Source organism: Paraglaciecola arctica BSs20135, assembly GCF_000314995.1.
Classification (GTDB): Bacteria; Pseudomonadota; Gammaproteobacteria; order Enterobacterales; family Alteromonadaceae; genus Paraglaciecola; species Paraglaciecola arctica.
The window spans coordinates 173,015-230,685 of the sequence record NZ_BAEO01000027.1 but is presented as its reverse complement, the minus strand read 5'-3'; the positions used below and the strand labels follow the sequence as shown (position 1 = coordinate 230,685).

The window sequence follows — 57,671 nt, the reverse complement described above, 5'->3', positions numbered from 1 at the left end:
ACGCGGACTATCTCGAACCAAAGAAAGTATTGGTAGCGGAATTGTTAGTTTGTTTCGTGGAAAAGCTATTGATGATGAATTATTTGAAGAACTAGAAACACAATTGTTAGTGGCTGATGTGGGTATGGACACCACAGTTAAAATCATCAAACAGTTAACTGAGAGTTCAGATCGTAAACAATTGAAAGACGGTGATGCTTTATATCAGTTATTAAAAGAACAAATGGCCGATATATTGAAGAAAGTGGAGTCGCCCTTAACACTTAAAACCGAGTCTGGCCCATTTGTCATTTTAATGGTCGGAGTAAATGGAGTGGGTAAAACCACAACAATCGGAAAAATGGCCAAACAATTCCAGCAGCAAGGTAAAAAGGTTATGTTGGCAGCAGGTGATACCTTCAGGGCAGCAGCTGTTGAACAACTACAAGTATGGGGCGACCGTAATAATATTCCTGTGGTTGCACAACAAACCGGATCGGACAGCGCCTCGGTTATTTTTGATGCATTTCAGTCAGCTAAAGCAAAAAATATTGATGTTTTGATTGCAGATACAGCTGGACGCTTGCAAAACAAAGATCACTTGATGGAAGAACTAAAAAAGGTAGTGCGAGTGATGAAAAAAATCGCCCCCGATGCTCCACACGAAATCATGCTGACCCTAGATGCGGGTACTGGACAAAATGCCGTCAGCCAAACCAAATTATTTAATGAAGCAGTTGGCTTAACCGGATTAAGCTTAACTAAATTGGACGGAACTGCAAAAGGCGGAGTAATTTTCGCCATTGCCGACCAATTTAATATTCCTATCCGTTATGTCGGCATAGGCGAAGGTATTGATGATTTGAGACCATTTAATAGCCAAGATTTTGTAAATGCGCTATTTATAGAGTCTGACAGCCAACAAGAAAAAACGAACTAAGCCACTATATGATTAAGTTTGAACAAGTCAGTAAAACCTATCCCGGCGGACAACAAGCTTTAAGGAAGGTCGATTTTCACATCGAACCAGGTGAAATGGCATTTTTAACTGGGCACTCTGGCGCCGGGAAAAGCACCTTGCTCAAACTGATATCCATAATGGAAAGACCCACTGTGGGTAAAGTGTTAATCAATGGTCACGATCTAAGCTGCATTCAACGTAAACAAATAGCCTATATACGCCGCGATATTGGAATGATTTTTCAAAGTCACCAGTTACTAATGGATAAAAGTGTATTTGACAATGTGGCCTTGCCTTTAATTATCGAAGGTTATTCCCACAAAGAAACAGCAAAACGAGTTCATGCCGCCTTAGAAATGGTAGGTCTAAGTGATAAAGTCAAAAATCTACCTGTTATGTTGTCAGGTGGCGAACAACAAAGAGTCGGAATTGCCCGAGCCGTAGTGAACAAACCACCACTATTATTAGCAGATGAACCAACAGGTAATTTAGATCCAAAATTATCAATGGAAATTATTCGCTTATTTGAGGATTTTAACCAAGCCGGTGTATCCGTATTTATCGCTACCCACGACCTTGGACTGATTGCCCGTATGAAATATAGGACACTCACACTCAAACAAGGTCAGATGATAACCGATGGGTTAACCGATGAATTTCAAAGTGACGATCTCTATGTGTAACCTATTATGTAGCTCATTGTTAGCTAACTCACTAATGAGCTTAAGCAAATGAGCATATTATTTAAAGGTCGAGTGCAAGGCGCGCAAATTTCTCAAATTTCAACTTATCAACGTTTTTTGATGTTTTTTGTCAGTCATTTCAGGCAAGCACTAGGCAGTTTGGGAGAGTTGTGGCGCTCAAAGGCAGCATCACTTATGACAATAGGTGTTTTAGGATTAAGTATTACCCTTCCTAGCACACTCTATGTAATGGTCAAAAACGCCGAGAATGTTAGTTCTGGTTGGGAACAAGCGTCACAAATATCCTTATTTTTGAAAGAGAATGCTAGTCAGGGAGATATCGATCAACTTCTAAAACGTATTCAGCTTTGGCCAGAAATCGATGCAATCGACTATATTTCTGCAGATCAGGCACTTGACGAATTTAAGCAGTTGTCTGGCTTTGGTGATGCCATTGCCTACTTAGATAAAAACCCTTTACCCAATGTGATACTAGTCACCCCCACCAGTCGTCATTCCAGCCCTGAAGCCGCCCGCTTACTGTTAGACAAGTTAAGAGATGAAAGGGAAGTTGATATTGGTAAATTAGATGTTGAGTGGCTTGAGCGTCTACATGCCTTGCTAGATGTAGTCAAAGATTTGGTCACAGTTATTGCTCTTTTATTATTTCTAGCTGTTGTACTCATTATCGGCAATACGATAAGACTAAATATTCTTAGCAAAAAAGACGAAATTTTAGTGATGAAATTAGTGGGTGCCACAGATGCCTTTATCCAACGACCTTTTATGTATACGGGTTTTTGGTATGGTTTTTTAGGTGGTTTATTAGCATGGATAGCAGTTATTTTACTTTTATGGTGGATGAGCAGCAGTATCAATGTTGTAAGTGAATTATATCAAAAGAGTTTTAATTTAACCGGTGCTGACTTCTCTACCTTCTTGTGGATGTTGGGCCTGTCGGTATTTCTAGGTCTAACGGGCTCGTTACTATCAGTCAGACGACATGTGCGAGAAATTGAGCCCAAATAACCAGTCTTCATATAGAGAAATATATATTCTTTTAATTGAATCATAATAAAAAGCGAATGAGAGAATCCCATTCGCTTTGAAATCATTATGTTATTAAAGGAGTAAGTCTGGATCATTGCCATCTATAGGATCAGTTTCTTCTGTTTCGGTAGCGACTAGCCCAACTTTTTCAACTTCAACACCATCTACTCGTTGTAAGCCACGAGGTAATTTATTGCCTCGTCTTCCGCGCTCTCCTTGATAGTGAACAAGGTCAGCAGCGGTAAGTGTCATACCTCGCTTGCCCGCGAGGATCTTAACGTTAGCTCCTTGCGGCACTACGGCCAACACACTGACATACTCTTCTCTGGACTGTACTTTTGCTGACGGAATACTAAGCAGTTTATTACCTTTTCCTTTACCTAAACTCGGTAAATCACGCAGCGGAAACATTAACATTCTGCCTTCGTTCGAAATAGCTAGGCACCAATCGGTTTTAAGATTAAACACTGGCTGTGGGCCAATGATTTTAGCTGCAGTAGATAGCGACAAATAGGCTTTGCCTGCTTTGTTTTTGCTAACCATATCGCTAAACTTACCGACAAACCCATAGCCGGCATCAGAAGCCATTAGATATTGTTGTTCATCATTGCCCATAACCAAATGTTCAACATTTTCTCCGCTGACTATATTAAATCGGCCGGTCAATGGCTCTCCTTGGCTACGAGCTGAAGGTAACCCATGAGCATCACAGGAAAACGCCCTACCTGAGGAATCGAGAAATACCACTTGTTGATTACTACGCCCTTTGGCACTAGCCTGATAGCCGTCACCGGCTTTGTAACTTAAACCTTCTACATCCACATCGTGGCCTTTAGCGCATCGAGCCCAGCCTTTTTCAGACAACACCACAGTAACGGCTTCTGAAGGAATTAACTCTTTTTCAGATAAGGCTTTAGATTCACCCCGCGCAACAATAGGTGAGCGCCTATCATCGCCATATATCTCTGCAGCTTCTAATATTTCTTTTTTGATCAGCGTTTTTAATCGTTTATCAGAACCTAATAATAACTGCAGCGCATCTCGCTCTTTGGCTAGCTCTTCTTGCTCTGCTTGGATTTTGACTTCTTCCAATTTAGCAAGGTGACGGAGTTTTAAATCGAGTATCGCTTCAGCTTGAATATCCGATAAACTAAACTGAGTCATTAATTGCTGTTTAGGTTTTTCTTCGTAACGGATAATGCGAATGACTTCGTCAATATTTAAAAAGGCGATCATTAAAGCTTCAAGAATATGTAATCTGGCAAGAACTTTATCTAATCTAAACTGTAACCTCCGTACCACAGTGTCTTTTCTGAAGGTCAACCACTCGGTTAGTATCATTCGCAAGTCTTTCACTTGAGGTCGGCCATCTAAGCCAATCATGTTGATATTAACTCTGTAACTTTTTTCTAAATCTGTAGTGGCAAACAAATGTTGCATCAGTTGTTCTACATCAACACGATTTGAGCGCGGTGTAATCAACAAACGAGTTGGGTTTTCGTGATCTGACTCGTCACGTAAATCACTGACCATAGGTAACTTTTTAGCCTGCATTTGAGCGGCTATTTGTTCGAGAATTTTGCCACCCGATGCTTGATGAGGCAACGCAGTGATAATTATGTCACCTTGCTCTTCTGTGTACACTGCACGCATTCTGATTGAACCGCGGCCAGTTTCGTAAATCTTAGTAATATCGGCTTTTGCGGTAATGATTTCAGCGTCTGTAGGGTAATCTGGCCCTTGTACAAATTCTAATAATTCGTGTAATTCAGCTTTACTATTATCTAATAAATGTGCGCAAGCATTGGCGACTTCACGTACATTATGCGGTGGAATGTCAGTCGCCATTCCCACTGCAATACCGGTAATCCCATTTAATAAAATATGCGGTAAACGAGCCGGCAATACCTTTGGCTCATCTAAAGTACCATCAAAATTGGGCTGCCAATCAACAGTGCCCTGACCTAGCTCAGTTAATAACACTTCACTAAATTTAGATAATCGAGATTCGGTATAACGCATTGCGGCGAAGGATTTAGGATCATCTGGCGCTCCCCAATTACCTTGCCCGTCTACTAAAGGATAACGATAAGAAAACGGCTGCGCCATCAACACCATAGCTTCATAACAGGCCGAATCACCATGGGGGTGAAATTTACCCAATACGTCACCAACAGTACGCGCCGATTTTTTGTACTTAGCTGCGTTATTCAGACCAAGCTCAGACATGGCATACACTATACGTCTTTGCACCGGCTTCAAACCATCACCAATATGCGGCAATGCTCTGTCCATAATGACGTACATGGAATAATTTAAGTACGATTCTTCAGTGAATCGACGCATTGTTAACTGCTCGATGCCATCTTTATTGATAATGGTTTCTTGACTCATGTTGGACTTTTTACCACTTATTCTTGTTTGAAATTGCAGGTTGAAAGTAAGCACTGCCTAATACCGCATTACTTTGCTGAATAGGTTACCCTATAATTGGCACCGATTGCATCACCTAAGTTTGTCTTTGCCCATCAAAATAATGCGAAAACCTGTTGACCAAACGTTTGCCATAAGTATTAGTCAGATGGTTTAATGATGTTAATTAAATCCTACATTGACTGAATTTGATGTTTCATCGCCACTACAGGTTTTTACTAGTAATTTTGTTATCCCTACCTCTGTGGGCCGTCGCGCAAAGCGATGTTCAATTAATTACTGCAGATGAAGTTATCAGGTTATCTCCGCAATTAAAGGTATTTCGAGAAACAGACAATGCACTTGGGCTATTTGACGTCAAACAAAGACTAGATGAATTTGTTTGGCAAGTCGGTGACAATCCAAACTATGGATTTTCCGATAAAGGAGTATGGCTGCACACCACTATCAGCAACGTTACCGACAATAAACAATGGGTTATTGATGTTGCATTTACGCAATTAGAAAAAGTGGATATCTACGTTTTGTTAGGTAACGAAGTTCTTGGACATATTAGTGACGGTAAGGCTCGCCCGCACCCCAGATTTCGCTTTCCAACTTTGACGCTAGATATGCCTTATGCGCAAACAATCGACTTGTATATACGCATAGAAAGCCAACAGTCTGCATTATTGGCGCCAGTCGATATCCAAACTCAAATTCATCACGAACAAATTAATTTCTATGACAACCTAATATGGGGTTTGTTTTATGGTGGACTCATCATGTTGGTCTTCTATAACCTTATTTTGTTTATAGGGTTAAGGGAAAATAGTTTACTAGCTTATGTAGGTTATATTAGTTCGGTGTTGATCTGGCAGTTTGTTTGGGGTGGCCATTTACATTTATTGATGCCCAGTTCAATCACCATATGGGTCAGTTCTCATACAGATTTGATCTATGTGGTCATAGGTATTTGTTCTGGATTGTTTGCTATTTCATTTTTAGAAATGTCCAGATCAGCGCCTACCGCTTTGGTTTATATTAAAATTTGTATCGGCCTTTTCGTAAGTTTAAGTCTGTTGTCGGTATTAAACATATTACCTCCTGATTGGCAAAACGCTTTGGTTTATATTGTAAGCATAATTGCCATTGCCACTTGCACTTACGCAGGTTTTGAGAGTTATGGAAATCAATTTTATGCTGCTCGGTACTTTATTTTTGCATGGAGCATATTTGCCGGATTTGCACTTATTGGCATGTTGAGTCTGACGACTATTCTGCCCTCCAATTTCTTCACAACCTATTGTTTTCAACTAGGTGTTTTTATTGAGGCAATTTTATTTTCTCTGGCCTTAATGGATAAAAGCCGTCACCAGTTGGAACAGGAGGTGGAACAAACAACAGAGGACTTAAGAAACAATATTGAATTAGTTGAAGAACAAAACGTGCGCTTAGATATTGCTCGTAAAGATGCCATTACAGCGAGTAACGTTAAGTCACAATTTTTAGCTAATATGAGTCATGAAATACGCACGCCTCTGAATGCCATATTAGGCTTTAGCAAAGAGTTACATTCAAATTCACTGCCTCCAGAAAAACAAGAACAAGTCAGTATTATCAATGCTGCGGCAGATAACTTACTCAGCATAGTTAATGATTATTGGATTTTTCCAAAATTGAAGCCGGTAAGCTAAAAATAAACAACCACCCTTTTTTACCTAACGAAATGTTAGAAGATATGGTCAGTGTTATGGCTAAGTCTGCACACCTAAAAAATCTAGAATTTGTTTACAACCTAGAACCTTTGCCTGAAAAACTAATTGGTGATAGCTATCGAATTAAGCAGGTTTTGAACAACCTACTAGGAAATGCGCTCAAGTTCACTGACCAAGGTTTTGTCAGCCTTTCGGCCCATGGAAAAGAGCGAGATCATGGCATTTACGAACTTGTACTTAAAATTGAAGATTCTGGAATAGGCATAAGCCGCGAAGATCAAAGAAAACTGTTTGCAGCTTTCTCACAAGTTGATAATGCCCTAAGCCGTTCATACCAAGGAACAGGTTTAGGCCTGGTAATCTGCCAAGAATTAGTCAAATTAATGCGTGGCGAACTCCATCTACAAAGTACACCCAATTCAGGCAGTACTTTTACAGTAACTATCAGATGCAACCTGCTTAATAGTAATCTTTCCCTTAGCCCCGACAGTGAATGGTTGGATAAAAGAATTGTTTATTTTGACCCCTTTCCTCAATCCCGCCATTGTGGTGTGAAGATACTAACTTATTTAGGCGCAAGCGTGACCGGCGTCGAATCATTAGCTTATCTTAGAGAACTAAAACAGCATTATGATTTAGTTTTTATATGTGTACCTAACAACAAAGAAAATATATTGCCCAGCATTTTGGAAGCCACGCGGCACTTAAATGCGGATGATGCTGTATTGTTATATTCTGGCTTTGAATCATTATCAAATCGTAACGATCTATCGCAATATTTCTCACATCAAATGCGTCTGCCTTTGACTTTAGGCAAACTGAACAGCTTATTACATGCTCCAGAAGAAAATCCTACTGATAAATTACAACAGCGTTTAGCGGCATTGCCAAGGGCTAAAGTGTTGGCTGTGGATGATATGGAAATCAATTTGCGGCTACTCACCACTTGGTTGAAAAAAACCAATTTACAACTTACCTTGGCGTACAGTGGCGCGGACGCCGTATCACAATGCAAAGAGCATGAATTTGATTTGATCCTCATGGACGTACAAATGCCAAATATGGACGGGTTAGAGGCCACTAAACAGATCCGACAGACAGATTTAAACTTAGGCACTCCTATTATTGCAGTCACTGCTCATGCATTTAAAGAAGAGCAAGATAGGCTACTCGCTTCAGGAATGGATGATTATTTACCTAAACCTATCAACTTGTCGGATTTAATAGACTTGATCAAACGCTGGTGTCAGATAGCGGATCCTATTAATGAGCAACAGCCCAGTTTTGACTGGCCACTCGCACTAAAGCGCGCTCATCAAAATGAAGATACTGCTAAGGATATATTGCAACAATTTGTGGAACAATTACCGGGGCTGGTTGAGTCAATTGAAAAAGCTAACCAAGTTGAAAACTATGAGGAGATGCAGACAGTAGTGCATCAATTACACGGCGCATGTTGTTATACAGGTGTGCCTGCGATGCTGACACTTTGTAGTGATATGGAAAGCGCATTAAAACGTCAGCAGATTGAGCTTGCGAAATTAAGGGTGAGTAGACTAAAGAGTGAATCTGTTGACCTATTATTAGCAGTCAAACAAGCGAATATTATTTAAGCTGAATTGGGAGTGGCTAATACTCGTTGCTGGCATTGCCGTAACAAATCGACAAATTCCTGCTCAGGACGATCTAACTCAGAGCCAGCAATAAAAACATCATATCCTAAGCGCGCTCTTAGCTTAGTCATACGGTTTGCAAACATGGCTTGAATACCTTTGTACTCGATACCCTTGGAGTCCTTAAAATAGTCGTGCTCTAACATATCGTCACTATGGCAACTGCCAGTAGCACAGTCTTGCGAAGGGGGCATATCATGGAATAATAAAGGTCGCTGCTCCATTAAAATGTTGCTCATTAGCCGTGGTGATACTGTTTCCAAAAAGACTGAATAGTCTTTAATCTTAATCGCCACCATATCAAGGGATTTGAGCTCTACGCCATGAGTTACTTTGGGTACATCAATACGTTGAATATTATGCCAATCAAGCTGCCATCGACCATTCCTATGGTTGTAAAGAATAGCTGTTCTAGAAAGTAAAAAGCTGAACTGTGGCTCTCTATATTTAACCCAAGCAATCAGTAATGCCACTAGTGATGCACTAGTCAAAAATATTCCAATCAAGTATAGAGATTTAGGAAGCACAGAAAATGTAATACTAGCCAAACACAGGCCAACTAGACCAATCAACACACTGGCAATCACATTACGTTTGGCTTGGCTCCTGATTTCAATAATATCTTGCATAAAAAGTAGCTGCTCCTAATTACCCCAAAAACCAAAGGTAAATAATACAACTTAATATTGCCCAAATAATCAACGCTCTGATCCGCTTGCACTTCACACAATCGGTTTGCCACCAGCTAATTTTAGTTTTTTTAGCAGATTTCATGTTATTACTCAGCCGCTATATACAATGTTTTTATCCTACCTCGCAACCGAGTTATCAAGCAACAGCTAGTGTCAACGAGCCTCTCTATACACTTTGCTTTAAACACGAAGTTGGCAGTATTTTTATACTGGTCTATTTAATCTAGACACTACTAAAGGTGTGAATACCAAGGATAATATTACCGAAAATCCTACACCACCAGCCAACACTACAGCTAAAGGTGGCCAAAACGTTCCTTCACTAAATAACAACATAGGAATAAAGCCTCCTACAGTGGTAAAGGTGGTGGACAAAATATGTCGACTACAGCCCATGGTTTCTTCGACAATTTGCCTAATATCTCCTGCTTTTGCTTGTGGGTTAGCATTAATCGCTGCTATCACTACAATTGAACCATTGATTGCAACACCGATAAGCCCAGCACAACCCAGTAAAGGATTAAAGCCAATTGGTAGACCAGAAAGCCAAAGACTCAACATACCTAAACCGACTGACAAAACCGCCACCGAACCTATCACTAACGCTAACCTCAAACTACGAAACGATAAGATTAAGGTGGTAATCATCAACACTAACAAAACCGGCGCATATGTGGCTAATTGGCCTAATGCTTCTTGTTGTTCATCAGCATCGCCAGCCATTTTAAAACGATAACCTTTGGGCATGCTAAAATTCATATCGTCTAGACTTTTTAATACTTGCTCACCTACATCTATAGCTTTAGCGCCAGGCAGTAAAAACGCCTCAACATTATTCACTCGCTCGCCGTTCTGTCGGGTAATGCCTGCCACTGTGGGTTTTAGTAAAAAATCACCTAAAGCTGACACAGGCATCGATACCCCTTGTCTAGCCAGTTTTTCACTCAGTAAAGGTAAGTTCTGAATTTGGACTAGTTCTCCCCCTAATTCATCTCCAACTCGAACTCTGATAGGTATTTCTTCGGTGCCTTCTACTATCGAACCGCCTACTTTTCCGTCTAAGGCGTATTGAAGTTGTTGAGAAATTTCCACTAACGACATACCAGCCATTTGGCTGGCGTCTTGTGTTGCTTCAAGCACCCATTCTGGCTCACCAAAAGTAACAGAAGCGATAGAGTGAGATATACCCGGTGTTTGTGACATTGCCAATCTAACTTGTTCACCCAAGGTATTTAAAATATTGATATCAGGTCCGAATATTTTGAGCCCTACCGGTGCCGATACCGGCGGGCCTTGGCCAAATGCTCGCACTACAATTTTAGCTTGCGGATAGGCTTGATCTAACGCTGTTTGCAATTCACCTATAAGTACTTTGGCATCCGAGACACTTTTTGCTTTTACAACTGCATTTGCATAGTGCGATGAATTATCTTTATTCATGACTTGGTTGTAATACACAGATGGAAATGACCCACCCACCAACCAACTAAGTTGTGCCACTTGCTGCTTTTGACGGATCAGTTTATCCATACTTTTAACCACAACTTGGGTCTCTTCAATCGCGGTACCTTCTGGCAACCACAAGTAAATTTCAAATTGATCTCTGTCAGCGCTTGGGAAAAATACATTTCCAAGTTGCCCAGATAAAATAAATCCAGAAGCCGAAATGGCAATACAAACCAATACCCCTAACAAAGGTCTTTTAAGTGCTTTTTCCAGAGCAGTTCTGTATCCAAGGCTAATAGATGGAGCTTGAATACCAATGGAATACCAAGCCGATGACAGCTCTGACTTTCTGGATAAAAAACGAGCAGCTAAGGCCGCAATAATAGTCAGGGAAATAAATAGAGAGCCAATCAATGCCATCACCACACTAATTGCAATTGACCCAATAAAGTCACCAATATTGCCCGGCAGTAAAAAAATGGGCATAAAACCTAAAATAGTAGTTAAAGTTGATGCTAATAACGGTACAAATAAATGTTGGATACTTTGTGTTAAGGCATCGATGCGGCTGATATCAGAGTTGACTAATTTGCTTCTAATTTCATCTGTGATAACAATGGCATTATCAATGAGTAAACCGATAGCGATAATGATCCCAAAGATCGACATTTGGTGAATTTGTTCATCAAAAAAACTTAATGAAAATATAGCAAATGCCGCGCACAGTGGCAGTGACAATCCGACAATCCAAGACGCCTTTATTCCCATAAAGATGAACACCACAGCCATAACCACTAAGCTACCCAGTAATAGGTTTGTGGTTAACTCAGATAAACGTGTTTCAGTATAAATATTCTGTTCAAACACAATATTAGCTTCTACCGTGCCACCATATTGACTATTAAATTTATTAACAATCTCTTTAGCATTCTCTGTCCAAGTATCAACTCGTAATGTGGTTTGCATCCGTGATGCAACAAATATGACCTGTTGCCCATCAACCATACCAATGTCATTAACTGGTGTACGAGCCCCCCTTTCTACTGTGGCTATGTCGCCCAACCGCAAATATCCACCTTGTTCGTTTGACCGTAACGGTAAGTCTCTAATGGTGGACACACTATCAAGCTCTTGTGCTACTTGAATGCGCATATTTTGTGCTGTTGAATACATCATTCCAGCAGGTACTTTAGGGTCTGCACTTGCTATTATATCACTCGCTTGGCTTATGCTTAAACCTGAACGGGTAAGTTGCTGAGGGTCAATAGTCACTCGTATTTCTTCGTCTAACTCGCCGTAGACTCTTACCAACTCAGTACCGGGTACATTACGCAATTGGTCAGATAAATGATCTGCCATTCGACTAATAATGGACAGAGGAGTCCCATAACCTTGTGCTGGTTGTAAACCTACAAGTAAGGTGAAAGCAGTTGCCCCTCTACGTTCATCAAGAATAGGATCACCTGCTCCTTGAGGAAACTTGAGTTTCGCGTTGTTTATACCATCACGGATTTTGGAAAAAATTTGTTCGTTGCTACTGCTATCTACCCATGCTTGTAATTCAAGCGCCACAACAGAGGTGCCAGAGCGAGAGGTAGATTTTATTTCCTTAATTTCGTGTAGCTGTCTCAGTTCATCTTCAATTACATCTGTAACCAGTGCTTCTACTCTTTCTGATGAAGCGCCTGGATAAGGCGTAATGACCAACACATTTCGGATATCGATTCTAGGATCTTCTAAACGAGGGATATTATTAATCGCGGACAAACCAGCCACCACCAATACCATGATACTTAACACTAACAAGTGCCCATTGCGGAAAAACAGGCTATACCAAGGGAAATGCTGCTGATTATTTGGTTGTATTGATTGTGACATTATAATAAACCTGTAACTGTGTTAGTCAGTATGTTGTCAGCTACAACCACTTTTTGCCCCGGCACTAAACGCTGAACACCTTCTATCACTACAAGCTCAGCATCATGGAGAGCACCTCGTACAAAGGCATTTTTGTCATCTGCATGCACCATCTCAACTAGCTTAGCCACGAGTTGTTGTTCGCCATCTATGGTTTCAACAGCAAACAGACTCCATAATCCTCTTACACCACTCACTAAGGCTTTTCGCGGCACCCAAAAGCCATTAGCGTTTATTTCACTACTGATATCCATATGTAATAAGTCACCGGGTAAAATAGACGGGTTCTGTTCAGTCAAACGAATGATGACATCTACTGTACGAGTATCTAACCTACGTTGCTGTGCAATAGATTTAATGCTACCTAATAGTTGACTGGATTGAGTCATCAGAGTGACAACTTGGCCGATGGCAAGTTTATTTGTGTAGTCAGCCGAAAGTGCAAACCTAACCTCCAATTGACCATTTTGTTGCAGAGTAAATAAAGTTTGCCCTGTGGCAACTACAGTGCCTTTATCAACTAAACGGCTAACAACACTGCCATCAAAAGGCGCCCGCAACTTAGTTTTACTTATTTCAATTTGCAGCGTTTGCTTACGGGCTAAAATTTCATCAGCAAATGCATTGGCGGCATTTACTGATTCAGTTGTTTCGTCCAAACGCTGAGCTGACTCTAGTTTTTTGGCTACCAATTCAGCCACTCGCTTAAGTGATAACTTGGCCAAATTAGCTTCTGAATTAGCGCGTTTCAAAATAGCAGATAACTCAATCATTTGGGCTCTAAACCTTGCATCATCTAATTCAGCTAATATTTGCCCTTGAGTGACTGTTTGCCCTTCATCAACCAACATATTCACGACAGAGCCGGCTAAATCGAAACCTATTGCCGCAGTCTGGGGAGCTTCTGCACGACCAACAACTAAACGTTTTTGCACATATTGCTCATGCCATTTAATAGGCATAACATTGACTAGGTGTTTTTTAGCTACAATAGGTGCTTGCTGTGTCTGTCCAGTGCCAGATGCTTTCATTAATAACACTAAGGCAATCAAAGCGATAAGCGCGATCAACCAAACCAAATGTTTTTTATAGCCTGGCTGTTGTGGCAGCTGATTAGTACTTGTCATAAAATTCCTATTGGCTATGATGAGATCAAAAATATTTAAATACTAGACCGTCTAGTTTGATATATAATAGTATTTAATATGAAGGTTGCAAATACTTTTTAGTATCAGAGGAGGTTTATCATTGTTGAATAAAGAGACAAAGAAGGCTGGAAGGCCAAAAAGTGCGGAAAAGCGTATACAAGTGCTAGAAGCAGCCAGTGACCTTTTTTTGGAATTTGGTTTTAGTGGTTGCTCTATGGAAATGGTAGCCAAACAATCAGGTGTTTCAAAGCAAACTGTTTATTCGCATTTTAGCAATAAAGAAGCATTATTCTTAGCCGTAATTGAGGATAAGTGCGCCGAGTACCGGCTAGATGATAGACCCTTAGAGGGTGCAAGCTATGGTTTAATTCAGCTTTTGCGCGAAAGAGGTCTGCAGATAGTTAAGATATTGCATGACGACAAAGTGATTTCCATGTATCGGATCATAATAGGTGAAGTAAATAGCAACCCAAGAGTAGCTGAATTATTTTACCAAGCCGGCCCCAAACATATCTTGGATTATTTGGTAAAGTGTTTTTTAAAGTTTGCAGAGCAGCCAATTACTGAAGAATTAGCATATAAATATGCAGTGACTTTTTTTAATCTTTTAAAAAGCGAGTTTCACATCAAAAGTATTTTAGGGTTAGACTTTGCCTTATCGGATTCAGAACAAATAGCCCAAGTAGAATTTGCCATTCAACAGATTGAAAGCTTACTTGCATGCAAAGTTAATTAACCTTGTAGATGTAAAGCTAATGTATTCGCCGTTTTACAGTATTTAAGTAGTCTTAGAGGTATATATGCAAACTTTAGTGACCCCAGCAATGGGCATAATTATTCGTCAGTTTTTTTTGTTATTAACCCTCAGTTTTATCAATTTTTCTATTCAAGGCGAAACCTTATGGCAAGAAAAGTCTCCCCTCGCTAAATCAGAACACATCAAACCCCTACGTGTTTTGGCTGACAAAGCTAGGTACATACAGATAAACCAATCTTTATTGACCAACAAGTTCTCTAATCTAAATTTAGCCACTGAAATCACTGTTCCTCTTCCTAACGGCTTGAGTATAACTGTCAAATTGAGTCCTTCCCCCATTTTAAGTGAAGATTTGGCCAAACAATACCCTAACTTTATGGCCTATCAAGCTCAGCAGGTTGACCAACCCCAAAATATAGGACGGTTTAGTATTTCTCATCTAGGCTTGTTTGGTTTTTTTCGGTACAACAACCAGTGGATGTTGTTATCGCCGAGGTATCAAGGTGAGGCAATTGAATATGCGAGTTATTGGTACAAAGATGCGCCTTCCAAGTCAGAAAAAGCCACACTTACAGCTGATTTTTTACTAGCTGAAGAACAGATAGCAGGGCCTGAATTAGCCCAAAAGTTAGTCACCACTGGCGATAAAGTACGTACTTATTCGCTGGCCATTAGTACAACAGGTGAATACACCCAAAAGTTAGGAGGAACAACCCAAAACGTTATAGCGGAATTAATGAATTTGGTTAACCGCATCAATCAGGTTGTGTTAGTTGATTTAGCAATACAATTTGAATTGGTTGATAACCAAGACATAATCTTTTTTGATGCAGCCACTGACCCATACACTAATACTGATGCAGCCACTGATATTGAAGAAAATCAGAGTGTTGTTGACCAAGCTATAGGTAATCAAAACTATGATATTGGCCATGTATTAGGCACAAATGGTGGCGGGTTAGCTTACGTAGGAGTGGTATGTAACAGCCAATTCAAAGCCCAAGGCTATACAGGCTTAGACAATCCTCAGGGTGAACGATTTTATATTGATTTGGTCGCCCATGAATTAGGGCATCAATTGGGAGCAGGACATACTTTTAATGCGACTAATTCTTCTAATTGTGAGCAAAATGGACGCTCCATTGACTCTGCATTCGAACCCGGCAGCGGCTCCACTATTATGTCTTATGCAGGTATTTGTGGCTCACAAAATATACAAGATGATAGCGACCCTTATTTTCATTCAATATCAATTCAAGAAATCCGTACCTATGTTGAAAGTTTCTCTGGACGACGCTGTGGTGTTGAGGTTGAAATTGAAAACGCCATCCCAAAAATTCAGTTGCCACAAAATGCTTATACAATCCCGGCTGCCACGCCTTTTGTGTTAAGCGCTACTGCAACTGATGCTAATAACGACTTCCTTAGCTTCACTTGGGAACAGTTTGACAATGGAGGGACTTTAGGAGCAACGAGTAGCCTTGCCGAAATGAATATCGATAATGGCAGCAACCCACTTTTTCGTTCTTTTAGCCCAGTAGGTATAGCACAACGTTACTTTCCTAAGTTAAGTGACGTGCTTAGAGGCCAAACCACCAAAGGCGAAACTTATGCCACTACCGACAGGGATATGCGCTTTAGGTTGACCGCTAGAGACAACAATGGCGGCGTAAACCAACAAGATGTAGTCATTACTGTGGCCAACACTAGCCAAACGTTCAGTATTGCTACACCAAATGAATGGCAGGCACTTTTTGAGCAAGCAGTGACTTGGAATATGGGGGATACACTCACAGCCCCCATCAACTGTGCCAATGTGGATATTTTAGTTATTGCTGATGTCAATAATCCTATAGAAACCACAGTACTTTTAAAAACGCCCAATGACGGGCAGCAAATCGTTAGAGCACCTAATATTAGCAGTGCAGCAGCAAGACTGGTCTTAAGATGTAGCGACAACGTCTTTTACGCTGTCAGCGACCAAACCTTTGCTATTATTGACCTTGACCCAGTTGCCCCCTTAATAAATAGTCAGAATGTTATTAGCCTTAACGAAGATTCACAGCGACAAATTGATCTTGCTGATTTAAATGTAACTGATCCCGACTCGGCCTATCCACAAGACTTCACCCTGACGATCCAAGAAGGCAACAACTATACTGTAAATCAACAAATTTTGACGCCTGATGCCGACTTTTATGGCACCTTAACAGTGCCAGTAACCGTTAATGATGGGGGATTGGACAGCAACGTATTTACCCTTCAAGTACAAGTTTTAGCAGTTAATGATGCTCCTGTTGTGACAGTAAATAATCAGTCCAGCATAAGCCTTAACGAAGACTCACAGCGGATCATTGATTTTAGCGATTTAACTATTGTTGATCCTGACTCAGCCTATCCAGAAGACTTTACTCTGACAATCCAAGACGGCGATAACTACAGTATTGATCAACAAACTCTGACACCTGATACCAATTTTAATGGAGTCTTAGCTGTGAAGGTGGTTGTTAATGACGGAGAATTGGACAGCAACCTATTGATACTTCAAGTACTAGTAGTGGCAGTCAATGACGCGCCTATAGCTAGCTCCGACAGTCTGGATATTTTGAGTATCAACGAAGACTCACAACGGCAATTTGATTTTACTGATATAAAAGTAATTGACCCTGATTCCGACTATCCAGGAGACTTCTCCCTGACAATCCAAAACGGAGAAAACTATAGTGTAAGTGAACAAACACTTACACCTAACGCTAACTTTAATGGCACCTTAAACGCAATGGTGTTCGTGAACGATGGTGAATTAGATAGCAACGTATTAACATTTCAGGTGCAAGTAACAGCACTCAATGACGCCCCCATTGCTAATGACGATACAGCTTCGATCCAACAAAATAGTGATACTACGGTTATTAACGTATTAAGTAACGATACTGATGTGGATCTAGATGAGCTCAGTATCACATCATTTAGCTATACTGGTGAAGGACAGGTAGCAGTATTAAATCAACAATTAACTTATACTCCAGCAGCCGGGTTTACAGGCAACGAATCTATAATCTATGTTATATCAGACGGCACATTAACAGACGAAGCTAGCCTGAATGTTCAAGTTAATTCGGTTCCTGTAGTTTCAGGGGACTCAGGTGATTCTGGCGGGGGGAGTATGTTACTGTTAAGTTTTTTGTCTTTTCTTTGTTTTTCTGTAAAGCTATATCAATCAATTAATAAGGGCCGTTATGAATAACCGTATATCCCCTTTAATGTTTATCGCTGCGATAAGTTGTTTATCTCTTGGTTGTAGTCAAACCAATTCATCTTTTTTATCTCAAACATCTGAGGTAACTCAAGATAATCAAAAACAGGATATTGAGCTTAGCCAAACCGCTATTATCAAGTGGCTACCCTATGCAGATCCTAAAGCCGATGCCAATTTCGCTATTGAAAAACAAGATTTCACTTTATTGGCTTTTGCAGGCAGAGTCACCACTTTTCCTGGCATTAACGAGGGATCATCCACACTTCAACAACAATGTGGTTACAGACTAATGGCCGATAGTAGTGATGCATTGAGGTCAGAAGACGAATTACGTTTACGTAAACAATTGTATCAATATGCAGCAACTTTCAACCAACTAGTTGCAGCCGCCTGTCAAAAACGTAATGACAGTAGAACCAGTCCATAACCTCATTAACAAGTTATGGACTGACATTACTATTTTCTAAATACAATTTACTTAACATTAGAAAGGTATTTATATACTTGTGATGCTTTGCGTTGCTCTGAAAATGAAACTAAATCGACACCATTACAAGCCATGCCCGCACCATTGGCAGCGATGAGTTTTCTTAATACACCTTGAGAACTACTAGACACTAGACCTATTTTGCTTCTAACGTTGCGTTTAAGCATATTGACATCATCTTTAACTACCGCTTCGCAAAAATTACTGTAATCCAAATCCCCAGCATATTTTACTTCATCATCGGCCGAACCGAGTTTTGCACTGGCATTAAGTGCACAAAAAATCATTGATAATGCGATTAGTTTTTTCATCAGTATTCTCCAGTTATTTACAATTACGGCCAAAACCCGCAGTGTAGTTATGACTGATCAACCAATAGATTTCTGTGGTTTTATTGTGTAAAACGAGTAAATATCATGTAAAACAAAGAGTTAAATTTATGTGTCAACTTCAAGCGATTGAAAATTATAGCTTTTTAAAATCCACTTATACCCAAAACAACTTAAAAAACCAAATAAACACTAAAATCAATCTAAATGAACCGTAAATACACGCACCAAAAGCCCAATAAATCTGCATTTGTTTCTGGTTGTTAACGGTTTTTAAGCCACAAAGTAAATTTTAAGCCAAATTACAAATTACCTTTTGTCCAATAAGCCATGCATCGACAATATTAAGTCAGCATCAATTTCGATTGTTGACGTTATAAAGTTGATTATTAAAACGTTTCAACATTGCAAGTTGATAATAATTACTGGCACTGTCCCTAAAAATGGCATCACCATGGCGCTTGGTGTACTCTATTTATTCGATATTTAAACTAATTTAAAAATATTTCGACATTCCTTATCCCAAGTTCGAGTTAGGTATTATAATCCTCAAAATTTCTTAATGAACTATGTGCATGACTGACAATTACCAACTGTTACCCGAGTGGACTCAACAAGACGCCGTTATGCTGGTATGGCCGGATCAACATACCGATTGGAAGCCTTGGCTTGATGACGTGCAAAACGTTTATCTAAAGATCATTGAATCACTCAACCAAGCTAAAACTAATGTTGTGTTGTTAGTACGCAGTAGCGAAATCAAAAATTGTTTGAACAAACTAAATAAATCAGCGCAAATATTAGTAGTCAAAGCTGATTACAATGATACTTGGATAAGAGACTACGGCTTTTTAAGCTGTGCAAATGAATCAGCTTTGCAACCAATCGAATTTGCTTTTAATGGTTGGGGACAAAAATTTGATGCAGCTAAAGACAATAAGATTAATCAAGATGTACTCAGCCAACTATGTCAGCAAGCAATTAAATCAGTTGATTTAGTAGTGGAAGGTGGGGCATTAGAAATTGATCAATATGGCACTTTGTTATCTACCGAACTTTGCCTGACTAATCCTAAACGAAATGGTAATAAGTCTATTGCAGAATATCAGCAAGTCTTTCAGAATTTTCTGGGCGCTAAACAAAGTATTATTTTACAAAATGGGCATCTAGAAGGTGACGATACTGACGGGCATATTGATACCTTAGTACGTTTTACGCCAGATAATGGTCTGGTTATTCAATCGGCTTTTAATCGCCCAGAAGACAGCCATTTTATTGGGTTAGCCGCCTTAGTTAAAGAATGTCAGCAAGTGTTACCCACTCACCAAATATTTGAATTACCGTTACCACAGATAGTTAATTCACATGGCGACAGACTTCCTGCTTCCTATGCCAATTTTTTGATTTCTAACCAACATATTCTGTGCCCTATTTATCAACAACCAGAAGATAAGTTAGCTATGCAAATAATGCAAACAGCCTACCCAGAATTTACTATAGTGCCGATAAATTGCCTGCCATTAGTTCAACAGTTTGGTAGCTTGCATTGTATTAGTATGCAAATACCTTGTGGCATACTTAAACCAGAAATTTTGCAATCCTTCGCCAATGGAGTCCGTGTCTATGAAGAAAAGTAGTTTAAAAGTCGGCGTGGTACAACAAGCCGTTGCCAGTAATGATAAAGATGTGAACTGGGCGCGCAGTGCCGAACAAGTCAGCGTTTTAGCTTCGCAGGGTTGCGAGCTAGTGATGCTACAGGAGTTGCACAGTACCTTGTATTTTTGCCAGCAAGAAAACACTGATTATTTCGACTTGGCAGAACCTATACCTGGTGCAGCCACTGATTATTTTGCTGCTCTTGCCGCCAAATTAGACATAGTCCTTATCACCTCATTATTTGAAAAACGTGGCTCGGGTTTGTATCACAATACTGCAGTAGTGTTTGACCGCCAACAAGGTTTAGTCGGCAAATATCGTAAAATGCATATTCCCGATGACCCAGGTTTTTACGAAAAGTTTTATTTTACGCCTGGTGATCTAGGTTTTGAACCGATTCAAACCAGCGTAGGTAAACTTGGGGTGTTGGTATGCTGGGATCAATGGTATCCAGAAGCAGCAAGGTTGATGGCGATGGCAGGTGCAGAAATGTTGTTTTATCCCACTGCAATTGGCTGGGACAAAAACGACACTGCAGAAGAACAAACACGCCAGCATGATGCATGGCAAACCATACAACGCTCGCATGCGGTGGCTAATTCATTACCAGTGGTAGTCGCAAACCGCACAGGTTTTGAGGCATCACCAGTAGCAGGTGATGCAGGCATTCAGTTTTGGGGGCAAAGTTTTATTGCTGGACCACAAGGCGAAATACTCGCCCAAGCTAGTAGTGATAAAGAAGAAAACTTAGTTGTCGACATCGATCTTAGCCGCACAGAACAAATCAAACGTATCTGGCCGTATTTTAGAGACCGAAGAATCGATGCTTATGATGACATCACAAAAAGATGGCGAGATTAAGCCTTTGCACTTGGGCGACTACTCACAGCAGCATACCAACGTTGCAGATTAGTCTGCTCATCAGTGATTTTAATATTGACGACTCGAGCAAAATCGACTGCACACATAGCTGTAATGTCGGCTATAGTGAAGCGATCAGCGGCGATATACTCTGACTCTGCTAAACGGCTTTCTAACACTTTAAGAAAGCCAAGTGCGTTTTTACCCGCCACTTCACCGTATTCTTTAACCGGTGTCATACGATCTTTAAAATAACCAGTTGTATGTTGAAAACACATACCTACCTGACCAAAAAAGTACAGCTCAACCTGCCGATGCCACATGTCTATTGTTGCTTTTTCTAGGGGATTTTTACCCAATAGATTAATTTCTGGATATAACTCTTCAAAATATAAACAAATCGATGCACCTTCACTAATACAAGTACCATCGTCTAGTTCAAGAACAGGTATTTTACCCACTGGATTTTTAGCGCGCATTTGAGGTGATATATTTTCACCTTTTTGTAGATCCACTTGCACATATTCCATTGGAATATTTTTTTCAGCTAAAAAAATGCGAACCCGTCTTGGCGAGGGGGCTGTTTTGGTGTCATATATTTTCATATTTGCTCTTCTGTGAGATTGAATCGTGCTTAAAGCCAAAACTCAATGTGAAAAAATTTAATCAATAACATTTTGGAAGTCTTGATATACAGGTGTTTGTTTAAAATCCCATAGTTCCTAATTAACGCCGATAAGCATACTTTTGCGCTTTTAATGCATCAAGTAATTAATTTGCTGGTTTCATCAAGTCCATTACTAATACTCTATATTGGTATAGTCTGTCACAATCCTTATTAAGATGTATGAACTGAGAATATCTATGGCAAACGAAAAAAATGTATTAGGTAAACCACTAAAACTTTGTTGCGGAAATTCCGGTTTTACCCGTGAAGGGTTTTGTTACGTGCCTTCCAATGATCATGGCAATCATAGTGTTTGCGTAATTGTCACACAAGATTTTCTTGAATTTTCACTATCCAGAGGCAATGATTTATCCACTGCAATGCCTCAATATCAATTTTCTGGCTTAAAAGAGGGAGATAAGTGGTGCTTGTGCGCTGCTCGCTGGCAAGAAGCATTTATTGCCAATTGCGCCCCAAAGGTAGTGTTATCAGCGACTAACAAAGCCTGTTTAAGCATTATCAAATTAGCAGATTTACAAACTCACAGTATCCCAGAATAAGCGTACAACTTTAGCTGTCCTGGGAATTTTTCCACTCTTGCAGTGTTTGCTGGCCTTTTGATTGGATTGCCTGATGATTCTGGCTAACCCACCATTTTTCCATAATACGCACGTTTTTTTGGTTAGATTTATAAAACAAATCCACTACATCCCCCACAAACGGGATCAATCCAAGCACAAAATCGATACCTATATTTCGCAACATCGCAATCCTTAAGGCTTGCGGTACCTGCATGCTTTTAGCCATAGTCACAATGCTCAAAGATACCCCGACCATTATTAAGTCACCTACAACAGGGATAAGTCCTACTAAAAAGTCTAACCCCACAGGAATACCTATCAAAGGTATGCGAAATTTGGTATCGGTTAAATTAGCCAATTTTTGCGCCCTAAGTAAAGCTTTAGGCGCTTGAAGAGTCGTGTTCATAATATATTACTCAATTTATGCTTTGTAATATTTGCCCACAGAACCAAGCCATATAGGTGCCAACCGTATAACCTAATACAGCTAACATAACCGCAACTGGAGCCAGTGAAGGATGAAAAGCCGAGGCCACTACAGGTGCCGAAGCTGCACCGCCCACGTTAGCTTGACTACCTACCGCCATATAAAATAACGGTGCTTTGATTAACTTGGCAACAATCAACATAAGTGAGGCATGGATTAACATCCAGATTGCACCAATTACAAAAAACAAGGGTTGTTCGGCAATCATAGTGACGTCCATCTTCATGCCTATGGTAGCAATTAAGATATACAAAAAAGCCGAACCTATCTTAGAAGCGCCAGCTCCTTCTAACTGACGCACTTTTGTAAAAGACAGCGCTACACCAACAGTACTGGCAAAAACAATCATCCAAAAAAACTTACTATGAAAGCTAAACTTAGCTAATCCAGGATAATTTTCTACAAAATATGGGGTAATAGTATCGGCAAACATATGAGCAAAACCCGTTACTCCAAGTCCTACTGCCACAATTAACATAATGTCAGTGAGGCTTGGAATACGTGAATGTTCAGCCTGAAAACTTTTTACCTTAGCTTTGAGTTCATCAATGGCTGAGGTATCGGCACCTGTTTTTGCGTCAATAGCTTTGGCATTTGCCGCCATAATTAACAGCACCGCCATCCATAGATTCGCCACTATTATGTCAACCGTCACCATAGCCGAAAACATCTGATCGCCGGCACCATAAATTTCCTTCATGGCGGCTTGGTTGGCACTACCGCCAATCCAACTTCCAGCAACTGTTGTCATGCCTCGCCAAACTGCGTCCGGGCCTTCAACACCTAACAACTCAGGATAAAATGTCGCCACCAGCAGCAGCGCAATTGGCCCACCAATCACAATACCCAAAGTACCAGTAAAAAATAAAATAACAGCTTTACTGCCTAACTTAGCTATCGCTTTTAGATCGACACTAATGGTTAATAATACTAAACAGGCAGGCAATAGATAACGCGAGGCCACAAAATAAAGCTGGGAGTTTTCACCATCTATTAAACCAAAAGTATTCAATAACGATGGCAAGAAATAACAAAGTAATACTGAGGGCACAAACATATAAAATTTGCGCCAAAAAGAAGCCTGACTATTGGCAGTGTAAAACACTAAGCCCAGTAAAATAGCCAAAATGCCCATAACTGTAGCATCGTTAGTAAAAAATGGGGTGTGGACCAAAGCTTGGTCTGTGAGGTTTTGTGTAGACATTAAAGTTCCTGTTCTGCATCCGTCTTATCCACCTATTAAAGGGGCTATACGGCTTTTTATAATATTATTTGATAAGTATTTTACTAATTCTGTATTCCCAATGACGAGAGTAACATCACAATGTAAAAGTCATATTAACACACACAGGCTAACCGTTCTTATTAGGTCATCAGTGTAATTTAACTCTTTTTTTATTTTTCGGCGCCTATAGATTTTGCCAATTCATTTCGTAGTTCAGTGTTTTCTGGTGTTATTATCCAGCCCTGCAGCTGAGACTCAAGTATATTAGTAAGGGCTTGAATATGCTCTTTATCGGCATTAAGTGCGGCAATATATTCATAACGTTCGCCGCCCGCTTCAAGAAAATAGTCACGGTTCTCTTCACCAATCTCTTCGATCGTTTCTAAGCAATCAGCTGAGAATCCTGGGCAAACGATTTGTACAGATTTAATACCTTGCCCTGCAAATGTCTTAAGTGAATCATCAGTATAAGGTTTTAGCCATTCCTCTCGACCAAAACGTGATTGAAAGCTAGTAAAGTGTTCACTATCCTTTAGACCCAAGGCTACTGAGATTAAACGTGAGGTTTTAAGGCATTCGCAGTGATAAGGGTCACCATTTAATAAGTAACGTTTTGGAATACCATGATAGCTAAAAACTAATTTATCCGCTCGTCCATGTTGATCCCAATGGTTTTGAATTTTAGTGGCTACTGCTTTTATATAGTCGGGGTTGTCATGATAATGAGTGACAAAACGAAGTTCAGGGATCCAGCGTCTTTTGCTGAAACTCTGGGCAATAGCATCAAAAGTAGAGGCTGTAGTTGAAGCACAGTATTGTGGGTACAGCGGCAACACTACTAATTTTCGTACACCTTGCTGTAACATTTTATCGACCACAGAATCCACTGAAGGCGAGCCATAACGCATCGCAAAATCCACTACTATATTATCACCATATTGCTGCTGTAATTTATTTCGCAAGGCATTGGCTTGATCTTGAGTATGAAACATTAATGGTGATCCACGCTCAGTCCACACCGTAGAATAGGCTTTGGCAGAGCGTTTAGGACGAATATTCAAAATAACTAAATTCAAAATCATCCACCACAGCAGTCTAGGTATTTCCACCACTCTAGGATCGGATAAAAATTCCTTTAAATAACGTCTTAATTCGGCTTTTTTAGGCGCATCGGGGGTACCTAAATTTGTAACCAAGACCCCCACTTTATCGTTTTGTTTATGGGTAAAAGCAGGACTACCTTGATATTTCATGAAAAACTCTTGGTGATGTTGTTGATAGTAAATAAGGATGAATATTTACTATGTAGGAATTAGTTACGCCAAAGGCGCTATTTTGGACTAGTGTTAGTAAAAATCAATATATTCGTCAGTTTAGCTCACTAAGCTAACCACATTTTTCATGCTAAATGCTTGTAAACTGTTTAATTTTTATATAAATCGGTGCATTATAAATCGTTTTCATTTTTTGAAAAAAATTATTTGAGCAGAGGATTTGCATCATGGCTGATAAAAAAAACGCTCCAACCACAAATAATCAACCCCCTTCGACTACAGAATCAGTAGCCTTAACTGAGCTGGAAAGCTTAAGACATCTTGTTTTTGGTGCGGCCAAAAGTGATATAGAAGAACGAATTAGTGCGTTAGAGCAGCATACTGATGACAGTTTTAAAAAAATGCAGCTAGCAATAGAAAAAAACACCCAAAGTATACAAGCCACTATGCGCGAGGGCCTCAATCAACTAGAAGATAAGCTTGCGATTGCCGATCAAGGCCAAGATGCAAAAACAGCTGAATTAAATAGCTATGCTGACAAAATTTCATCTGAGCTTGAAATGGCCGAAGCAAACAGCAAACAAGAAAATGACGATTTACACAATCGCTTAGACAAAGAAATTCAAACCTTAACGGTGAAATTCACCGAGCAGCTGAATCAGGCATTGGAAAAACTCACACAAATGTCTAGCGAGCTAAATTCATCTAAAACGGATCGTAAAACCTTAGCTAAATTACTGGCCACAGTGGCGAGTGATCTTGCAACAGATGAAGGTGAGTAGCCTGAAAAATGGCACACTCAAACGAGCAGCAACCCAATAAACCTGATACCCAACAAATGCGCCAAATCCGCGAATTGGTATTGGGTAGCAATGGACAGCATGTAACCAAAACTATAAAAGACAATGCCCGAGAATTAGTCTCAGAAGTATTTTCTGAAGCATTACACGACCGAGAAAGACAAGATGGCTCGGTGAACAAAGTACTTTTACCACTAGTTGAAAAATCAGTTGAAAAATCAATTGAGGCTAATAGTGAAAGGTTTGTTGGTTATTTATATCCGTTAATAGGTAGCCTAGTTAGAAAATACGTTACTGCATTTATTACTGAACTATTAGAAAAAACCAACACACTAATCGAAAACAGTCTAACTCTTAAAGGCCTCTCATGGCGATTTAAAGCATGGCAATCTGGGGTAACATTTTCCCAATACGCGGCTAGCCAAACTTTTGCTTTTCGAGTAGAACAGGTCTTTTTGATTCATCGTGAAACAGGGCTTTTATTAAATTCAGTTTCCTTGGGTTTGGAGCTCAAAGCAGATGCAGACATGGTCTCGTCTATGCTTACGGCCATAAACGATTTTGTATCAGATTCCTTTACTTCCAATTCGGGTAAAATTGAGCAGAATCTCGATGTGGTACGTACTGATGATTTTACTTTATTGTTAAAAAAAGGCCCTAAAGCGTCAGTAGTGGCGGCGATTACCGGCAATATGCCTCAGGGCGTAGCGAATCAACTGCAACAGACATTAGAAGAAATCCACAAGCTATACGATAAAGAGCTAGACAATTTTAATGGTGATTCAATACCATTTAATAATAGTGAGCATCAGTTAAGAGACTGCCTGATGACTGTACTAAAACCTGAATCAAACACCGATAAACGCCCTTGGATGGCGTTGACTGTGGTTTTATTGGTCCTAATAGGTTGCGGTTTTTTACTCGTAAAACGTTGGCAGTCACATGAACTGATGAACCAAGTAAGTGCGATTGATAAAGCACCCGGTATTCTACTTACCAATATAGACACTTTAGGCCTAGAGCAAATACAGCTTGAGGTATTACGTGACCCAGCGGCTCTATCAGTTCAAGAATGGCTTGAACAACAGTCGATTGATAGTAGTCGAGTGATACTCAAAGAAAGAGCCTATTTATCCCTTGATCCATCGCTAATAAAACATAAAACCGAACTTGTTGTTGCACGTTACTCTAATGTCACTATCGACTGGGTTGATAATTCTCCAAAATTTAAGGGTAAATCCACTAATTTAAACAAATTGCTTTTACAGGCAGAATTAGCAAAACTGGTGGGGCTCAATTTTCAGGCAACTTTGTTAGACGATTTGATTATCGAAGGGACAGAAAATACAGCCGCCAATGATCCTGAGTTGATTAGGGCTATTTTAGATTTAAACATTGCAAAAATAGATCGGGTTTCCATTTCATTTGAACCTGGAAAAAGTGACTTGTCTGAACTGGATTTAGAAAAATTAATAGACATTAAAGAGCAATTTAATAATTTAATTGAAATAGCCGAACAACAAGAATTGTCACTAGGTTTAATTATTATGGGCGCAAGCGATACAGTCGGCACTGCATCTTTTAATAAAATTTTGAGTCAAAAACGTGCTGACGTAGTCAAGTTAAAACTACAGGATCTAGGTGTCGCGGCTAACCGCTTAAACGCTATCGGTTTAGGCGTTATAAAATTAAAAACAACCAAAGAAGGTGCACGGAAAGTGCTGTTTAACGTCGTATATTTTGAAGGTGGTTAGAACCCAGGCCTTAAGACGTATTCTGTTGGCGAAATGAATGAGTAAATTAGCATGAAACAATTAGGACAACCATGATCCAGAAGAAAATATGCATGTTAGGTGCATCAGGTGTAGGTAAAACTAGCTTGGTCAAACAATACGTAGAAGGTATTTTCTCGGAAAAGTATCTGACTTCTATCGGCGTAAAGATTGACAAGAAACAAATTGAAACAGCCAAACACCCAGTGCAATTAATGATATGGGACATTGAAGGCATTGATCGCTACTGTGGTTTCCAAGCTAAATATTTACGCGGTGCATCGGCTTTTATTATTGTAACCGACCACACACGTTCACAATCATTAGTGGAAGGATTAGATATATTCAAAATGGTTAAAGAAGTGGCTGACATTCCTGGGGTATTGGCTGTTAACAAGTCAGATTTAGCCGCAAGTTGGCACTGGAGTGTAGCGGAAGTAAACGAGATAAAACAAAATTTTAATGGTTTTTTTAATACTAGCGCTAAAACTGGCGATGGTGTTGAAGCCATGTTTTCCCATCTTGCTAACATATTAACTGAATAGAGGATCGCATGGACGCTTCACTACTTACAGCTTTAGGTTTATTAGATTGTGTTGTATTTAGGCGGCTATCTTCCGCAAAATTTGAAGTGTTATATAGAGCAGGAAATTGGCTGGATGAATTACTGCCAGAAATAGTGGATACCAAAGTATTTTGTTTTGCACAAAACTCAGCCTATTTAGAAGACTTTTTAATTGACGCCGAAAACCTTTGGCAAGCAAATAAAAATGGCCGTATTGAATCTGGTTTGTGGTCAGAACAATTATCGACTCAGTTGGTCCGCTTGGAAGCCTCGGCTGTTGTCGCTAACAAGCAAAATTATTTAATCGTCAGTAAACTAGAAGCAAAATATAGACAAAAACAACAAACCCTACAAATTGCACGTGAGTTGTTATTATCGAGCGACAAAATATCTGCTCAACACGACTATCTGCACTCACGCTTAGAAGAGTTACTTAGCCAGCCCAATCGAACACTAACTGCGCAGCAACCCATTGCTCAAGCATTAACACAAACAGATTTAGCAGTAGCAATACTTGATGCTGATTTACACTTATTAAATAGCAATCCAGCGTTGCGAACGCTATTTGATGATACAAATATAAAAATCGGTCTACCTCCAGACAAATTGTTACTAGAACTGTTCAGAACCCAATATCCCGAATGCGAGCGTATTTTCTCTACCGCAAGTTCGTGGACCGGCGAAATTTACTGGTTAAATCCTCCACAACAGGGCAAGTGGCTTAAATTATCTATTCATCCAATTAAAAACGATGAGCAAAGAGTTCAGAATTGGTTATTTAGTGTTAGCGATGTGACTCAGGTAAAATACCTACTTAAACGTAACGAAAAACTAACTCATTTTGATGCACTAACAAATTTACCCAATAGGCAGTATTTTTGGCAACAGCTTGAAAGCAAAATCCAGCAAAACCGTCCGTTTTATCTATTGTATATCGATATTAAACAATTCAAACGCATCAATGAATTACATGGCCACGTTGTAGGAGACGAAGTCATAAAAGACTTGTCGAAACGGCTTAATGCCATCACCCATGTGGATGATATGATAGCTAGGATAGGTGGTACTGAGTTTGCGGTGATCATGCAACTCAATCACTTACATACTCATATTTCGTCACAAGACCAAAATCAGTGTATAAAATTTGCTGAGGAGTTGATTAGGGTTAGTTGTTTACCATTTTATTTAAGTTCTGGGTTGAAGTGTGAAGTTGGATTAAATGTTGGTGCAACGGCGTTTCCAGCAGACACTAATAGCGCAGAAGAATTAATGAAATATGCCGACCTAGCGGTCTATTCTGCAAAGAAAAAAGCAGTGAGTAGTATTGAATTTTATTCCAAAGAGCTAATCGACGCATCTCGTAAACGTATTGATATGGAAAATTCTCTCCGTAGTGCCGTCGAAAACCAAGAATTTGAGTTATTTTTGCAACCTATGCTGGACTTAGCGAGCGGCAAAATTATTAAAGCAGAAGCCTTAATTAGATGGCATCATCCAAACGGCTATTTAGTCCCACCTGACGAGTTTATCCCATTGGCTGAACAAACAGGATTGATCATTCCTATTGGTAAATGGGTGGTTACGGAGGCCTGTGCCATCTTGAAACGATTAGCTGAAAAAGGCGAAGAAATTAAACTGTCTATCAATTTGTCGCCTCGCCAAGTCAACGATCGCCAATTGTTCGAGTTTATTAAAGAAAGTGTAACCAAGGCGCAAGTTAATCCACATCATTTGGAATTAGAACTCACTGAAGGAGTGTTAATAGACAACTACGACAAAGTCTATTATTTACTAGATGAAGTTCGTAAATTAGGCATGAGCGTCTCAATTGACGACTTTGGAACAGGCTACAGCTCACTTTCTTACTTACAAAAACTCCCCATCGACCGGCTAAAAATAGATAGATCATTCATCAACGAAATCAACGAAAATAGCCAAGACAGTGACGGCGCCATCATACTTGCAGTCATTGCCATGGCCCACAGCCTAAAATTAGAAGTTATTGCCGAAGGCGTTGAAACGGTATTACAAAGAGATTTTCTTAAACTAAATAACTGCAATATTGCACAAGGTTATTTATTTAGCCGTCCTGTACCCTACGACGAATTTTGTGATTTACTCGAGGGGCAAAAAAACAAAAACTGAACTTAGTTCACCTTCTTATTCCAAGTCTCATCGCAACATAAGTGAATGCTGAGGAGAGTATTTCTTAAAGTTGTTTAATTCCTATAACCCAAAGCTGTCGAGATACTTGTCGCTTTTTGCAATAATTGCGGCAGTACTCGCTTCAATAATTCATCTTTACTATAGGTTGTCGTTGAGCAACTAATATTAAGAGATGCAATGATTTTTTTGGTATTATCTCTTATCGGCACAGCAAGACTCGCTAGATTTTCTTCGTACGACTCCCAACTCAATGTGTAGCCATTTGATTTATCTTGTTCTATTTGATTAATAAGATCACCTATGGTTATAGGTGTATTTTCCGTGATTCTTTTTAACTCAATACCTTCGTATAAAGTGGCAAGTTCAGCAACAGATAGATTTGAGAGCAATATTCGGCCAGACGACGTAGCATAAGCTGGAAAACGAGTACCCACACCAACCGAACTTACAATGTGATGCTTACCTAGTATTCTAGCAATATAGATCACACTAATTCCATCTCGCACAGCAAGATGCGAACACACTTTTGTACTTTCGCTTAGCTCCTCCATATGAGGCCTGGCAATGTCAACGATATCCATACCAGCTAATAGTTTAAAACCAAGATCTAAGACTTTTAAACCTAAACAATACTTTTTTGAGTGTTCGACACGTTTCAAAAAACCCATACTTTCTAGCGTTAAGGAGAGACGAAATGCCGTTGAGCGTGACACATTTAATTCTTTGGCTATATCTGACACGCCCATGAAAGGTTTTTCACTACTAAAAGCCTGCAATATTTTCAATCCACGGACCAATCCAGGTACCATATAGCGATTCGCTTGCTCTGATTCAGTAATCTGTAATACATTTTCCATGTCGTAATTAATCCCCTAATTTAAGCACAGCGCAATAAGTTTGTTTTATATATAAAACCAAATATTCTAACAGCAAAGATCAGATAACAATAGTATTCCAAATATATTATCTGCTCAGAGCTTAAGCAATAAAGGGGGATAGTGAAATGTTCGATATCCAATTATGAGAGTTTAGAACTAACCAAATAAAATATCGAACCACGCCCATAAAAAACATTCTGCTCATTGTTATTTAGTTCTACTATTAGCCCAAATTAGTGGTTCTTCATTTAACCCCCAATAAAGGCTTTTCTGTTGCATATATCCTTGAATACTATTACGACCTTTTTCTCGTCCTAATCCACTTTCTTTGACGCCACCAAAAGGAGTAGCAATACTAAATTGTTTATAGGTATTGATCCAAACGGTGCCGGAGGCAATTTTTTGAGAAAAAGCGAGTGCCTTTTTATAGTCTTTAGTCCATAAACCACAAGCTAAACCAAATACTGAATCATTGGCTTGTTGAATAAGATTTTGCTCATTATCAAAAGGCAATACTACAAGTACAGGACCAAATATTTCTTCTTGACAGGTTTGAGCGCTATTATCTAAACCCGATAAAATTGTGGGGGGATAAAATGCGCCACTATCATAAGGTTGGCCTTGCAAAAGCTCACCACCACATAAAATTTTAGCACCTTCTTTTTTTGCGATTTCTACATAGTTTGCCACAACGTCACGATGTTGAAATGAAACTAAAGGCGCAACTTGTGTTGTGCTGTCATCAGGCAATCCCACATTCAATGCTTGACAGCGGGCAACCAGTTTATTTATGAAGCTCTCATAAATTTTAGCGGCAACGAATAAGCGTGAACCAGCAATACAAGATTGTCCTGTAGAACTAAAAATACCGTACAATATGCCATTAATAGCGTGTTCTATGTCGGCATCTTCAAAAACGATTGTAGGTGATTTCCCGCCAAGTTCTAAGGATACGGGCATTAATTTAGCTGCAGCAATACCTGCAATATGTCTACCTGTTGCTGTACCACCAGTAAAGGATACTTTTTTAACATCAGGATGACGGACTAGCTTGTCACCAATAACCGAGCCTGGGCCGGGTAAAACCGATAATAACCCTTTTGGCAATCCCGCTTCTAAGCAAATTCTGGCTAACGCCAACGAAACCAATGACGTCCATTCTGCTGGTTTTATCACCACGGCATTCCCAGCGGCTAAGGCAGGCGCGATCTTTTGAGCATCACTCGCTATTGGAGAGTTCCACGGAGTTATTGCTGCAATAACGCCCATTGGTTCGTAAACGCTCATAGTGAAAAAGTCGCCGCGCGAAGGAGGCAATTCTCCTTCTTGGATTTCAAGTGCTGCGGCTGTATATTGAAATGTGTCGGCAGCACTTTGAACGAGAGCTTTAGTTTCAGATAAACATTTACCTGTATCCAACATTTGTAGTTTAGCTAATTTGTCCGCATCACGACGGATTAACGTGGCTATGTTATTTAGAATAGCAGCGCGTTTATGTGGTTTTAAGTCATACCATGTAGGTTCGTACATAGCACGTTTACCTGCAGCAACAGCAATATCAACATCTTCTAAACTGGCACCATTAAATTCAGTTATCAGCTCACCGTTGGCGGGATTAATTGATTTAATTAGTTCTCCTGTACCGCGCTTCCATTCTCCACCTACAAGTATTTTATTGTCAAACATTGTAAACTCCTATAAGTTCAAATAATAATCGAAGAACCAAAATTAGCGACACAATTAGTGACACTAAAAGCCGTTAATGCTGACGTTTTGGGATTATAGCTAGATGGTTTTCCTGCTAATACAATAGTAAAGCTACCCGTTTCTCCAGATACCCATATTTCATGTATATTGTCTTCGATTTCAGGATCAGCAATTAATTGTACTTTCGTTTCTTCAAAGCCTAACCCTGCTAACGCTATAGTCGCTGTTACATTAGTATTTTTAGGATAAAGTGTTGCCGCTTCACCCGCTGAGCCCGAAAAAATCACTTCAGCCTGTTGTAAACCATTTAAATCAACCAAAGCCTCAGCTACCGTACCTAACCATGCCTTAGGAGGTTTCCGCATGGTATAAGTCACCTCATTAAGGCCACCAAGTTTTGCGGCAACAAGGGCATCAATACCTCCAATTGCACCAGCGGGCAGATATATTTTAGCCTGACTATTCGTTGAAGCATGCTTAAGTTGCTCATATAAATGACTATCAGCTAGTGCGCCTATTGATGAAATAACTAAAGAGATATTGGCGGCTAAAATTTTGCAACCATATTCTTTAACTGCATCATGGCCGGCACATTCCACAATAATGTCAGGATGCTGCGCTAGTAACTGGTCTATATTGGTATAAGAAGAAATGTCATTGACCAAGTTATCGATATTTTTTCGCGTTAAGATTCCGACAACTTGATATTCTTCAGTCAGCGCTTTTGGTAGCGTTGCTATCACGCACTGACCGATAGCACCAAAACCAATTAGACCAATTTTAATCATGCTTCATCTTCCTTAATACGCTTAGGTGGCCCCGCAAAACTAGTGTTAAATGGGCCAATTGTAACCATGTCAACTTCAACAACTGCCGGTCCGTCTATGGATAAGGCTTGTTTCATAATGTCTGAAAAATCGGAAATCTTACTGACTCTAAAAAACGGTATGCCCACAGATTCACTAATTAAGCGGTAATCCGGAATTTGAATTGAAGAGTAGTGTTGGCGGCTACCATAATCAGCATCTTGAATATTACGAATTACGCCATATCCGGAATCATTCATAATTAACAATGTCATGTTTACTTTTTCTTGAGCAGCTGTAGCGATTTCTCCTATACAAAGATTCAGTCCACCATCGCCTGTTAGGGTAATAACTTTTTTGCCTCCGGCGGCAACGGCAGCACCTATACCCATAGGTAATCCTTGGCCAATACCACCCCCCAATGCATGTACGCCATTTAATGGTTCTGCAATTTTAAGTAGACGATTTCCCCACATACTGTTCGACAATGTTACATCACGCACCCAAGGCATATCATTAGTATATAAATCTTGCAATTGGTTAACTAAATCGTTGTAAGGACCTAACCCTTTTCGTAACGCTGCTTCCGATTGTTCGCGAGTTTCTCTAATACTGACAGGCAGATCCGGGTCAAGATTGAGCTGACCTTCTAGATTATCAGCCAAATAGGTTAATAATTTATTACTGTCAGCATAAATGAAACCATTATTCTTATAAGTTTTCCCATCGGCTTTGGAATCGAGATCAGCCACGATTAAATTTTTGGGTAAAGCAAGATCATAATTCCATGTTTCATTACTTCTCAAGCGAGAGCCCACCACTACCATAAGGTCGACACTTTGGTATAATTTTTCGGAAAAGGGAGTGGCATTGAAAGCGCCGATTGACATGGGGTGGTCTTCACTTACAACAGCGCGGCCATTAGTACTGGTCACAATACCCACGCCCATATTCGCTAAACGTTCAGCTGCTTTAGCGGCATGTCGAGAACCGCCACCAAGCCATAACATCGGCCTTTTTGCAGTTTTAAATTGTGCTATTAATTGATCAACTTGATCAGTCGGCAATGGGGTTTCTACAATAGGTAAAGGAGAGAAATTTACTGGGAACTTAACTTGAGCTTTTTGTACGTCAATTGGGATTTCTATGCTAACTGGGCCACGAGGAGGTGTTAACGCACATTGTACGGCTTCTCGCAATATCCCTAAAGCGCTTTCAGGTGACCAAATACGATAAGCAAATTTTGATACCGATTGTAACATTTCAAGTTGAAAAGGAGCTTCGTGAATATAGGCCCGGTCACGATCAATATGTTCTGACTCTATCTGGCCAGTGATATGCAATAAAGGTGTGCCTGCGGTAAACGCTTCAACTAATGCTCCCGCAGCATTACCAGCAGCTGTACCTGTACTTGTAACAGCAACACCTAAGTTGCCACGTACTCTTGCATAGGCATCAGCCATATTGACACCGCCTGCTTCGCCTCTACTAGGCACAAAATTGATTTTTCCGTATTTAGCGAAGGCATCTAAAATTGGCATATTATGAATACTAATAACACCAAAGGCAGCATCGAGTTCACAGGCAACTAAAAATTTTGCTATTAACTCACCTACAGTACCATCTTCTTCAAACTCATCGTTTTTACTGTTCATGTTAGTTATCTCCTAATTAGATTACGCTTAAATCACTCTTGGTAATTACCTGTACGACCCAAGAAAAATGAAAACAATGTTTCATATTTGAAGCATTGTTAATGTATTTCGATTAGTTGTCAAGTAAGCAACTTAATCAAATAACCTATTTATTTGTGAAAAAACATACTAGGAAATATCTTTAAACAGAAATTAAATATTAATTAAACCTTTAAATAACAATGATTTAACTTAACATTAATTGAATTTAAATTAATGTTATAGCCTATTGTAATTTTCTTGACTTTAGCTCAATAGCGGATTAATGTTGTTTTATATTGGAAACATTGTTTGATTTTTTAAGATGGATTTAATATAAAAGAAGGCACAAGTTTTTAATTAAACAAATTGTTTATATTGAATATTGACCATCAAATCTACGACACAGGTGTTTAAATTGAAAAATACTCAGTTATCTATAGAGAATGAAAATTCAAAATCTTACTTTGGTTGGAAAGTACTCTTTGTCTCCGTAGTTGGGATGATGTTCAGTCCAGGACCACTTATATTTGGTACCCTGGGCGTTGTATTATTACCGTTGCAGCAAGAATATAATTGGGGCCGATCAGAATTAATGCTTTCCCTTACTATATTTACTTTTGCATCCATTTTGGCCGCACCTTTTATTGGCCGCTTAATTGACCGTTTTGGAGTGAAAAAAGTATTAATTCCATCGGTCGTTCTGATGGGGCTGACGATAGCCGTTATACCCTTTAGCCTACATTCCTTAAAACTTTTTTATTGTATATCATTTATCACTGGCATTGTTTCAACTGGTGCACAAAGTATTGCTTATATAAGGCTTTTATCATCTTGGTTTAATAAGCGCAGAGGATTGAGTATAGGTATCGCTGCTTCGGGTTTAGGTTTAGGTTATATGGTCATGCCAATTTTAGTACAAACAGTACTCGACATTGCTGATTGGCGCTCTGCATATTATGCCTTAGCAATGTTAGTGATGATAATATCATTACCATTGATCAGCTTTGTTATCCGCAATGAACCCAACAATGTCGATACCATAGCAACAGAAAAACCTATTCTTTCAGGTTTATTAGCCAGTGAAGCTATAAAAACACGTAACTTCTGGTTGATGTGTACAGCAATTACTATTATGTCGATGTTTTTGACCGGCCTTTTACCACATATAGTACCTTTATTAAAAGACCGACAATTAACCGCAACTTTGGCTGCAACCGCAGCCTCAGTAATGGGCTTGGCAACTTTTGTGGGCCGTATAGTCGTCGGCTATTTATTAGACAGATTTTTTGCACCTTATATAGCTATTTTCTTTTTCTCTCTTGCAGCTCTAGGGTTAGGTATCTTGGTGGATGCTAGCTCAACAATATGGATATTCCTTTCTGTCTTTTTAATAGGCCTCGGGTTTGGTGCTGAAAGTGATCTAATTGGTTACTTAGTTGGTCGTTATTTTGGCTTAAAAAGTTTTGCTCAAATATATGGTTATGCTTTAGCGGGCTTTCTACTTGGTGCTGGTATTGGCCCCTACCTATTGGGTCTAAGTTATGAGTACTGGGGGTCTTATCAGTATGTATTAACCTTTGCTTGCATCATGAGTGTTTTTTCCTGTGTTTTGTTTTATTTCATGACTCCATACCCAAGATTAAGTGAAGTAAAAACATAACAATAAAAGTAACCAACTCAACTAAAAAAATTTGGCAGGAATATTAATTCCAGAAATATATTATTTATAAAAATAAAGTGCGATGGAGATAAAATATGAAAGATTACAACGAAAACTTAGTCCCTTGGCAGCAAATTAACATTGTTACTGAAGGTGGCAAAGGCTCAATCGAAACCTATGACAATATTGAACATATGATTTGGCAAACTCGTTCGTCTTCACCAACAAAATATGAAAATAATTTAGGTGATGCGTTAGAAATCGTCTTAGCTGAAACACATGAATTACCAGAGATAGTTTTGAAGCTTAATGATTTAGGTATCTTTAGCCGAGATGGTAGTCCATTCACTGAAGAAAGTTTCAAACAAGAATTGTCTCGTTTGGCAGAGCAGTAAGTTTAAGCAGATTTAATACGGTAGGAGAATAAAATGTCGGATAAAAACATATCCCCTGAAGAGTTCGATAAGTTAGTAGAGAAACGAATTAACCTAGGCGTTAAAAATTTATGGTATCCAATATTACCGAGTTGGGGCGTAAAAAACAAACCCGTTGGGATCACGAGATTAGGTGAAAAAATAGCCGTATGGAGAAGCGTCGACGGCCAAGTTCACGCTATTTCAGATAGTTGTCCTCATCGCGGAGCACGGATGTCATTAGGTTGGAACAAAGGAGACAAACTTGCTTGTTGGTATCATGGTATTGAAGTAGATAAAGATGGCATGGTTATAGATGTACCTGCTGTTGATCATTGCCCAATGAAAGGAACCAAGCAAAATCATAGTTATCCAATTAAAGAAATCGATGGTGCTATCTTTGCATATTTTGGAGATGAACTTAACGTTGAGCCGATTCCTTTAGAGTTGCCAGATGAACTTATTAAAGAGGAGTATTCATCTTTTCTTTGTACCGCTATTTGGAAAGTCAATTATCGTTATGCCATTGATAACGTAATGGACCCCATGCATGGTGCATTTTTACATGGTGATTCTCACACTATGGCTTGGGGTGAGAAAAAAGCCAAAATGAAATTAGAAAAAACCGACACCGGATGGATGTTTGAAAAAGAAGGTCAAACCGGAGTTAACTTCGACTGGACTGAATTTGGCAACACCGGTGCTCATTGGCTCAAACTTGCTATCCCTTATCGAAAAAATGTAGGGCCAGGAGGCAACTTCACTATTATAGGTTTTGCTACTCCTATTGATGAAACTACCTGTCAGGTTTATTTCTGGCGAGTAAGAAAAGTCGAAGGCTGGGTAAAAGATTTATGGCGGTTTATGTATAAAACAGAACCGAAGGACGCCATTGGGATGTACTTGAACAGGATCGGCTGATCCTTGAAGCACTTGATGATAACGCCCGAGATAATGAGAAGCTTTATCAACATGACTTAGGCTTGACTCGTATTCGGTTCGAACTTGCTAAAGCGGCGAAAGAACAAATAACCGCTTTGATGGAACATCAAAAAAACCAAGCCGTTAAATAGTCAAATTTAAACGGTTAAACACTAAATAAATCAAAGGTTAAGCGATTAAGTAAGTAGGAATATTATGGCCGAAATAATTTATATTACAGAAGATGGAAGTCGCCATGAAGTTGAAGTGGAAAATGGTTCGACAGTAATGGAAGGTGCCATTAACAATGGCATCGAGGGTATTGTGGCTGAATGTGGCGGTGCATGTGCATGTGCAACTTGCCATAGTTTTATAGCGCCTGAATGGCTCGATAAAGTACCCGAAAAAGATGATATGGAAGAGTTTATGCTTGATAACTTAGACGGCCATAAACCCAATAGTCGTTTAACATGTCAAATTGAGGTTACAGAGGCATTAAATGGACTTGTCGTCTATGTGGCACAGAACTGATTTCTAAAGTGCATATACATTTTTTTATATGCATCATTAAAAATTAGAAATAAACGTCGATTTCAATACATATATTTTCGATAAGTAGTTGTTGTCATTGATGTTGCCAAAGGTGTTCTTAGCTAAATAATAATAAATAAAATGATTTTATTGAAATATTATCGTCCCGTATTAAAAACAATGTTTCCTATACGAAGCGTTTGTTATGAGAAATGATATTAATTTAAAACATAGTGTCGAGGAAATAAAAGTGAAAAATCCAAAAACAAATAAAGCAACAAAATTAGCGACGACGTTATTAACATCAGTAATAGCAGTCTCGTCAGCATTGGCAGTAGAGTCACCGGGATCCGGTGGAAAATTAGCCAGTAACGACGTTGAAGTGATTGGTGTGATTGGGAGTTACATAAAACGTCAAGAACAAGCCGACAGACCTTCACCCGTTGAAATTATTGATGCTGGCAATATCGAAAAAATAGGTGCATTTGGCGCGGTTGATATTGTCAATTCACTATCAATAAATGCTGGCTCACAAAACAATAATGACGGTTTTAATCAAACATTTTCATTAGGTACATCTAATATCAATCTTCGTGGGTTAGGTGTTAGTTCAACTTTGACTTTATTAAACGGTCGACGCCAAGTGAATACTGCGGCCACTACATTAAACGGTGATCAATTTACCGATTTAAATTCACTCGTGCCTACCATTGCTATCGGACGTGTCGAAATTTTAAAAGATGGTGCATCATCGCTATATGGCTCTGATGCTGTAGCTGGAGTGGCTAATTTTAATACCAAAAGTGATTTTGTTGGTTTAGATTTTAATTTGGATTATAAATCAACCACCAGTGATAGTCAGAATGACGGCCAATTTAGTGTCTTATATGGCCACGAGTTTAATAATAGCAACCTGATTTTGGCAGCCAGTTATTTCGATAGGTCCCCATTATCCGCAGCCACCCGTAGTGACGAATTTGAACTTAGGGATGCCAATAGTACCTTTGGTAATCCAGGCACTTTTTTAGTTTTTCAAGACGCTGGTGCGCCTCAATTTGTAGCAGACCCAAGTTGTGAACAAGTCGCGGCTGAACACCCTGAAACCACCACAGGAATCAATGCTGCTGGCTTTTGTAATTTTGACTTTGGTGACTATTTCAGCATGGTTGCTGAAGAACAAAGAAGTCAAGTTTACGCCGAATTTAATAGCGATCTATCTGATGACACATCATTATTTGCCGAAATAGGTTATAACGATAATAAGATCCTAACTACAAGCTCACCTTCGCAACCCATTTTATTTCCTCCTTTCATTCCACCAACAAACCCATCAGCAGTTGCAGTAGGTAATACTCAAGGTGCACTATTTTTTGGACGTCCATTTGGAACAAGTTCAGATGCTAGCATAATAGATATTGGATCCGTTACATGGCGTACCGTGTTTGGTTTAAAGGGTGAGTTAGATGACAATTGGAGTTGGCAAGCAGCCGTTGGACACAGTGAAAATGTCTATAATTATAACGATTCCTCGGATACCTTAGTCGATCGTTTTCAAGCAGCCTTAGTCGGTCAAGGTGGCCCCAATAATGATTTGTTTTATAACCCACTCTATGGCGCCCAAAATGACCCTAGTGTTATTGAAGATTTCAAAGGTTCTTATGCTTTTGAAGCAACATCTAAATTAACCACTTTTGATGCTCATGTTTCAGGTGAAATATTTGAACTGCCGGAGGGCACTGTAGCTCTTGCTGCGGGTGTTCAGTATCGTAAAAATGAACTTGAATATGATTATAACGATGCTGCAGAAAACGATAACTTGTACTTTTTCCGAGGTAATAATAGTTTCACCACCGATGGTGATGCTTCTGCGGTATTTGTGGAAGTGGATATCCCCGTTTTTGCAGGTTTGAATATTCAAACGGCGCTACGTTATGAAGACCTCGGTAATTTTGATACGGTAGATCCTAAAATTGGCTTTATTTGGCTCTTTGAGCAACTCAGCTTCCGAGGTACTTACGGAGAATCATTTAAGGCACCTTCTTTGTTTCAAACCGCCGGCGGTTTAACTGTACCTTCGCGGGTTCTAGATCCGCTAACTAATGCCTTAGCAACGGTTTCACAAAGAACCGAAGGTGATCAAGAGAATCCTTTAACTGCGCAAACCTCAGATACTTATAACCTTGGTGCAACCTGGTTTTTACCTGATAATGATTTTTCAGCGAGCATCGATTACTGGCGTTTTAGTTACGATAAATTTATTACCCCAGAAAACGCTACGGCACTAGTTGCCAACGACCCCTACGGTGATCAACTTGAACGAGATCCTAACAGTGGCCAATTAACCACAGTGACCACCTTTTTCAGAAATGCAGGAGTTTTGGAAACCGACGGAATTGATGTGTCAATTAATAAAGGTTTTGATACAAATATAGGTGAAATTGAGTTATCCGTTAATACCAGTTATGTCTTAACTTACGATCTTGAAGATCCTATTGCCGGTAATATTGATGGCAAAAATCAACGAAACTTCACTAACTTTGGTGTACCTATGCCTGCACTTCGAGGAGCTATAGGGGTTACTTGGAAAGGTGAGCTGCATTCTAGTAACATATTTGTACGTCACGTCAGTGATTATGAAGATGATAACTCTGACAATAGTATTGATAGTTTTACCACAGTTGATATGCAATTTAACTATGACCTTGGCTCTCAATTCAAAGACGGCACGCTTGCAGCTCTAACTTTAGGCGTCAAAAACTTATTTGATGAACAAGCTCCTGATGTTATTTCACGAAGTGGCTATGACCCGTTAACGCATAGCGCATTAGGCAGACAAGCGTACCTTTCTTTGAAAGTTTCGTTTGAATAGAGCAAATAATGGCGTCTTGGTTATTTTTGGCAACTGAATCTGAGTTGATTGAACATAAGAAACTCACATTACAGATTGAAGGCCAATATATTGGCCTGTACCACCTGAATGACCACTATTACGCCTTAGAAGATGCTTGTCCCCATGCACAAAACTTTTTCTTGTTATCACAAGGAAAGACGGTGATTGAAACAGTGCAATGTCCTTTTCATAATGCATTGTTTCATATCCCCAGCGGTCAATGTTTACGTAAACCGGGCAGAGATCTCATTAAATACGATATTCGGCTAGATGCGGGTGAAATATATGTTTATTTATAACTTAGCAAATGCCGATTAATTCAATTAATTATCTTAAAAAGAGTAAGTAATGCTTAAAGGTAAACGTGTAATTGTCACGGGTTCTGCACGCGGTTTAGGCCTAGCTTTCGCCATGAGCTTAGTGGAGAAAGGCGCCCATATTGTTATCGCCGATATTTTAGAAGATGAAGGTTCTGCGCTAGCCAACAGTTTGCAAAAATCAGGTTATAACGCTCATTTTGTCAAAGTAGACTTAGCTAATCCAAAGAGCATTGAGAAGTGCGTTTTACAATCAGTGGAAATACTAGGTGGCCTAGATGGGTTAGTTAATAATGGCGCTATAGCGACAGGTATTGGCGGAGTCTCAATGGAAGATATTGATATTGACGTATGGGACAAAGTCATGAACGTTAATGTACGAGGCACCTGGCTAATGACACGTGCAGCGTCTCCTTTTTTACGTCAATCAGGCAATGCAAAAGTTGTCAATATGGCCTCTGATACCGCACTTTGGGGGGCGCCTAAATTACTCCACTACGTATCGAGTAAGGGCGCGATTATTGCGATGACAAAATCGATGGCACGTGAATTAGGTAACGACAATGTTTGTGTTAACGCCATAGCGCCAGGGCTAACATTAGTTGAAGCGACAGAATATGTGCCTGAAGAACGTCATCAACAGTATCGAGATGGACGTGCAATTTCTAGAGCTCAACTGCCAGAAGATGTAGTTGGTGTAGTGAACTTCTTACTATCAGACAGTGCTAGCTTTATCACAGGCCAGTTATTGCCCATAAACGGTGGTTTCGTGATGAATTAGTAAGTTGAGGATATTTAAAAATATCTAGCACCTTACCGGACTTTATATAACCAATTAATTTCTAATAATAGTGAGGAAGAAATAATGACAGAGAACAATGTAACAAACGAAAAGTTATTTAAAAATGTCGAAATTGACGCTGGATTTGGTGAACAAATTGAATCTCGAATCGCTCGCTTTGAAAGTCGAAAGTATGATTGGAATGCCCTAAAATTTCAAGCCGACTATAATCCGGTTTACCGTCGTGCACAAGTGAGATACTTAGGCACGGGGGCAGCAGGTGTTAGCTCTGACATGAATGTAGTGGCGGCAGAAAACTTTACGTTTTCAACCATGTGTTTACCGTCAGGCTGTGAAGGTCCGATGCATGTACACCATGATGTAGAAGAAGTATTTTTTGTTTACAAAGGAACAATTAAGTTATTTTTAGAAGATGGTGACAAACGATACACCACCATATTAAAAGAACGAGATCTGGTTTCTGTTCCCGCTGGAATATACCGTGGTTTAAATAATATTGGGCAAGAGGAAGCACTAATGTTTGTTATGTTAGGCTCTGGTAAACCCCAAATCCCTACCTATCCTGATTACCACCCTCTATCAAAAATCAAGCGTGATATTTAGTTGGCGTTGTGGATATTCCTATTAAATGAATGAGTAGATGATTAATGACAAATGATAGTGTTGAGCGTTTTCAACAAATAACGGCTAGATTAGCCCAATACCCTTTACAGTTAATGACCGAAAAGGAAATCGCTATTTCCTATCGAGAAAATGGCGTTAAGAGCACCACAACAATTGTCTTTTTACACGGTATTGGCTCTGGTTCAGCTTCATGGCTGCAGCAATTGGAAAGTAAATTTGGCGGATGCCGATTAATCGCGTGGGATGCGCCTGGTTATGGTGATTCCAGTTTAATGGCCGATTCCCCCTCAGAAAGCCAAGCATATGCCGAACGGTTATTGTTGTTTATCACTCATTTGCAACTTGATAAAATTCATTTAGTAGGTCATTCATTGGGTGCCATTGTTGCTGCGGCTTTTGCTAAGAGTTGGCCTGATAAAATACAATCGCTGACTTTAGTCAACCCAGCCTTAGGATACGGTAAGAGCTCTAAAAAAATACGCGATGAATTACTAAATGCGCGTATCGCAGATATAGAAAAAACTGGTGTGGAAGGCATGGCCAACATCAGTCCGTTACGCCTACTCTCTGCCAACGCCCAGCAGACAGCCTTTGACATTGTCCAATTCAATACTCGTCGCTTAAGACATTACGGCTATAGCCAGGCGGCGTCACTGCTAGTTTCCTCTGATTTAATTGCGGATATAGAAAACTACACTAAGCCAGTATTAGTGTTATATGGCGCAGAGGATATTGTGGTGCCAGAAGAAAATGCACTTTTGGTGGCAAAGGTTTGTCAGTCGAGTATTTTTCAAAAAATACCCGATGCAGGGCATGCAGCCTATATTGAGCAAGCAAATGTTTTTGAACGTTTATTGCTTAGCTTTATCGGTAATAAAATTAAACAATAAAGAGGAGTTAAACACATGGACTTAGGCCTTAAAAATAAAACCGTTGTTGTAACGGGTGGCACATCAGGAATTGGTTTAGCTACAGTTAAATTATTATTAGCTGAAGGCGCAAATGTGGCATTTTGTGCACGTAATGAATCAACAATAGCTGAGACGTTAACCCAATTAGAGAGTCAATATCCTGAGAGTAATATTTTAGCTCATTGTTGTGATGTATTGGATAAAGATCAATTAGCTACTTTTGCTAATGCGATTGAAAAACGCTTTGGTCACATAAATGCGTTAATAAATAACGCTGGCGGCGGCCGAGTCTCAAAATTTGTAGATACCACAGATGAAGCATGGTTAAGCGAGTTAAATTTAAAGTTTTTTGGGGTAATTTATCCAACTCAAGCATTACTACCTTTATTAGAAGGTTCAGTAGATGCCTCGATAGTTTGTGTTAACTCCTTGCTGGCGTTACAACCCGAGCCTCATATGGTTGCTACCTCAGCGGCCAGAGCGGGTTTATTAAACTTGGTTCAAAGTATGGCCAAAGAATTTGCCTGCAAGGGCATCCGGGTAAATTCAATTTTACTCGGCACCATAGAGTCTGGGCAATGGCAAAAACGATATGCTCATGCCAAATTTCTAAATGAACCGAATACTGAATCATACCAAACCTGGCTTGGTCACTTAGCTAAACAAAAAAATATTCCACTCGCTAGATTTGGTCATCCTGAAGAACCGGCCAAAGCATTATTGTATCTGGCTTCCCCAGCATCTTCTTATACCACAGGCAGCACTATCGATGTGTCTGGTGGTATGAATAAGCATATTTAACTTAAATTTTGGAACAAATCATGAACTGTTTAACTGGTATAGAAAAAGTAATTTACGGTGTTGATGACATGCAGCAAGCGAGTCAATTTTTTTCCGATTGGGGCCTAAATTTAGTAAAAGATGAAACGGATATTAAGGTATTAGAAACGTTAGAAAAATCGCAAATTATCTTACGTAAAACTGCAGATCCTCAATTGCCCAAGGCGATAGAAGTGGGTCCCACAGTACGTGAAGTTATTTGGGGAGTGACAAACCAAACTGCACTTCATAGTTTCGTTGATAAAATATCTTCAAGTGTCGATATTACTTGGGGAGATGATGGTATTGCCCGTTGCACTGATCCAAACGGCCTCTCTATTGGTTTCCAAGTGACCAAATGCCAAAAAGCCAATGTTAAAGGCACGCCTTGCAATACCTATGATCAACCTTTACGGGTTGATTTACCTGCTCCAGTTTATGATAGAGCCACCCCTATACGTATTGCCCATGTGGTTTTCTTTGTTGAAGATCTGGAGGCGCATCAACGTTTTTACATAGATTTATTAGGCTTCAACATCACCGATGCTTATCCAAACCGCGGGTTCTTCAGTCGCTGTGTCGAAGAAGGAACTCATCACAACTTATTCTTACTAAAAGTTCCTAACCGCAAAAAAGGCATTAATCATGTTTCCTTTTTGTTGCGCGATATATATGAAGTGGTGGGTGGAGGCCTACATTTTAGTGGCTGTAAATGGGATACCCTTATCGGTCCAGGCCGTCATCCTATTTCATCTGCATTTTTCTGGTATTTTCAATGTCCAGGCGGCGGCCAGGTAGAATATTACTCCGATGAAGATTATTTAACCCGCGATTGGAAACCACGTCTTAATTTAGACCCAACGCCTGAAAATTATGCCGAATGGGGAGTACTAGGGGGGTTAGATTCAGAAACCCGACGTCAAAAAACAAGTTAGTCGTCAAATACTAGGACTAATGAGCTTAGGCGTGTGTTTACTGTTACTTGCCGCGGTCAAAAGACTTTGGATTTAAACAAAATTAATTCAGTAAAGATCAGCTGCCTTAACAAGATAGTATTTTTAAGAGTGGGGTAAAATAATGTTAGACAAAATCTGTATTATCATAGGTGCTGGGCATAGTGCGGCACAAATGAGTGTTAGCCTACGCCAAGAAGGTTGGAAAGGGCGTATTCTTATTGTCGGTGACGAAGACGCTTTACCTTATCACCGCCCTCCTTTATCAAAAGCTTATCTAGCGGGTACAAAAGAATTAAGTAATATTCTCATACGACCGGCAGCGTTTTACGAAAAGCAACAAATAGAATTTAAGTTAGGGGTTGGTCTGCAAGCGATTGATCCTGACAATAAAACAATAACGTTAAACAATGGTGACATACTTCATTACGATAAGTTAGCACTTACACTCGGGTCAAAAGTAAGAAAATTAGCGATACCAGGCGCTGAACTCTCAGGAATATCTTATTTAAAAACAGCTAAAGATGTTGACTATATCAAGACCTTGGCCATAAAAGACAAAAAAGCTATAATTATTGGTGGTGGTTATATCGGCTTAGAAACCGCCGCAGTCCTACGTAAACTTGGAATGGATGTAACAGTATTAGAAATGATGCCCAGAGTTTTGGAGCGCGTTACTGCACCGCCATTATCCGAATTTTATACTCGAGTTCACACTGAAGAAGGTGTGAAAATTGTTACTGAAGTTATTGTTTCTTCCATTGAACCACAAATAAATCAAAACACTGTTGTGTGTACTAATAATGATCGTTATCCAGCGGATCTTATCATTGTAGGTGTTGGTGTATTACCCAATCAAGAAATTGCACAACAAGCGGGTTTAACCGTCAGTAATGGTATTGAAGTTAATGAGTTTGCATGTACAAGCGATCCTGACATTGTTGCAAGCGGCGACTGTGCTTGGCATTACAATCCTATTTATAAAAAACATATACGGTTAGAGTCGGTACAAAATGCTACCGAACAAGCTAAAACGGCAGCAGCGTACCTATGTGGTAAACAAGTCGCATATAACACCTTGCCCTGGTTTTGGTCTGATCAATATGACATGAAACTACAAATCGCTGGTTTATCACAAGGCTACGACTCATTCGTGGTTCGTGGGGATATACAACAAGGCCGACGTTTTGCGGTATTTTATTTACTTGAACAGCGTGTTATTGCCGTTGATGCGGTAAATAGCCCAGCGGAATTCATGATAGGTAAAAAATTAATCATCGAAAACATCATAGTTGCAGAAGATAAATTGGCTAATGTAGATATCTCAATGAAAGATATGTTGGCAGTTTGATCCATATGGCTTACCCCATTTTGCGCAGTAGGCCATTTAATTCAACCGTTATCAAAAAAAATCAAACGCTAAAGAACATAACAAGAACAACAAAATATCTACTTATAAAATATCCAACGAATACACTAGGAAATAAGAATGTCAGTACTACGCCAACAAGCGCTTGATTACCACTCCCTACCAACCCCAGGTAAAATTAGTATCTCATTAACGACTGCCGCAGAAACTAGTGAAGATTTATCGCTAGCCTATAGTCCTGGAGTTGCTGAACCATGCCGTGAAATAGTTGATAACCCAGATGATGTTTATAAATATACCGCTAAAGGCAATATGGTTGCGGTCATTACTAATGGTACGGCTGTTTTAGGTTTAGGCAATATAGGTCCTATGGCATCAAAACCGGTAATGGAGGGTAAGTCATTATTATTTAAACGTTTTGCTAATGTTGACTCATTCGATATTGAAGTGACACACAAAACCGTTGAAGAGTTTGTAAACACTGTAGCCAATATTGCGGATAGCTTTGGCGGCATTAATCTTGAAGATATTAAAGCACCTGAATGTTTTGTTATAGAAAAAGCCTTAATTGAGCGTTGTAAAATCCCAGTATTTCATGATGACCAACACGGCACAGCGATTGTGACTGCGGCGGGTTTGATGAATGCGTTGGATATTCAAGGTAAAGATATTAAACAAGTCAACATTACTTGTTTAGGCGCTGGTGCTGCCGCCATTGCATGTATGAAATTGCTGATAAAATGCGGTGCACAGCGTGAAAAAATATATATGCTAGATACAAAAGGTGTAGTGCATACACGTCGTGATGATTTAAATGAATATAAAAAATTATTTGCAAACAACACAGATAAACGTTCTTTAGATGATGCAATCAATGGAGCAGATGTTTTTGTTGGTGTCTCTGGTCCAAATTTACTATCGCAAGAGCAAGTTAAATTAATGGCTGTTAATCCAATTATCTTTGCCTGTTCTAATCCAGATCCTGAAATTAAACCTGAGGATGCTTTGGCGGTGCGAGAGGATCTTATAATGGCAACGGGTCGAAGCGATTATCCGAATCAGGTGAATAATGTTTTATGTTTTCCATTTATTTTTCGAGGTGCATTAGATGTTCGCGCCAGCACTATTAATGATGATATGAAAATCGCAGCGGTTCATGCCATTCGCGCTTTGGCTAAAGAGCCAGTCCCTAGAGAAGTATTAATTGCCAGTGGTGTAAAAGAATTAAATTTTGGTAAAAATTATATTATCCCCAAGCCCATGGATCCACGCTTATTGCCTACTGTTGCTAGAGCAGTAGCACAAGCTGCGATTGACTCTGGTGTGGCTGCATTGCCAATGCCTGAGAGCTATATGCTTTAGGGCTATCGTGCATTTCCCATAATGTAAGTAATCACTTACATTATGGGACAATAACAAAAGATAATAAAGCCTGTAACAGAGACAAGGCTGTAGAGATCAAATAATTGAGGTAATTGGTACAAGACTATTTCACATTAAGAATTACCATGACTTAACCCTAAGAGCCTTTACTGTCCTGCATGGACAATATTTGCCCTTGCAATTTTGATATTTGCTCAGAAATATCTCTAAGGCTTGGATCCCCTACTTCTTCTAATGCTTCGGCGCGGGCGTTAGCGTTTTCTTGCTCCATTACGTTCACTACTATGCCTATCACCATATTTAAAAACGCAAAGGCAGTGAAGAAAATAAAGGTCAAATAAAACAACCAACTCAACGGATAAACTTCCATTGTTTCGTACATCACGTCGGTCCAATCCTCAAATGTCATGACTCTAAATAGAGTCAGCAGTGAGATAATGATATTCCCCCATAAATCTGGATTAATAGTTGCGAACAAAGTGCTGCCAACAGCGGCATAAATGTAGAAAATGATAAACATCAACAACATCACATAACCAAGTTGTGGAAGTGCTTTAATTAAAGACACTAATAAAATTCTGAGCTCAGGGATAATTGAGATCATTCTTAGCACTCTAAATACTCTAACTAATCTTGCAACCAAGGCTAACTCGGTATCATCTGCAGGGATTAAGCTAATAATAACAATCAAGGTATCGAAGATATTCCAAAAACTCTTAAAAAAATCTCGTTTACGATGCTCGGCCAAAAACCGTATGGTAATTTCAGTCAAGAAAAAAGCGCTGATAAACCAATCCAAAAACTTGGCGATGCTGTAAACGGTATCCGACATTTCATAGGTTTTGGCACCCACTAATAGCGCTGAAAAAACGATAACAGTCACAACAAAAATTTCGAATAATTTGTTTGAGCGAATTTGGATAAATTTGGATTGTAGAGTCGAAGCTTGCATTTTTTGCATATAAAGAAGTGGATCTCAGAAAATAATAAAAATCGGCAATAGAGTATTCAATTAGGCTAGGCTGTCAATCTATTATCAACAACCTAGCAAAATTTATGTCGAGTGCTTGCTAGGTTAAACAGTTAGCGGTTTCTCCCTAATGAATCATGACTGCTCACCCAATCGCCAGCCAATACTGCCGCACTAAGGGATAATTCACCGGCCAATACAGTGGCACCGATTATTTCTGCCAGTTTTTTCACTTTGCCCTCACCAAAACAATCCATCATCTGTAAACATTCTTTTTGGGTCCCTAATGCGGTACCCCCGCCATATGTAGCGACAATAAGTGATGGAATAGTCATGGCCAAATAATAATTACCTTCAGCGTCCACATCGACAAAGCTAATAGCGGCAGAGGACTCGGCTACGTTTGCTGCATCTTGCCCACAGGCTATAAAAATGGCGGCTATGGCATTAGGTGAATGTGCACCATTATTCACCGAGCCAGCCATCATGCTACCTACATTAGATATTTGGCGCATTTTAAATAACATATCTGCTGACACTCCCAAATTTTCTCTTAGGAGCTGATCACTTATGGTGACTTCAGCAATCACTCGTTTACCTCTAGAGTGCAACGTGTTTAATTGGGAGTGTTTTTTATCGGTGTCCATTGCCCCTGACAAAGTGTAACGCTTCAAACCAGGATAGGGGTAGTTGGCTTGTATCCATTCGCAGGCGGCAAAACAGGCTTTGCTCACCATATTTTGACCCGCAGCGTCTCCTGTGGTGAAGTTAAATCTTAGATAACGCATCCGCGCAGCCGCATATTGTTCAATATTACGTAACTGCCCTACTTGAGTAGTTGTTTCGGCTTGGGACTTAATAGTAGAAAAATTATCTTCAATCCATTCCCCCATTTGACGAGCTTGCCTGGCGTCTTCAAATATAAATACAGGGGCACGTTGCATTGCGTCATCGACTACTGTGACTTTAGCACCACCAGCAGCAGTAATAACCCGCATCCCCCTGTTATAACTGGCGACTAATGTACCTTCAGTAGTAGCAAGTGGCACATAAAACGCACCTTTGGCGTGCTCTCCATTGACTAACAATGGGCCAGCAAGACCAATAGGCACTTGAGCTACCCCAATGAAATTTTCTATATTACCAGCCGTATCCTCTGCCTTAATCGAATAATGACTAACATGTTGCAGCGGTTTTTCTAATTGTTGGCTTACAAAATCACGACGTTGTTTAGCCAATGCCTCGGAATAGTTGTTTGTTTTATCACGAGGAACAGACGGATAAAGCTTGTTATTGTTAGTCATGGGTTACCACCTACAATTCAGTTGTTGATTAAGATTTAACAATACCAAGCATACTGACAATAAAAAAGGGCAGCAAAAGCCGCCCCTTTAATCAGATTGGGAATGTTAGCTGGCTTTAGCAAGCATCAGTCCACGGTTAATGTCTACTAAATCTTGCTCGGTTAGATTTCCCGATGCACGTTTCAAATCTAATATTGCACTGATAAAGTCATAACGGGCACTGGCAAGGCGCTGCCTAGCATCAAATTGATTTCTAGTGCTGTTAAGTACATCAACTATTGTTCTGGTACCTACATCAAAACCTGCTTCTGTGGCTTTTAATGCACTATCGGCAGAAACTACGGCTTGTTGCAACGCACGAATTGTAGACGTAGCTGCAATCACGTCATTGTAGGCTGAGCGCACTGAGCGCACTGTCGAACGGTAAGCAAGTTCTAAATCTTCACTGGCAGCCACAAAACGATATCTAGCTTGAGCTGTTTGTGCGCTAACTGCGCCACCAGAATATATGGGAACACTTAAAGTCAGACCTATTGAGTTACTGTCTCTGGCTGGAAAACCACTGTTACCATTTATTTCGGTATCGTCTCTACCGTAACTGCCGCTCAACGAAAGAGTCGGGTAATGTCCAGCTTTGGCCGAAGCTATATCATCTTTTGCGATGTCTTTAGAAAAATTTCTGACCATAAGATCAAGATTTTTTTGTTCCGCTATTTTTAACCAATTGTCGACACCTTCTGGCGTAGGGCGAGAAGCACTAAAATTTTCGGTATTCAAAACAGATAAATTATCGTGATACTTTCCGGTGATTTCACGCATTTCTTCTAAGCGTAATTCAACTACATTCTCGGTTATTATTTCTTGAGCGACGGTATTATCGAAGTTGGCTTGGGCTTCATGTACGTCTGTAATTGCGGTTAACCCCACATTAAAACGTTGTTTAGTTTGTTCTAACTGACGCTCAATCGCACGTTTTTCGGCTTGTACAAAGATAAGGCTATCTTTAGCACGTAATATCGCTAAGTAAGCATCAGTGGTTCTAACGATCAAATCTTGTTTAGATAATGCATAACTAGTATCGCTCTGATGTGCCACTTTTTCAGCACGGGATAAGGCCACCCAATTTTGCCTGTCATAAATCGACAGACTCAGGTTCAAATCTAGTCCCAGATTTTTAGAATCACTTTCAATTATGCCAACAAAAGGTTGACCATTTGAATCAGTATCAAAGTTAAATGATTCAGAGGTGCTATCAGAGTAACTAATCGAGCCAGATATTTTTGGTAATAAGTTTGCTCTGCTAATAGATATACCTTCAAAGGCAGCATCTCTGTCAGCTTTAGCGCGGTTGATGGTAGGGTCTTTCTCAACAGCCATTTGATAGACTTGGTAGAGATCATCTGCAAACACAGACGTTGAAAGTCCCATGCTGATCCCTATGCAGATAAACGACGACAAAAATGTTTTTTTCATTGGAAGTCCTATGTGGTTCCTAATCCGGGTCTAGTTTTGTATGCCACAAGGCTACGTCTAGTCGAATACTTTTTATGTGTAGGTAAAGTCTAAGCAAATCAAGTGTTAACTAACAATGCTTTGTCGTAACACCAAGGGCTCAAGTGTAACAGAATATTATGAATTAACAGACCCTATACCCATACGATCTCGAGATGTTCTGAAACTCGCATATTGAGGTCGTATGGGTATATGTGCACCAGCATATGAAACTTCATTATGCTAATCTTACAATTCTAATCTCATAGATAGCTTATGTAACTTAGAAACGAGTATTTTAGTCAGTGGAGACAAAATTGCAAAAAGAACAACAGAATATTCAACAATTTTCGAGTGAAGATGTAGAAATATTGAGCAAAGAAACCTTATACCAAGGTTTCTTTAAAATGGTTAAGTATGCTTTTAAGCATAAATTGTTTAAAGGTGGTTGGAGTGGTGTGGTTGAAAGAGAAATTTTTGAACGGGGCCACGCCATAGCGGTTTTACCATACGACCCAGTTTTGGATGAATTTGTGATGATCGAACAAGTTCGTATTGGTGCACTACCAACCTCCACCTCTCCATGGTTACTAGAAGTAGTAGCGGGTATTATTGATGAAGGTGAAACAGCAGAAGATGTGTGCTGCCGAGAAGCCCAGGAAGAAGCAGGTCTTGATATCCAAAAGTTATATAAAGCCTTAAGTTACTTGTCTAGTCCAGGTGGCACAACAGAACGCTTACATATCTTTGTAGGTTTAGTCGATGCCAGCGATGCCAAAGGGGTGCATGGATTAGAATATGAAAATGAAGATATTTTAGTGCACAGAGTACCGACATCAGTAGCATTTGATTGGATCAACCAAGGTAAAATCGATAATGCTGCCACACTTATTGCTTTACAATGGTTTGCCATGAATAAACAACTAGTATTGGAAAAATGGTCACATGACTAAAGAGATAGGTCGTAAATATGTCCCTAAGGTCGCCAACATGCATAAGGTGTGTGAAGTCAATTATGGACGTTTGTTAAAGCTTCTTCCTGATTGCGACACAGAAGATTTACAGTATCAATTTGAAGTGAACGATAGCTTGCTTTATTCCATTAAAATCATTGAATGTAGCCGCTATACCAGCACCTTAGAAATGTCACAAAAAAGCCCAATGAGTTATGACTTTTTGAGCCCAGAGGTACAAGTGAGATTATACCACGATGCCAAAATGGCAGAAGTGATCAGCGCGCAAAATATCGGCTCATTACAGCCTAGCTACCGGTATCCAAATATTAAAATGTACCAGAAAAACGAAAAAGAAATGGTCAATTTGTTTTTAGCTGAATGGTTGCAGTTTTGTTTAGCCCACAGTAGCCAGCTATATTCTTCTGAAGCTTAATAAAATATGAAAGTCATACAAATTTCAGACTGTCATTTGTTTGCTGATAACCACAAAGTTGGCTACAACAACATCAACTCATTTCGAAGCTTAGAAGCAATATTGGATGAGATTAAAGTGCATCGGCCAGATGTGTTGTTAGTAACGGGAGATATTAGTGGTGATGGTACTGGGAAAAGTTATCAACATTTTTCTCATTTAATTGAAGCGGCAAAAATAGACTGCCAAGTTGGCATTATTCCAGGTAACCATGACAATCAAACACAACTAGCTGCCCATGTGCTTAAAGAGTATCTGTGGTTACATAATCCACAATTAGAGTTGCCTAACCATTGGCATATTCATTTATTAGACACCCAATTTCAAGATACTATTGGGCAAATATCTGAACATAGCCTGACAACTTTAGCTGAATATGTAAACTTACACCCAAAAGCTTTTCACTTGCTTGCCACCCATCACCACCCTATTTCCTGTGGTGGCTGGATGGACAAACATGAATGGACAAATCGCCAAAACTTTAATGCTGTTGTAGCCCAGTATCCTGCAATAAAAGGAGTCGTCTATGGGCATATCCATATGGCAATTGAACAGCAAATAAAGCAATGTTTATATATGTCTTGTCCCTCAAGCAGTTGGCAGTTTGCAAACCAAGAAAATTTTGCAACAACCGATTTAAAGCCCGGATATAGAGTGATTAATCTTCTGGAAAATGGTCAAATAACCACATCGATTCAGCGGCTCAAAGAGTAAATTTTATAGTGCAATACGTTGTTATTTATTTACATGGATTTCTCAGTTCTCCACAGTCACAAAAAGCGACACAAACTTTAGAGTTTGTAAGGGCTAACTATCCAAATTTAGCAATAGAAATACCGCAGCTTGCTAACTACCCTCATGAAGCAGTCAAGAATATCGAGCTATGTATTGCTAAACATAAAGGTAAAAAATTACGTTTTATTGGCAGTTCACTGGGTGGTTTCTTGTCCACTTATATGGTGGAAAAATATTCTGGAAAAGCCGTGTTGATCAACCCTGCTGTGCGCCCTTTTGAATTGTTAGGTGACTTTTTGGGTGAACATATCAATCCCTATACTGGGCAACCTTTCTTGCTAGAAAACAGTCATATTGAAGAACTTCGACAATTAGACACACCCACTTTGGATCCCAAGTCAGATTATTGGGTGTTATTACAAACTGCAGACGAAACCTTGGACTATCGTCAAGCAGAAACTAAATACCAAGATTATAAAGTAACCATAGAACAAGGTGGAGATCATAGTTTTCAGGATTTTCAGCGATTCTTACCAGATATTTTTAGGTTTCTACTGCAAGACTAATTGAAGCTTGGTATAACATGTTTCTTGATAGCACATACTTTAGGTTGTGGGCACCCCCATACAACCACCAATCGAATAATAAGAGCTCTGATTAAGAACTATGTCAAACGAATATAACGCAGATGCCATTGAAGTATTGAACGGCCTAGAGCCAGTTCAACGCCGCCCCGGTATGTATACCGATACCACTCGCCCCAATCACTTGAGTCAAGAAGTTATTGATAATAGTGTAGATGAAGCTCTGGGTGGATTTGCTACCTCAATTCGAGTAATACTACATCCAGACCAATCACTTGAAGTCACTGATGACGGTCGTGGTATGCCTGTGGATATTCACCCTGAAGAAAAAATATCAGGTGTCGAATTAATCATGACCAAGCTCCACGCTGGCGGCAAGTTTTCAAATAAAAATTACCAGTTCTCCGGTGGTTTGCATGGCGTAGGCATATCAGTGGTGAATGCCTTGTCCAATCGTGTCGAAGTGAGTATTCGCCGTGATGGTAATGTGCATCAAATTGCCTTTGAAAACGGCGACAAAGTCCAAGAGTTAGAAATTGTTGATACTTGTGGTAAACGCAACACAGGTACCAAAGTGCATTTTTGGCCTAACCCTAAATATTTTGATTCTGCAAAGTTTTCTGTCACTAAACTTTTACATGTGTTGCGCGCCAAAGCCGTGTTATGCCCGGGTTTACGCATTCGATTTGATGATAAAATCAGTAATGAAACTACCGAATGGTACTTTGAAGATGGCCTGCGTGACTATTTATACCAATCAGTAAAAGAATACGTGACCTTGCCAGAAGATAGCCCCTTTATTGGTGCAATTTCAGGTAACACTGAAGCCGCTGATTGGGCGGTAATGTGGCTACCTGAAGGTGGTGAAATGATCACCGAAAGTTACGTTAACCTGATCCCAACTGCACAAGGAGGCACACACGTTAATGGTTTACGCCAAGGCTTGTTAGAGTCGATGCGTGAATTTTGTGAATTTAGAAACTTATTACCACGTGGGGTAAAACTTACCCCTGAAGATATTTGGGATCGTTGTAGTTATGTTTTATCTACCAAAATGCAAGATCCACAATTTGCAGGGCAAATAAAAGAACGTTTATCGTCACGACAAGCAGCAGCTTTTGTGTCTGGAGTGGTGAAAGATTCATTTAGTTTATGGCTTAATCAACATACCGATGTGGCTGAATTATTAGCCGAAATGTGTATTAACAATGCCCAAACTCGTTTACGTCAAAGCAAAAAAGTGGCCCGTAAAAAAGTCACTCAAGGCCCTGCCCTACCCGGTAAACTTACTGATTGTTCCACCCAAGACACCAGCCGTTCAGAATTATTTTTAGTGGAAGGGGATTCAGCAGGAGGCTCGGCAAAACAGGCCAGAGACCGCGAATTTCAAGCTATTATGCCGTTACGTGGAAAAATTCTAAATAGCTGGGAAGTGGACTCATCTCAGGTATTAGCCTCTCAAGAAATTCATGATATATCCGTAGCCTTAGGTATCGATCCAGACTCAGAAGATTTGAGTGGATTGCGTTATGACAAGATCTGTATTTTGGCCGATGCTGACTCAGATGGTCTACATATCGCCACCTTGTTGTGTGCCTTATTCGTTAAACATTTTAGAACCCTAGTCAACACCGGCCATGTGTATGTAGCAATGCCCCCACTGTTTAGAATAGATATAGGTAAAGACGTCTATTACGCCTTAGACGAAGGGGAAAAAGATGGCATTTTAGACCGTATAGTCGCCGAGAAAAAACGCGGCAAGGTGAATGTGCAACGTTTCAAAGGCTTGGGTGAAATGAACCCATTACAATTACGCGAAACGACTATGGATCCCAATACTCGTAGGTTAGTGCAACTGATGGTAGATGATGCCGAACAAATGTTAGAAATGATGGACATGTTGCTCGCTAAAAAACGTGCGCCAGATCGCAAAG

Annotated in this window: 49 protein-coding genes (2 of these 49 running past the window's edge); 33 read left to right on the top strand and 16 right to left on the bottom strand. The window is 39.7% G+C overall.

The window, feature by feature from the left end; genetic code table 11:
• The 3 genes in view from ftsY to ftsX are tightly spaced (at most 48 nt apart) and all read left to right on the top strand, a layout consistent with a single transcriptional unit that may run on beyond the window.
• A protein-coding gene (gene ftsY, locus GARC_RS10235) for a signal recognition particle-docking protein FtsY (protein ID WP_007619558.1) crosses the window boundary here: on the top strand, positions 1 to 919 show its 3' portion. The gene continues 500 nt to the left of window position 1, outside the view; 919 of the gene's 1,419 nt are visible here — the last part of the coding sequence; its start codon lies off the left edge, out of view; it ends in the stop codon at positions 917 to 919.
• Between the two features lie 8 nt (positions 920 to 927).
• On the top strand, positions 928 to 1,623 hold the full coding sequence (gene ftsE / locus GARC_RS10230; RefSeq protein WP_007619555.1) for a cell division ATP-binding protein FtsE: 696 nt from the start codon (positions 928 to 930) through the stop codon (positions 1,621 to 1,623).
• 48 nt (positions 1,624 to 1,671) lie between these two features.
• Complete coding sequence (gene ftsX / locus GARC_RS10225) at positions 1,672 to 2,652, top strand: permease-like cell division protein FtsX (RefSeq protein WP_007619554.1); 981 nt, start codon at positions 1,672 to 1,674, stop codon at positions 2,650 to 2,652.
• A gap of 93 nt (positions 2,653 to 2,745) precedes the next feature.
• On the opposite strand, the gene parC is transcribed toward ftsX, so the two are convergent.
• On the bottom strand, positions 2,746 to 5,067 hold the full coding sequence (gene parC / locus GARC_RS10220; RefSeq protein WP_007619552.1) for a DNA topoisomerase IV subunit A: 2,322 nt from the start codon (positions 5,065 to 5,067) through the stop codon (positions 2,746 to 2,748).
• A gap of 266 nt (positions 5,068 to 5,333) precedes the next feature.
• Here parC and GARC_RS27250 point away from each other — a divergent pair, with 266 nt between their 5' ends.
• On the top strand, positions 5,334 to 6,782 hold the full coding sequence (locus GARC_RS27250; protein ID WP_226989102.1) for a 7TMR-DISM family protein: 1,449 nt from the start codon (positions 5,334 to 5,336) through the stop codon (positions 6,780 to 6,782).
• Positions 6,749 to 8,416, top strand: a complete 1,668-nt coding sequence (locus GARC_RS27245) for a response regulator (protein ID WP_226989100.1) — start codon at positions 6,749 to 6,751, stop codon at positions 8,414 to 8,416. The genes GARC_RS27250 and GARC_RS27245 overlap by 34 nt, the downstream gene beginning before the upstream one ends.
• On the opposite strand, the gene GARC_RS10210 is transcribed toward GARC_RS27245, so the two are convergent.
• From GARC_RS10210 to GARC_RS10200, 3 genes are all read right to left on the bottom strand, one after another.
• Positions 8,413 to 9,105, bottom strand: a complete 693-nt coding sequence (locus GARC_RS10210) for a DUF2982 domain-containing protein (RefSeq protein WP_007619550.1) — start codon at positions 9,103 to 9,105, stop codon at positions 8,413 to 8,415. The genes GARC_RS27245 and GARC_RS10210 overlap by 4 nt on opposite strands.
• 267 nt (positions 9,106 to 9,372) lie before the next feature.
• Positions 9,373 to 12,492 carry an efflux RND transporter permease subunit gene (locus GARC_RS10205; protein WP_007619547.1) on the bottom strand — a complete coding sequence of 1,040 codons (3,120 nt, stop codon included), beginning with the start codon at positions 12,490 to 12,492 and terminating at the stop codon, positions 9,373 to 9,375.
• Entirely contained in the window at positions 12,492 to 13,658 is a 1,167-nt protein-coding gene (locus tag GARC_RS10200; RefSeq protein ID WP_007619545.1) for an efflux RND transporter periplasmic adaptor subunit, read from the bottom strand. The genes GARC_RS10205 and GARC_RS10200 overlap by 1 nt, the downstream gene beginning before the upstream one ends.
• 124 nt (positions 13,659 to 13,782) lie before the next feature.
• Here GARC_RS10200 and GARC_RS10195 point away from each other — a divergent pair, with 124 nt between their 5' ends.
• From GARC_RS10195 to GARC_RS10185, 3 genes are all read left to right on the top strand, one after another.
• Entirely contained in the window at positions 13,783 to 14,415 is a 633-nt protein-coding gene (locus GARC_RS10195) for a TetR/AcrR family transcriptional regulator (protein WP_226989098.1), read from the top strand.
• Positions 14,416 to 14,479: 64 nt separating this feature from the next.
• Positions 14,480 to 17,683, top strand: a complete 3,204-nt coding sequence (locus tag GARC_RS10190) for a tandem-95 repeat protein (protein ID WP_007619534.1) — start codon at positions 14,480 to 14,482, stop codon at positions 17,681 to 17,683.
• A complete protein-coding gene (locus tag GARC_RS10185; protein ID WP_226989096.1) occupies positions 17,676 to 18,122 on the top strand; it encodes a hypothetical protein in 447 nt (148 codons plus the stop codon). Before GARC_RS10190 ends, GARC_RS10185 begins: the two co-directional genes overlap by 8 nt.
• A 47-nt stretch (positions 18,123 to 18,169) precedes the next feature.
• Here GARC_RS10185 and GARC_RS10180 read toward each other — a convergent pair whose 3' ends face one another.
• A complete protein-coding gene (locus tag GARC_RS10180) occupies positions 18,170 to 18,493 on the bottom strand; it encodes a DUF3718 domain-containing protein (RefSeq protein ID WP_007619521.1) in 324 nt (107 codons plus the stop codon).
• A 593-nt stretch (positions 18,494 to 19,086) separates the two neighbouring features.
• On the opposite strand from GARC_RS10180, the gene GARC_RS10175 reads away from it, so the two are divergent.
• Positions 19,087 to 20,148 carry an agmatine deiminase family protein gene (locus GARC_RS10175; RefSeq protein WP_007619513.1) on the top strand — a complete coding sequence of 354 codons (1,062 nt, stop codon included), beginning with the start codon at positions 19,087 to 19,089 and terminating at the stop codon, positions 20,146 to 20,148.
• Positions 20,135 to 21,028 (top strand): carbon-nitrogen hydrolase, encoded by an 894-nt coding sequence (locus tag GARC_RS10170; RefSeq protein WP_007619511.1) that lies wholly within the window; start codon positions 20,135 to 20,137, stop codon positions 21,026 to 21,028. Before GARC_RS10175 ends, GARC_RS10170 begins: the two co-directional genes overlap by 14 nt.
• Here GARC_RS10170 and GARC_RS10165 read toward each other — a convergent pair.
• Positions 21,025 to 21,633, bottom strand: coding sequence for a glutathione S-transferase family protein (locus GARC_RS10165; RefSeq protein ID WP_007619507.1), 609 nt, complete (start codon positions 21,631 to 21,633; stop codon positions 21,025 to 21,027). The two genes, GARC_RS10170 and GARC_RS10165, sit on opposite strands and share 4 nt — an antisense overlap.
• Before the next feature lie 259 nt (positions 21,634 to 21,892).
• Here GARC_RS10165 and GARC_RS10160 point away from each other — a divergent pair, with 259 nt between their 5' ends.
• The gene (locus GARC_RS10160; RefSeq protein ID WP_007619505.1) at positions 21,893 to 22,255 is read left to right on the top strand and encodes a DUF2237 family protein; all 363 of its coding nucleotides are present in this window, start codon (positions 21,893 to 21,895) and stop codon (positions 22,253 to 22,255) included.
• A 10-nt stretch (positions 22,256 to 22,265) separates the two neighbouring features.
• Here GARC_RS10160 and GARC_RS10155 read toward each other — a convergent pair whose 3' ends face one another.
• The 3 genes from GARC_RS10155 to hemH all read right to left on the bottom strand — a co-directional run bounded on the left by GARC_RS10155 (position 22,266) and on the right by hemH (position 25,241).
• Positions 22,266 to 22,682: a DUF4112 domain-containing protein gene (locus GARC_RS10155; RefSeq protein ID WP_007619502.1), complete on the bottom strand. Its 417-nt coding sequence runs from the start codon at positions 22,680 to 22,682 to the stop codon at positions 22,266 to 22,268.
• 10 nt (positions 22,683 to 22,692) lie between these two features.
• Positions 22,693 to 23,967, bottom strand: coding sequence for a DUF819 family protein (locus tag GARC_RS10150; RefSeq protein ID WP_007619495.1), 1,275 nt, complete (start codon positions 23,965 to 23,967; stop codon positions 22,693 to 22,695).
• Between the two features lie 191 nt (positions 23,968 to 24,158).
• Entirely contained in the window at positions 24,159 to 25,241 is a 1,083-nt protein-coding gene (hemH, locus tag GARC_RS10145) for a ferrochelatase (RefSeq protein WP_007619494.1), read from the bottom strand.
• A gap of 248 nt (positions 25,242 to 25,489) precedes the next feature.
• Between hemH and GARC_RS10140 the strand changes: the two genes are divergently transcribed.
• The 4 genes from GARC_RS10140 to GARC_RS10125 all read left to right on the top strand — a co-directional run bounded on the left by GARC_RS10140 (position 25,490) and on the right by GARC_RS10125 (position 30,544).
• A complete protein-coding gene (locus GARC_RS10140) occupies positions 25,490 to 26,044 on the top strand; it encodes a hypothetical protein (protein WP_007619493.1) in 555 nt (184 codons plus the stop codon).
• Positions 26,045 to 26,052: 8 nt separating this feature from the next.
• The gene (locus GARC_RS10135; RefSeq protein ID WP_007619492.1) at positions 26,053 to 27,816 is read left to right on the top strand and encodes an OmpA family protein; all 1,764 of its coding nucleotides are present in this window, start codon (positions 26,053 to 26,055) and stop codon (positions 27,814 to 27,816) included.
• A 71-nt stretch (positions 27,817 to 27,887) separates the two neighbouring features.
• The gene (locus GARC_RS10130; protein ID WP_039989294.1) at positions 27,888 to 28,379 is read left to right on the top strand and encodes a Rab family GTPase; all 492 of its coding nucleotides are present in this window, start codon (positions 27,888 to 27,890) and stop codon (positions 28,377 to 28,379) included.
• Between the two features lie 8 nt (positions 28,380 to 28,387).
• Entirely contained in the window at positions 28,388 to 30,544 is a 2,157-nt protein-coding gene (locus GARC_RS10125; RefSeq protein ID WP_007619490.1) for a putative bifunctional diguanylate cyclase/phosphodiesterase, read from the top strand.
• A gap of 74 nt (positions 30,545 to 30,618) precedes the next feature.
• Here GARC_RS10125 and GARC_RS10120 read toward each other — a convergent pair whose 3' ends face one another.
• From GARC_RS10120 to GARC_RS10105, 4 genes are all read right to left on the bottom strand, one after another.
• A complete protein-coding gene (locus tag GARC_RS10120) occupies positions 30,619 to 31,422 on the bottom strand; it encodes an IclR family transcriptional regulator (protein ID WP_007619488.1) in 804 nt (267 codons plus the stop codon).
• Positions 31,423 to 31,650: 228 nt separating this feature from the next.
• Complete coding sequence (locus GARC_RS10115) at positions 31,651 to 33,129, bottom strand: aldehyde dehydrogenase (protein WP_007619486.1); 1,479 nt, start codon at positions 33,127 to 33,129, stop codon at positions 31,651 to 31,653.
• Positions 33,130 to 33,146: 17 nt separating this feature from the next.
• Positions 33,147 to 33,938, bottom strand: coding sequence for an aspartate dehydrogenase (locus GARC_RS10110; RefSeq protein ID WP_007619485.1), 792 nt, complete (start codon positions 33,936 to 33,938; stop codon positions 33,147 to 33,149).
• Positions 33,935 to 35,611, bottom strand: a complete 1,677-nt coding sequence (locus GARC_RS10105; RefSeq protein WP_007619484.1) for a thiamine pyrophosphate-binding protein — start codon at positions 35,609 to 35,611, stop codon at positions 33,935 to 33,937. The genes GARC_RS10110 and GARC_RS10105 overlap by 4 nt, the downstream gene beginning before the upstream one ends.
• A gap of 436 nt (positions 35,612 to 36,047) precedes the next feature.
• Here GARC_RS10105 and GARC_RS10100 point away from each other — a divergent pair, with 436 nt between their 5' ends.
• The 13 genes from GARC_RS10100 to GARC_RS10040 all read left to right on the top strand — a co-directional run bounded on the left by GARC_RS10100 (position 36,048) and on the right by GARC_RS10040 (position 49,204).
• Positions 36,048 to 37,292 carry an MFS transporter gene (locus tag GARC_RS10100; protein ID WP_039989292.1) on the top strand — a complete coding sequence of 415 codons (1,245 nt, stop codon included), beginning with the start codon at positions 36,048 to 36,050 and terminating at the stop codon, positions 37,290 to 37,292.
• Between the two features lie 95 nt (positions 37,293 to 37,387).
• Positions 37,388 to 37,687, top strand: a complete 300-nt coding sequence (locus tag GARC_RS10095; RefSeq protein WP_007619482.1) for a recombinase-like helix-turn-helix domain-containing protein — start codon at positions 37,388 to 37,390, stop codon at positions 37,685 to 37,687.
• A gap of 33 nt (positions 37,688 to 37,720) precedes the next feature.
• On the top strand, positions 37,721 to 38,626 hold the full coding sequence (locus tag GARC_RS10090) for an aromatic ring-hydroxylating oxygenase subunit alpha (protein WP_007619481.1): 906 nt from the start codon (positions 37,721 to 37,723) through the stop codon (positions 38,624 to 38,626).
• 216 nt (positions 38,627 to 38,842) lie between these two features.
• On the top strand, positions 38,843 to 39,157 hold the full coding sequence (locus GARC_RS10085) for a 2Fe-2S iron-sulfur cluster-binding protein (RefSeq protein WP_007619480.1): 315 nt from the start codon (positions 38,843 to 38,845) through the stop codon (positions 39,155 to 39,157).
• 250 nt (positions 39,158 to 39,407) lie between these two features.
• Positions 39,408 to 42,026, top strand: a complete 2,619-nt coding sequence (locus GARC_RS10080; protein WP_161603930.1) for a TonB-dependent receptor domain-containing protein — start codon at positions 39,408 to 39,410, stop codon at positions 42,024 to 42,026.
• A gap of 8 nt (positions 42,027 to 42,034) precedes the next feature.
• Complete coding sequence (locus GARC_RS10075) at positions 42,035 to 42,346, top strand: Rieske (2Fe-2S) protein (RefSeq protein ID WP_007619478.1); 312 nt, start codon at positions 42,035 to 42,037, stop codon at positions 42,344 to 42,346.
• 49 nt (positions 42,347 to 42,395) lie between these two features.
• Positions 42,396 to 43,145: an SDR family oxidoreductase gene (locus GARC_RS10070; RefSeq protein ID WP_007619476.1), complete on the top strand. Its 750-nt coding sequence runs from the start codon at positions 42,396 to 42,398 to the stop codon at positions 43,143 to 43,145.
• 84 nt (positions 43,146 to 43,229) lie between these two features.
• A complete protein-coding gene (locus GARC_RS10065; protein WP_007619472.1) occupies positions 43,230 to 43,769 on the top strand; it encodes a cupin domain-containing protein in 540 nt (179 codons plus the stop codon).
• A gap of 44 nt (positions 43,770 to 43,813) precedes the next feature.
• Positions 43,814 to 44,680 carry an alpha/beta fold hydrolase gene (locus GARC_RS10060; protein ID WP_007619471.1) on the top strand — a complete coding sequence of 289 codons (867 nt, stop codon included), beginning with the start codon at positions 43,814 to 43,816 and terminating at the stop codon, positions 44,678 to 44,680.
• 15 nt (positions 44,681 to 44,695) lie between these two features.
• Positions 44,696 to 45,502: an SDR family oxidoreductase gene (locus GARC_RS10055; RefSeq protein WP_007619470.1), complete on the top strand. Its 807-nt coding sequence runs from the start codon at positions 44,696 to 44,698 to the stop codon at positions 45,500 to 45,502.
• Between the two features lie 20 nt (positions 45,503 to 45,522).
• On the top strand, positions 45,523 to 46,455 hold the full coding sequence (locus GARC_RS10050; RefSeq protein ID WP_007619469.1) for a VOC family protein: 933 nt from the start codon (positions 45,523 to 45,525) through the stop codon (positions 46,453 to 46,455).
• Between the two features lie 142 nt (positions 46,456 to 46,597).
• Complete coding sequence (locus GARC_RS10045) at positions 46,598 to 47,824, top strand: NAD(P)/FAD-dependent oxidoreductase (protein WP_007619468.1); 1,227 nt, start codon at positions 46,598 to 46,600, stop codon at positions 47,822 to 47,824.
• 138 nt (positions 47,825 to 47,962) lie between these two features.
• The gene (locus GARC_RS10040) at positions 47,963 to 49,204 is read left to right on the top strand and encodes a malic enzyme-like NAD(P)-binding protein (protein ID WP_007619467.1); all 1,242 of its coding nucleotides are present in this window, start codon (positions 47,963 to 47,965) and stop codon (positions 49,202 to 49,204) included.
• 157 nt (positions 49,205 to 49,361) lie between these two features.
• On the opposite strand, the gene GARC_RS10035 is transcribed toward GARC_RS10040, so the two are convergent.
• The 3 genes from GARC_RS10035 to tolC all read right to left on the bottom strand — a co-directional run bounded on the left by GARC_RS10035 (position 49,362) and on the right by tolC (position 52,972).
• Complete coding sequence (locus GARC_RS10035; protein ID WP_039989330.1) at positions 49,362 to 50,177, bottom strand: ion transporter; 816 nt, start codon at positions 50,175 to 50,177, stop codon at positions 49,362 to 49,364.
• Positions 50,178 to 50,308: 131 nt separating this feature from the next.
• Positions 50,309 to 51,499 carry a hydroxymethylglutaryl-CoA reductase gene (locus GARC_RS10030; RefSeq protein ID WP_007619459.1) on the bottom strand — a complete coding sequence of 397 codons (1,191 nt, stop codon included), beginning with the start codon at positions 51,497 to 51,499 and terminating at the stop codon, positions 50,309 to 50,311.
• Between the two features lie 105 nt (positions 51,500 to 51,604).
• Positions 51,605 to 52,972, bottom strand: a complete 1,368-nt coding sequence (gene tolC / locus GARC_RS10025) for an outer membrane channel protein TolC (protein ID WP_007619457.1) — start codon at positions 52,970 to 52,972, stop codon at positions 51,605 to 51,607.
• 335 nt (positions 52,973 to 53,307) lie between these two features.
• On the opposite strand from tolC, the gene nudF reads away from it, so the two are divergent.
• From nudF to parE, 5 genes are all read left to right on the top strand, one after another.
• Positions 53,308 to 53,943, top strand: a complete 636-nt coding sequence (gene nudF, locus GARC_RS10020) for an ADP-ribose diphosphatase (protein ID WP_007619455.1) — start codon at positions 53,308 to 53,310, stop codon at positions 53,941 to 53,943.
• Entirely contained in the window at positions 53,936 to 54,379 is a 444-nt protein-coding gene (locus GARC_RS10015) for a DUF1249 domain-containing protein (protein ID WP_007619453.1), read from the top strand. Before nudF ends, GARC_RS10015 begins: the two co-directional genes overlap by 8 nt.
• Before the next feature lie 6 nt (positions 54,380 to 54,385).
• Positions 54,386 to 55,132, top strand: coding sequence for a metallophosphoesterase (locus tag GARC_RS10010; protein ID WP_007619452.1), 747 nt, complete (start codon positions 54,386 to 54,388; stop codon positions 55,130 to 55,132).
• Between the two features lie 8 nt (positions 55,133 to 55,140).
• Positions 55,141 to 55,719, top strand: coding sequence for a YqiA/YcfP family alpha/beta fold hydrolase (locus tag GARC_RS10005; RefSeq protein ID WP_007619451.1), 579 nt, complete (start codon positions 55,141 to 55,143; stop codon positions 55,717 to 55,719).
• Between the two features lie 100 nt (positions 55,720 to 55,819).
• A protein-coding gene (gene parE / locus GARC_RS10000) for a DNA topoisomerase IV subunit B (protein WP_007619450.1) crosses the window boundary here: on the top strand, positions 55,820 to 57,671 show its 5' portion. 38 nt of this gene lie beyond the right edge of the window; only the first 1,852 of its 1,890 coding nucleotides appear in the window; it begins with the start codon at positions 55,820 to 55,822; its stop codon lies beyond the right edge, outside the window.

Excerpts from the sequence above, each read along its gene's own strand:
- GARC_RS10180 (WP_007619521.1), bottom strand. The coding sequence starts at position 18,493 with ATGAAAAAACTAATCGCATTATCAATGATTTTTTGTGCACTTAATGCC.
- GARC_RS10105 (WP_007619484.1), bottom strand. The coding sequence starts at position 35,611 with ATGAACAGTAAAAACGATGAGTTTGAAGAAGATGGTACTGTAGGTGAG.
- GARC_RS10170 (WP_007619511.1), top strand. The coding sequence starts at position 20,135 with ATGAAGAAAAGTAGTTTAAAAGTCGGCGTGGTACAACAAGCCGTTGCC.
- GARC_RS10030 (WP_007619459.1), bottom strand. The coding sequence starts at position 51,499 with ATGACTAACAATAACAAGCTTTATCCGTCTGTTCCTCGTGATAAAACA.
- GARC_RS10125 (WP_007619490.1), top strand. The coding sequence starts at position 28,388 with ATGGACGCTTCACTACTTACAGCTTTAGGTTTATTAGATTGTGTTGTA.
- GARC_RS10070 (WP_007619476.1), top strand. The coding sequence starts at position 42,396 with ATGCTTAAAGGTAAACGTGTAATTGTCACGGGTTCTGCACGCGGTTTA.
- GARC_RS10075 (WP_007619478.1), top strand. The coding sequence starts at position 42,035 with ATGGCGTCTTGGTTATTTTTGGCAACTGAATCTGAGTTGATTGAACAT.
- GARC_RS10055 (WP_007619470.1), top strand. The coding sequence starts at position 44,696 with ATGGACTTAGGCCTTAAAAATAAAACCGTTGTTGTAACGGGTGGCACA.
- GARC_RS10190 (WP_007619534.1), top strand. The coding sequence starts at position 14,480 with ATGCAAACTTTAGTGACCCCAGCAATGGGCATAATTATTCGTCAGTTT.
- GARC_RS10085 (WP_007619480.1), top strand. The coding sequence starts at position 38,843 with ATGGCCGAAATAATTTATATTACAGAAGATGGAAGTCGCCATGAAGTT.
- GARC_RS10110 (WP_007619485.1), bottom strand. The coding sequence starts at position 33,938 with ATGATTAAAATTGGTCTAATTGGTTTTGGTGCTATCGGTCAGTGCGTG.
- GARC_RS10200 (WP_007619545.1), bottom strand. The coding sequence starts at position 13,658 with ATGACAAGTACTAATCAGCTGCCACAACAGCCAGGCTATAAAAAACAT.
- tolC (WP_007619457.1), bottom strand. The coding sequence starts at position 52,972 with ATGAAAAAAACATTTTTGTCGTCGTTTATCTGCATAGGGATCAGCATG.
- GARC_RS10040 (WP_007619467.1), top strand. The coding sequence starts at position 47,963 with ATGTCAGTACTACGCCAACAAGCGCTTGATTACCACTCCCTACCAACC.
- GARC_RS10205 (WP_007619547.1), bottom strand. The coding sequence starts at position 12,492 with ATGTCACAATCAATACAACCAAATAATCAGCAGCATTTCCCTTGGTAT.
- GARC_RS10165 (WP_007619507.1), bottom strand. The coding sequence starts at position 21,633 with ATGAAAATATATGACACCAAAACAGCCCCCTCGCCAAGACGGGTTCGC.
- GARC_RS10135 (WP_007619492.1), top strand. The coding sequence starts at position 26,053 with ATGGCACACTCAAACGAGCAGCAACCCAATAAACCTGATACCCAACAA.
- ftsX (WP_007619554.1), top strand. The coding sequence starts at position 1,672 with ATGAGCATATTATTTAAAGGTCGAGTGCAAGGCGCGCAAATTTCTCAA.
- GARC_RS10035 (WP_039989330.1), bottom strand. The coding sequence starts at position 50,177 with ATGCAAGCTTCGACTCTACAATCCAAATTTATCCAAATTCGCTCAAAC.
- GARC_RS10140 (WP_007619493.1), top strand. The coding sequence starts at position 25,490 with ATGGCTGATAAAAAAAACGCTCCAACCACAAATAATCAACCCCCTTCG.
- GARC_RS10155 (WP_007619502.1), bottom strand. The coding sequence starts at position 22,682 with ATGAACACGACTCTTCAAGCGCCTAAAGCTTTACTTAGGGCGCAAAAA.
- GARC_RS10060 (WP_007619471.1), top strand. The coding sequence starts at position 43,814 with ATGACAAATGATAGTGTTGAGCGTTTTCAACAAATAACGGCTAGATTA.
- GARC_RS10015 (WP_007619453.1), top strand. The coding sequence starts at position 53,936 with ATGACTAAAGAGATAGGTCGTAAATATGTCCCTAAGGTCGCCAACATG.
- GARC_RS10050 (WP_007619469.1), top strand. The coding sequence starts at position 45,523 with ATGAACTGTTTAACTGGTATAGAAAAAGTAATTTACGGTGTTGATGAC.
- GARC_RS10090 (WP_007619481.1), top strand. The coding sequence starts at position 37,721 with ATGTCGGATAAAAACATATCCCCTGAAGAGTTCGATAAGTTAGTAGAG.
- parC (WP_007619552.1), bottom strand. The coding sequence starts at position 5,067 with ATGAGTCAAGAAACCATTATCAATAAAGATGGCATCGAGCAGTTAACA.
- GARC_RS10095 (WP_007619482.1), top strand. The coding sequence starts at position 37,388 with ATGAAAGATTACAACGAAAACTTAGTCCCTTGGCAGCAAATTAACATT.
- hemH (WP_007619494.1), bottom strand. The coding sequence starts at position 25,241 with ATGAAATATCAAGGTAGTCCTGCTTTTACCCATAAACAAAACGATAAA.
- GARC_RS10150 (WP_007619495.1), bottom strand. The coding sequence starts at position 23,967 with ATGTCTACACAAAACCTCACAGACCAAGCTTTGGTCCACACCCCATTT.
- ftsE (WP_007619555.1), top strand. The coding sequence starts at position 928 with ATGATTAAGTTTGAACAAGTCAGTAAAACCTATCCCGGCGGACAACAA.
- GARC_RS10010 (WP_007619452.1), top strand. The coding sequence starts at position 54,386 with ATGAAAGTCATACAAATTTCAGACTGTCATTTGTTTGCTGATAACCAC.
- GARC_RS10115 (WP_007619486.1), bottom strand. The coding sequence starts at position 33,129 with ATGTTTGACAATAAAATACTTGTAGGTGGAGAATGGAAGCGCGGTACA.
- GARC_RS10175 (WP_007619513.1), top strand. The coding sequence starts at position 19,087 with ATGACTGACAATTACCAACTGTTACCCGAGTGGACTCAACAAGACGCC.
- GARC_RS10210 (WP_007619550.1), bottom strand. The coding sequence starts at position 9,105 with ATGCAAGATATTATTGAAATCAGGAGCCAAGCCAAACGTAATGTGATT.
- GARC_RS10160 (WP_007619505.1), top strand. The coding sequence starts at position 21,893 with ATGGCAAACGAAAAAAATGTATTAGGTAAACCACTAAAACTTTGTTGC.
- GARC_RS10065 (WP_007619472.1), top strand. The coding sequence starts at position 43,230 with ATGACAGAGAACAATGTAACAAACGAAAAGTTATTTAAAAATGTCGAA.
- GARC_RS10045 (WP_007619468.1), top strand. The coding sequence starts at position 46,598 with ATGTTAGACAAAATCTGTATTATCATAGGTGCTGGGCATAGTGCGGCA.
- GARC_RS10185 (WP_226989096.1), top strand. The coding sequence starts at position 17,676 with ATGAATAACCGTATATCCCCTTTAATGTTTATCGCTGCGATAAGTTGT.
- GARC_RS10120 (WP_007619488.1), bottom strand. The coding sequence starts at position 31,422 with ATGGAAAATGTATTACAGATTACTGAATCAGAGCAAGCGAATCGCTAT.
- GARC_RS10130 (WP_039989294.1), top strand. The coding sequence starts at position 27,888 with ATGATCCAGAAGAAAATATGCATGTTAGGTGCATCAGGTGTAGGTAAA.